The following is a 57671-nucleotide window of genomic DNA, read 5'->3' on the forward strand; positions in this document are numbered from 1 at the left end:
GCAAATTTTAAATTTAATAAAATTTTAATTTCAGACTGTGTTTTTATTATTGTAAATGAAAAATTGAATTTAATATCTGATTTTAATTTTCAATTAAATTTATTTTAATATAATTTATGAAATTTAAATAAAGGATAACACATGGTACAAAAAGCAATTGAACATATGAATAGTGGTCATTTAGACGTTATTATTGCGTTTTGCAAAAAGTTTGGTGGGGTTGAAAATCCAACAAATGCAAAAATTACGAATATGAACGAAGAAGGATTAAATATAAAAAGTGATGATGTGGAATTTTTCGTGCCTTTTTTACAAAAAGTTGAAAATAATAATTATAAAGATGCCATCATTAAGCTATACTCAAGCATAAAAGATGACACAAATAACGATAAAATCGAGCGAAGTTTGGCTGAATTTATAGATACTTTTAGCAGTGTGATTATCTCAAGCATAAAAGATGGTCAAGCAATATCTTCGTATGCACCATTCATAAAAGAAAATGGAGATTTTTATATTTGTGTTTCATCAGTAGCCAAGCATTATGAAGCAATGTTGGAAAATCCGAATAATATTTCAATATTTTTTATACAAGATGAAAAGGATGCGAGCAGTTTATTTGCAAGAGTTAGAGCAAGTTTTGAAGCTAGTGCTGAGTTAGTTGATGATAAATTTAGGAATGAATATTTTGCTAAATTTGAAGCAACTTATCCAAATGAATCAGCTCTTTCTTTTATAAAAAATATGCAAGACTTTCATATCATTAGATTAACTCCAAAAAAAGGGCGTTTTGTAAAAGGTTTTGGGGCCGCTTATGATACTAATGGTTTTAAAATAACAAGCAAAGGCAGAGTAAATAATCCTCATATCAAAAAATAATTATAATTTATTTTATGGTTAGCATTGCAAAATGCTAACCAAATTTGTTGATAAAAATTTAAATTTATATAATTTAATACTAAGATTTTGGTTTATTGATTATGGTAAAATTTATTTAGCATATTTTAAGATTATTGAAATTTTGATGTATTAAAATTAAATACAAAAATAAATTAAAGTGAGATTTTTTATAAAATTTAAAGAGCTAAATTTTAAATTTTATTAAATTTTGATTAAAATTTAGCTCTTATTAGGCTATGCTTAAAATTTCGGCCTTGCCTCCGATAACTGCCACGCAATGCTCATAATGGCTAGTTTTTAATCCATCTTGACTGGTAACTCTCCATTTATCTGCACCGATAACTGGTCTTCCATCTTTTTGGCAAATCATTGGCTCTATACAAAAAACCATTCCATCTTTTATTTTTGGTCCTTGTTTTGGATTTTTACTTGTTAGATAGTTTGGAATTTCTGGCTCTTCGTGCGGTTTTTTACCTATACCATGACCGCAAAAATCCTCTAGTGGAACATACCCTCTACTTAAAATAAAATTTTCTATAAGATAACTAAGTTCTTTAAAATGCATACCGGATTTTATGTTTTTTATTGCAAAATATAAAGCATCTTTACTGCAAGCAATTAAATCTTCATCACTTTTAGAAATTTTACCAATAGGAAAAGTTCTGGCACTATCTCCATAATATCCATTTAATTTGCTTCCGATATCAACGCCTAAAATATCGCCCTCTTTTAAGATAGTATTATCAGGAATTCCATGTATGCACACTTCATTTAGTGATAAACAAGCAGCATTTGGAAAACCATAAAGTCCTTTAAAAGCAGGATATGCACCCTTGTTAGTTATAAAATCATCTATTTTTTTATCAACTTCTAATAAACTCATACCGGGACTTATAAAAGACTCTACATAGTCCAAACAAGAAGCGACGATTTTATTCGCCGCCCTAATACATTCTATGTCTTTAATTGTTTTTATAGTTATTGACATTTATAGACCTACTGCATTTAAAGTTTGATATTTATTCATATAATTTTGTGCTTCAATTCTTCTCATTGTATCTAAAGCAACAGATACAACAATCAAAACTGAAGTTCCGCCAAATGCAAATGGAACCCCTGCAAATTTAACTAATAACCAAGGAAGGGTAGATATAAGACCTAAATAAATAGATCCCCAAAATGTTAGCCTGCTAGCAACATCGTTCATAAAAATAGCAGTATGTTCGCCTGGTCTAACGCCAGGAATAAATCCACCTTGCTTTTTTAAATTTTCGCTAATATCTTTTGAATTAAACGCAATAGAAGCATAAAAATAAGAAAAAAATACAACAAGTATAAAAGTTAAAATGTGAAATAAATATCCATTAGGATTTAAAAAATCATTTAATTTTAAAATATAAGAGTTTGTGCTAGCTTGAAAAATAGTCGCTGGAAACATCAAAATAGCACTTGCAAAAATAGGAGGGATCACTCCACTTAAATTTACTTTTATGGGAATATAGTTCATAATTCTTTTATTTTGATTTTGCATCATAACTTTTCTAGAATATGAAATAGGCACTCTTCTTTCGCCTAACTCCACATATATTACAAAACCAATAGTAGCTATTATAATAAAAATAATGAAGAGTAAAACTAAGAAATTCATCTCGCCAGTATTTACTAAATTTACTGCTCCACTTATTGCTGTTGGAATTCCGCTGACAATTCCAGCAAAGATTATTAAACTTATGCCGTTTCCGATACCTTTTTGAGTTATTTGTTCTCCAATCCACATTAAAAGCATCGTTCCTGTTAGCATAGACACACAAGCTAAAGTTGTAAATAAACCAGTATCTATTAAAATAGCACTTTCACCTGTTTTTCCTGTCATACTATAAAGACCAATACTTACTCCAATAGCTTGAACTATTGTAATAAAAACTGTTGCATATCTGATGATTTGCATATATTTTTGCATACCATCTCGCTCTTTTTTAAGTTGTGCTAATTTAGGAAAGGTTGCTGATAAAAGCTCCATAATAATAGAAGCTGTAATATAGGGCATAATACCTAAAGATATTATGCTTAGCCTTTCAGCAGCATTTCCGCTAAACATATTAAACATACCAAGAGCGTTATTGCTATTGTCTCTAAAAAAATCAGCAATAACACTAACATTTACTCCAGGTACTGGAACATATGCTAAAATTCTATACACGAACAAAAAACCTAAGGTTATAAAGATTTTGTTTCGTAGTGATTTATTCATTATTTTAATCCGCTTACTTTTACATTCTCATCTTTGATTTTTGAAGCTAAATCTTTAGCACTTACACCAATTAATTTAACTTTTTTAACGCTGTTTGAAATTTTATGCACACTTTTTATGCTATCAAGAGTTATCTCATCTAAATTTTTAACAGCTATAATTTTTTCTACATTAATAACATACGGTTTTTCAACTCTGCTATTAAAACCAACTTTTGGAAGTCTTCTTTGAAGCGGTTGTTGCCCGCCTTCAAAACCTCTTTTTTCATTATAGCCTTTTCTGGCTGTTTGACCCTTTCCGCCTTTTGTAGCAGTTTTTCCCCAACCACTGCCTTGACCACGACCAATTCTTTTTGTATTTCTAGTAGAGCCAGGTGCTTTTTGTAAATTTTCTAGTCCCATTTTTTATCCTTTCAACATACTAAGAGCTTTCATTGTTGCTCTTACCACATTAGATGAATTGTTTGAACCTAACGATTTTGTAAGTATATCTTTAACACCTGCAAGTTCTAATACAGGTCTAGTTGAACCACCAGCAATAACACCAGTACCCTCACTAGCTGGCTTTAAAAGTACTCTACTGGCATTAAATTTAACTTCTACATCGTGCGGTATAGTAGTGCCTTTTAACTTAACTTCTATGATGTTTTTAAATGCATCATCAACCGCTTTTTTAATAGCGTCTGGAACTTCTTTTGACTTACCAAAACCAAAACCTACAAGACCTTTTCTATTTCCAACAACAACTAATGCTGTAAATCTAAATCTACGACCGCCTTTTACAACTTTTGTAACCCTGCCGATATTGACGATTACTTCTTCAAATTCTTCTTTATTATATCTTTCCATCATCATTCCTTTGGGTTATAGCTTAATGCCATTTTCTCTTAAAGCATCTGCAAAAGATGCTATCACGCCATGATATAAATAACCATTTCTATCAAAAACCACTTCTTCTATGCCTTTTTCTTTAAGTTTTGTAGCTAAATCTTTTGCAAGATTTATAGCACCTTCTTTGTTTGCTTTTAAATTTAAAACCTTGCCACTGCTTTGACATATAGTTGTTGATGTAACATCTTCAATAGCTTGAGCATAAATAGTTCTATTAGATTTAAAAATAGAAACTCTTGGGCAATTAGCAATACCTGAAATTTTAGCTCTAATTCTTCTTTTTCTTTTTAGTCTTAAAGATAATTTTCTTTTTAAAATATTTGTTCTCATCGCCTACCCTTACTTCTTAGATGTTTTTCCGGCTTTGCGGATAATTCTTTCATTAACATACTTAATGCCTTTTCCTTTATAAGGCTCAGGTGGTCTAAATTCCCTAATCTTAGCAGCTACTTGACCTACAACTTGCTTATTGTGCCCTTTTATGGTTAAAACGTTTTTTTCAACGCTTGCTTCAACACTATCTGGTAACTCATAATTTATAGGATGAGAAAAACCTAAATTTAACTCTACAACCTTGCCTTTAACAGCAGCTTTATAACCAACACCATTTATTTCAAGTCCTATTGAAAATCCATCAGTTAAGCCTACTACTATATTATTTGCTAAAGCTCTATAAGTTCCCCAATAAGCCCTACTTTGTCTATCTTCACCTTTTGGAGAAAAAGTTAAAGAGTTGTTTTCAAATTTAACATCTACATGATTTTTTGTATCAAGTTCTTCTACTAACTTGCCTTTTGCAAATTTAATAACATTTGCATCTAAACTGACATCAATTCCACTTGGAATTGATACAGGTTTTTTTCCTATTCTTGACATTTTTTTCCTTTTTATTTGTCTAGGGTATTTCTACTTTTAGGAATGGATACCACAATACCATAAAAAGCAGAGTAAAAAGTTCTTACCAAACAGTGCAAAGAACTTCGCCGCCTATACCTCTTTTACTAGCTTCTATACCAGCCATAATTCCTTGACTAGTAGAAACTATAACAGTTCCATAACCATTTTTAAATCTTTTAATCTCATCTTTACCTTGATAAATTCTTCTACCTGGTTTAGAAATTCTAGTAATTTCATTTATCGCACTTTTGCCATTCTCATCATATTTCAACTCAACATTGATGAATTTTTTATTATTTTCTTCAACTACATTAAAAGTTGCTATATATCCTTTTTGGACCAAAACTTCTAATGTCGCTTCAACAGCATTTGAGTGCAATAATCTAGCAGTATCTAATCTTCTAAGACTTGCATTTCTAATTCTAGTCAATCCATCTGATAATAAATCATTTAACATATTTTTTCCTTACCAACTTGCTTTTTTAAGGCCCGGAATTAGACCCTCATTAGCCATTTTTCTAAGACAAACTCTACAAATTCCAAAATCTCTATAAACAGAGTGAGGACGACCACAAATTTGACATCTCGTATAGGCACGTGAGCTAAATTTAGCTTTTCTCTTTGCCTTAGCTATCATTGATTTTTTTGCCATATTACTTTCCTTTTGCAAAAGGCATACCAATTAGCTCTAAAAGCTTGTAAGCCTCTTTATCACTATTTGTTGTAGTAACTATTGTTATATTCATACCGTGAGTTCTTAAAATTTTATCATACTCAACTTCTGGAAACATAAGCTGTTCATCAAGACCAAAATTATAATTTCCTCTTCCATCAAAACCATCTCTTGGAACGCCTCTAAAATCTTTAACTCTAGGAAGTGCAATCGAGATAAGCTTATCTAAAAATGCAAACATATTCTCTTTTCTTAAAGTTACTTTGATACCTACTGGAAAACCTTCTCTTACTTTAAATCCTGCAACTGATTTTTTAGCATTAACACTAAGTGCTTTTTGACCTGCTATCAAAGATATAGTATCAACCATATTTTGTAAAACTTTTTGATCTTTTGCACTCTCGCCAGCTCCAACACTTATAACTATTTTTTCAATAGATGGAATAAGCATAGGATTTTTAATATCAAATTCTTTTGCTAAATTTGGTCTGATTTCTTCTTGATATTTAGTTCTAAGTCTATTCATAGATTACTCCTCAACCTTAGCTACATTTGAAATATCTATAGGCATCTCAACAGCCATAAATCCGCCGCTTGGATTTTTATCGCTTGGCTTAATAGCTTTTTTTGCTAACTTCATCCCTTCTACGATAACTTGTCCTTTTTTAGCAATAACACTTTTTACAACGCCTGTTTTGCCTTTGTCATCACCAGCAATAATCTTAACATTATCACCTTTTTTAATCTTATACTTCACTGCCATTATAAAACCTCCGGTGCAAGTGAAACTATTTTCATAAATCCACCATATCTTACTTCTCTACCAACAGGCCCAAAAATACGAGTTCCAACTGGTTCTTTTTTAGCATCAATTATAACAGCTGCATTTTCATCAAATCTTATCAAAGAGCCATTTTCTCTTTGAACTTCTTTTTTAGTTCTAACCACAACTGCTTTAACAACTTGACCTTTTTTTATCTTTCCATTAGGTAGTGCTTTTTTAACAGAGCAAACTATAATATCACCTACTGTTGCATATCGTCTTTTACTACCACCTAAAACTTTTATACACATTAATTCTTTTGCACCACTATTATCAGCAACTGCAAGTCTTGTAAAGCTTTGTATCATTACTCAACTCCTTTTTTTACAATTGCACTTAAACGAAATGATTTTCTTTTACTAAGCGGTCTGCACTCAACAGCTGAAATAGTATCACCAATATTTGCAACATTACTTTCATCGTGAATTAAATATTTTTTAAAGCGTTTTACAAATTTTCTATATCTTGGGTGCATAACTCTTTTTTCCACTAAAATAGTAGCTGTTTTATCACCAGCTTTTTTTAATACAACACCTTGAATTTCTCTTTTTAATGCCATATTTCACCCCTTATTAATTGCGCTAATTGCAGTATTTATTCTTGCGATATCTTTTTTTATATCACGAATTTCATTAGGGTTTGTTAACTGCATAGTTTTTAGCTTTTGTCTTAAATTAAAAAGCAACTTTTTCTTTTCAACCAGTATAGCGTTAAGTTCGCTAATATTTTTATCTTTTAACTCAGTATAATTCATTTTCGCTCTCTCTTGTTACTATTTTAGTCTTAAAAGGCAACTTGTGAATTGACAAAGTTAATGCAGCTCTTGCAAGTTCTTCGCTAGCTCCCGCCATTTCAAAAATAACTCTACCAGGTTTGATATTCATAACCCACTCTTCAACACCGCCTTTACCTTTACCCATTCTGGTTTCAAGAGGTTTTTTAGTAAGCGGTTTATCAGGAAATACTGTTATCCAAACTTTAGCTTGTCTTTTTACATATCTTGTCATAGCCACACGAGCAGCTTCTATTTGACGTGAATTAATTCTGCCAGCTTCAACAGCTTTTAGACCTATATCACCATAAGCTAATTGTGTTCCTCTTGTTGCATAACCACGATTTCTGCCCTTCATCATTTTTCTATATTTTGTTCTTTTTGGCATTAACATGACTATCTACCCCTTCTTGCTCTTCTTTGTTTTTTTGGAGCATCTTCTGTTTTTTCTGTTTGAATTCCTTTTTGCAAAACTTCACCTTTAAATATCCAAACTTTTACACCTATATTTCCATATGTGGTGTGAGCTTCAGCAAAACCATAATCAATCTTTGCTCTAAAAGTATGAAGCGGAACTCTTCCTTCTAAATACCACTCAGTTCTTGCCATTTCGGCTCCACCTAAACGACCAGATACTGAAATTTTAATACCTTTTGCACCTGCTTTTTGTGCATTTTGAATTACTTTTTTCATAGCTCTTCTAAAAGCAACTCTTTTTTCTAATTGCATAGCAACATTTTCGGCTGCTAATTGTGCTGAAGCACCCGATTTTCTTTCTTCTTTGATATTTATACTAACATCTTTTCCGATTAGTTTAACTACTTCATTTTTTAAATTCTCTATTTCACTGCCCTTCTTGCCGATAATAACACCAGGTCTTGCAGCTACAACTGTAATACGAATTTTTTTAGCAGCTCTTTCAACTATTATTTGGCTAATACCTGCATAATAAAGTTTAGCCTTTAAAAATTTTCTAATTTTATAGTCTTCACCTATGCTTGTTGATAAACTATCTTTTGCAGGAAACCATCTTGATTCCCAATTTCTATTTATGCCTAGTCTAAGACCTATTGGATTAACTTTTTGTCCCATTACGCTTCCTTCTTTGTAGGTTTGCTAACTTCAACCATTATATGTGAAGTAGGTTTTCTAATCTTACTAGCAGTTCCTCTAGCACGAGGTCTAAATCTTTTCAAAACTGGGCCTGCATCAACTCTACATGAAGTTATTATAACCTCTTCTGGCTCAAACCCACCATTTGCAACAGCACTAGAAATAGCATTTGCTATGTATTTTGCTCCACGATTTGGTGTAAATTCCAAAGTCGCAAGTGCAAATTCGGCATTCATTCCTTGAATTTGTTTTGCAATTAATCTGGTTTTTGTCGGAGAAATACGAACAAATTTAATAATTGATCTACTCATTTTCTATCCTTACTTACCAATTTTCTTTTGAACTGAGCCTTTGTGGCCTTTAAAAGTTCTAGTTGGAGCAAACTCACCTAACTTATATCCTATATGATGTTCTGTAACATAAACAGGAATAAAGCTCTTACCATTATGAACATTAAATGTAAGTCCAATCATATCAGGAACTATCGTACTTCTTCTTGACCAAGTTTTTATAGGTTTATTATCATTAGCTTGTTTTGCAGCTAAAACTTTTTTCATTACGTGGTCATCAACGAAAGGACCTTTTTTGAGTGATCTAGCCATCTCTATTTTCCTTTCCTTCTTGAAATTATAAGTTTATCACTAGCTTTTTTACGTCTTGTTTTGGCACCTTTAGTTGGTTTTCCCCATGGAGTAACTGGATGACGACCTGAATTTTTCTTGCCTTCACCACCACCATGTGGGTGATCAACTGGGTTCATTGCACTTCCTCTTGTTTGAGGGCGAATTCCTCTGTGGCGATTTCTACCAGCTTTACCAATAACGACATTTGCCCACTCTTCATTGCCAACTTCGCCAATTGTTGCCATACATTCAGCCAAAACTTTTCTCATTTCACCGCTTGGAAGTCTTAATATTACATATTTTTCTTCTTTACCCATAAGTTGAGCATAACCGCCAGCACTTCTTGCTATTTGGGCACCTTTGCCTGGTTTTAACTCAATATTATGCAAAATAGTTCCTAGAGGAATATTTTTTAATTTCATAGCATTGCCTGGTTTTATATCAAGACCACCTTCAGCAGAACTAATTACATCACCAACATTTAAGCCATTTGGTTTAATGATATATCTTTTTTCTCCATCTTTATAGCTAATTAAAGCAATTCTACAATTTCTATTTGGATCGTATTCGATAGCTTCAACTCTTCCATCAATATCAAATTTTTTTCTTTTAAAATCGATTATTCTATATAGTTTTTTTGCTCCAGCTTGTTTATGGCGTGAAGTAATTCTTCCGTTATTATTTCTTCCAGATGTTGCAGGAATTTTTACAAGAAGGCTTCTTACGCTTGCTTTTGCAGTAATATCATCACTACTTAAGACTGTCATAAATCTTCTACTTGGAGTATATGGTTTATAATGTTTTATTGCCATTTTACGCTCCTATACTTTCAAGGCTTGCACCTTCAGGAAGTTTAACATAGAATTTTTTAAAATCTTTTCTACTTCCAACTTTTCCCCTAAATCGCTTAACCTTACCATCCATTCTTAAAGAATTTATTTTTAATGCATTTATTCCAAAATAAACTTTTAAGATCTCTTTTAATCTATTTTTTGTCATATTTGTTGATGTTTGGATAACAGCAACATTGTTATTTTCGCCGTTTTGAAGGCTTAAAGTTTTCTCTGTATAGAGAATTGTTTTTATATCTGTTATATCTGCCATCTTAGCCCTCTTTTACTATCTTATCATATGCAGCTTTTTCTATAACTATTGCACTATAAACTGCTACCAAATATCCATTTATCTCATTAGAATCTATTAGCCAGCAATTATTTAAATTTCTGTAAGCAAGTAGTGTTTGTGAATCAAGCTCATTTTTTACAATCAATGCATCTCTTACGCCTAAATTTTTAATAAAATTTGCCGCATCTTTTGTCTTACCAGAACTAATTTCTAAGCTATCGACAACAAAAAATTTGCCAGCATTTGCCTTTTCGTTAAGTGCAAATTCAAGTGCTAGTCTTTTTTGTTTTTTATTAACTTTTTGAAAATAATTTCTATTGTTTTTAGGACCAAATGCAACTGCACCACCAACCCAAACGTTTGTTCTAGTCGATCCTGCTCTTGCGCCACCTCTGCCTTTTTGACGCCATGGTTTTTTACCACCACCACTTACATCTGAGCGTCCTTTTGTGTGTGCTGTATTTGCCCTACATGAAGCAAGATAAGACTTTACATATAAATAAAGATTGTGAGAATTTACTTCACTAAATTTAGATGGAAGTTCTAATTCGCTTGCTTTTTCAAGTTTTTCATTAAGAACTGCTATTTTACTCATTTTACTATCCTTATTCTACCCATTGCTCCATTAAATCCAGGAACCGATCCCTTAACTGCAATAACGCCATTTGTAGCGTCAAATTTAACAATCTCATTTTTTACAGTTACTTTTACATTTCCTGTATGACCCGCCATTTTCATACCTGGCTGAACACGTCCTGGCCATTCACAGTTACCTATAGAACCGTGTCTTCTATGAAATCTACTACCGTGAGATTTTGGACCACCACCAAAACCATGTCTTTTTACGACACCTTGAAAACCTTTACCTTTTGAGTTAAAACTTACTTTTAAAATTTTAGCTTCATTTAAAGGAGATATATCTTGATCACCAACTTCACTATTTGAAACTTCAAGTGTAGCAAATTTATTAAATTCTTTACTTAAATTATATTTTTTTTGCTGACCCATTACGGCTTTGTTGCAAGATTTTCCATTTGAATACGCAACTATAGCCCTATTCTCATCTTTTAATTCACAAATTTTAGTATTTACGATTTTTAAAAGACTAACAGGAGTGCTAACTTTACCGATAGTTCTGCTCATACCTATTTTTTCTACTATATATTCCATAACTACCCCCTATTTACCCATAGCACGAACTTCAACATTTACTTCTGGTGCTAAATCAAGCTTAGTTAAAGAATCAACCGTATCAGAAGTCGCTGCTACAATATCTAGCATACGAGTATGAATTTTCATCTCAAATTGCTCTCTTGAATCTTTATTGATGTGTGGAGATTTTAAGACTGTATAGCGTTTGATTTTTGTAGGTAAAGGAATTGGACCTTTTATATCCGCACCTGTTCTTTTGACGGCTTCTACAATTGCCGCAACTGTTTTATCTAAAACTCTATGGTCATAAGCTTTTAGCTTTAACCTAATTCTTTCCATAGTTTTCCCTTCATAAAGAACTTGTCACAACTCGTGACCTTTTAATTTAATAAAAGAATTAGGATTATATATAAATTTGATTATTATGTCAATAAATATATGGATTTTAGGCTAAATTTATAATTTTTTATTCCTTTTTAAAAGGAAAATAAGATAAATTTGCACTATTTTCTAAATTTAATTAAATTTATTCCTTTTTAAAAGGAAATTTTGTATAATTTCAACTATGAATAGTTTAGAGTATTTTTATGAAAATCCGCCTTATTTTTCTAAATTTATAGATAGAAAACAAAAATTTGAAGAAAATAAAATTATCATAAATGGATTTAAAGGTTGTGGTAAAAGCCATATAATCGGCGATGAAATATCAAAATACAAAAAAGATGAATTTTTATATATTGATTTTGATGATTTTAGAAATATTAGTTTTAGGATAGATGAATTTTTAAAAAATAATGAAAAAATAAAATTCTTAGCATTAGAAAATGTAGAAAACTGTCAAGATTTAAGCTTTTTAAAAAACATAAAAATAGATAAAATTTGGCTAACAACCATAAAAAAATCACTAAATTTAGATGGTTTTAAAAAGATAAATTTAGATATGTTGGATTTTGAAGAATTTATAGCTTTTGAGAGAAAAAGTAGTGATTTGGGTGGAATTTTTAGCGTATTTTTATCACGAGGAAATGGGGTTAAAAATATATCTTTAGATGCGTTTGAGTTAAATTTACACCTTCAAAAAACCTTAAAACTAAGATACGATATAAGCGAAATTTTGATTTTGCAAGAGTGTGCTAAATTTACAAATTCTAAATTTAATGCTTATGAGATTTATAAAATTTTAAAAGAAAAAACAAAAATTTCAAAAAATAAAATTTATGAAAGTATTGATAAATTTGAAGATGAAAATTTAGTTTATTTCATCAATAAATTTTCATCCAACAACAAAAAGATATATTTTTGTGATTTTGCTTTTCAGGATGCATTAAATTTTAAAAAAGATTTTCAAAAAAAGCTCACAAATACCCTGTTTTGCGAATTTTTAAAACTAAAAAAAGAGGTTTTTTATACAGATGAGTTTGATTTTTTTATTCCAGAAAATTTTGAAGCTTTTTTGGTTATGCCATTTACTCCTGTGGAATTTATAAAGCTAAAATTTAAAAAAATGATAAAAAATTTAAAAGTTTTAAACATAAAAAAAGTCTATGTAATAACAATGGGAAATAGCGATTTTCAAAAAGATGATGGCGTGGAATTTGAAATTCTACCATTTTGGCAATATGCTCTTAGTATTTAAGGATGGGGATGAAAATTTGTGGGATTGATGAAGCTGGGCGTGGATGTTTGGCTGGGGATTTGTGTATAGCTGGCGTAGTTTTAAATGATGAAATTTATGGCATAAATGATAGCAAAAAATTAAGTGCGAAAAAAAGAGCTTTTCTTTTTGATGAAATTTGCAAAAAATCTAAATTTAAAATAATAACTTTCACAAGTGAAGAAATCGATAAATTTGGGCTTAGTAAATGTCTAAATTTAGGGCTTTTATCGATAGTTGAGTTTTTTGGGAATGGGTGTGAGTTCATTTTTGATGGAAATAGAAATTTTGGCGTAAATTGTTTAAAAACAATCATAAAAGCCGACTCTTTTATAAAAGAAGTTGGTGCTGCAAGCATTTTAGCTAAACACACAAGGGATGAAAATTTAAAAATTGCAGATGAGAAATACCCTAAATTTGATTTTCTAAGCCACAAAGGATATGCTACTAAAAAGCATTTGGAATACATTTTAAAATATGGCTATACGGAATTTCATAGAAAAAGCTATCGCGTTAAAGCTTTTGAAAAAAACCTTGTTTGATGTAAATTTATAAATTAAATTTATTTTTAAAACTTTATGTTAAAATACTTAAATTTATTAAAAAGGGCTGATTATGAGAAGTGATATGATTAAAAAAGGCTACACAAGAGCACCACATAGATCGCTTTTAAGAGCAACAGGATTAAAAGATGAAGATTTTGAAAAACCTTTTATCGGAGTTGCAAATAGCTTTATAGAGATAATTCCAGGACATTTTTTCTTAGATAAATTCGCTGAAATTATAAAAGATGAGATTAGAAAAAATGGCTGTGTGCCGTTTGAGTTTAACTGCATCGGCGTTGATGATGGCATAGCAATGGGGCATTCTGGTATGCTTTATAGCTTACCAAGTCGTGAAATTATAGCAAATTCAATCGAAACTGTGATGAATGCTCACTGTTTAGATGCATTAATATGCATACCAAACTGTGATAAAATCGTTCCTGGTATGATAATGGGAGCTTTAAGAGTAAATATTCCAACTGTTTTTATAAGTGGCGGACCAATGAGGGCTGGAGTTGATCAAGATAGCGGAGAAGCACTTGATTTAAATAGCGTATTTGAAGGCGTTGGAGCTTATGAAGTAGGTAAGATTGATGAAAAAAAGCTTAAAATGATAGAGTGTGAAGCATGTCCAAGTGGAGGGAGTTGTAGCGGGATGTTTACTGCAAATTCTATGAACTCACTTTGTGAAGCAATGGGGATAGCACTTCCTGGAAATGGAACTATTTTAGCTCTAACGCCTGAAAGAGAGGAACTTGCTAGAGCTGCAGCTAGGAGAATTTGTGAAATTGCACTTGATGAAAAGTATAAAATAAAAAATATCTTAAATAAAAAAGCGATTAAAAACGCTTTTGTGTGTGATATGGCGATGGGTGGGAGTTCAAATACAATTTTACATATGCTTGCTATCTCTAGAGAAGCTGGAGCTAGCTTTAATATAAAAGATTTAAATGACATTAGTAAAAATATAGCTCACGTTGCAAAAGTTGCTCCAAGTCTTCCAAGCGTTCATATGGAAGATATCGCTAAAGCTGGCGGGATACTTGCTATTTTAAATGAAATTTCAAAAAGAGATAATGGTTTATTAGAACCTGATAATTTAACTATAACTGGAGAAAATTTAGGAGATCTTATTAAAAAATATGAAGTTAAAGATTATAAGATTATAAAAAGCATTGATAAACCTTTTTCACATACTGGCGGGCTTGCTATTTTGTTTGGAAATTTAGCCCAGCAAGGTTGCGTTATAAAAGCAGCTGGAATTGTAGGGGAGCGTAAATTTAGTGGAAAAGCAGTTTGCTTTAACTCACAAGACGCTGCAATTGCAGGCATTACTAGCGGCAAGGTTAAAAAAGGCGATGTTGTGGTTATCCGCTACGAAGGTCCAAAAGGAGGCCCTGGAATGCAAGAGATGCTTAGTCCAACAAGCTTAATTATGGGGCGTGGGCTTGGTGCTGATGTGGCACTAATCACAGATGGTAGATTTAGTGGTGCAACAAGAGGGCTATCAATAGGGCATGTTAGCCCTGAAGCAGCTGAGGGCGGTATGATAGGACTTTTAAAAGATGGAGATATAATAGAAATAGATGTGGATAAATTTAGTATCAATGTCCTTTTAAGCGACGATGAGATTCAAAAACGTAAAAAAGAGTGGAAATATGAGGGCAAAGAAGTTAAAAGCAGGTGGCTAAGACAGTATCAAAAGCTAGTTACAAATGCAAGTAATGGGGCTATTTTGGAAGCGTAAATATAAAAAAGTGTTTTTGATAAATTTCAAAAAACACTTTTTATTAATTTTTTAATACAAATTTAAAATATTTTTATAAAATTTAATAAAAAACAAATAAATTTATAAATTTAATTTGCAACTAAGTTGCAGTTGATATAATGTGCCATAAATTTTAATTTTAAGGTAAATAATGAAAAAAATTTACATAAGTTTAACTGTGCCTTTTATTTTATCGGCAAATGGTATAAATTTAAAATATAATTCCATTATGCTAGACAAAATAGATGTGATTTATGAGATACCAACAAATATTTTTGCTTCATCAACCACACTTTCAAGACAAAAACTTGACACTCTAACTACCAAAAACCACACTATCGGCGATGCTTTAAAGATGAGTTCAAATATAGCTTTTAAATCTGAAAATGGGGTAAAAAGCGGAGAGATAAAACCTGAGAATTTTAGTATAAGTGGGGCTAAATTTTATCAAAATAACTTTATGATAGATGGAGTAAATTTTAATCACGATTTAAATCCAGCTAATAAAAATCCAAAAGGTGTTGAGATAGATTTTAATGATCCATATAAAGCTAAATCGCTTAGCTCGCAAGCAATTACTCTTGATACTGATTTGCTAGAAAATTTAGAGGTTATAGATAGTTCAGCTTCGGCTAAATATGGAGATTTTCAAGGTGGGGTTGTAAAAGCTACTACAAGAGATCCAAAACGTGATTTTAGCGGGGTTATAAGCTATCAATATACAAGTGGAGATTGGACTCATACATATAGAGATAAAGGTTTAAATGAATCGTTATATAAAAAATCCAAAGGACAAGATAAGAGTAATTTTGTAAAAAAAAGATATAGAGTTGGCTTAGAAGGCTATATTAGTAAAAATTTAGGGCTTTTATTTAACTACTCAAAATTTACATCAGTGATAAAATATGATAATGTAAAATCCCAAAAAGTAAATAATGAAATTTTCCATTTTCCTAATGACAAAGAAGATGTGCAAAATTACTATTTAAAAGCCATTGTGCATGCAAATGATAAATTTACTATAAAACCAAGTATTTTATACTCTATGCAGACAAATAGATATTTTGAAGAAGATAGTTTAGATTCTACTATAGATTATAAATATGGCGGTTATGCTCTAAATTTAGAAACTGATCTGAATTTAGATAGCGTTTTTATAAAACAAAATTTAAGCTACTCTAAATTTGATACTTCAAGATATACACAAAATAAAAGTGCACAATATAAGTATGAATTGTCAAATATTAAAAATTGGGGAAGTAAAGAAAACGGCTCTATCTATGGAAGTGTTAGCGATATAGAACAATTGCAAGAAATTTTATCATATAAGTTTGATTTAAATGCAATGCCTTTTCAAACTTTTAACATTGCGCATAATATAAATAGCGGATTTGAAATCTCACAACAAAAAGCAAGATATAAAATTTTAAAGCCATATATTCAATACCCTGAAACTTCTCCTATACTTGATGGCTATATTTGTAAAGATGGTGATTTAACTTGTGTAAATGATGATAGCTATAAAGATCAAAATGCAACAGGGCAATTCCACACATATAAAGAATATTATGGAGATTTAGATCATAAAGCACAAGACAGAAAAATAGCTTTTTATTTAGAAGATGAGATAATTTATGAAAGATTAAAATTAAGACCAGGAATCAGAATAGAAAAAAATAATCTAGTTAATGATATTTTGATATCGCCAAGATTTGCAAGCGAGTATGAATTCGTTGATAAAAACTTTTTAGGATTTGGACTAAATAGATATTATGGAAGAAATTTATTTACACACTATCTATATGTTGAAACAGAAAAATACAAAAAACACTACTCTAGAGAAACTCCAAAAGATGAGTTTAAGTTTGATGAAGAATCTGTGGAAATATATGGATTAAACGAGATAAAAAATCCTTACGATGATGAATTTAGCGTTTTTTATAGAGGTGATATAGAAAATGCTAGAGTAAATTTAAAATATATAAAAAGAAAAAGTAAAGATGAGGTTAGAGAGATGCCTGGTGAGCTAATAGGGCGCGACAGCAAAATTTATTATACAAATAATGGTAAGAGCAAAACCGATATTTATATTTTAAGCGTAGAAAATACCAAACCAATTGAAATTTTAAATACTAAAAATCACTTCTCATTCAACATAACAAAAATAAATAAAATAGATAAAACAAAAGATTATAAAAAAATAAAAAAATTTAGAAATATGCAATTAGTTGAATATGAAGGAAAAACTATATTAAAAAATGAAATTCCATGGCCTGATTATAAAATTCCTCTTTCTGCTAAATTTAGCCATAATATGTCTTTTAGAAATTTTACTATTACAAATCATATAACTTTTACTTATAAGATTAATCAAATAACTCAAACTGGAAAAAATAAAGATAAAATAGAAATTTATGAAAAAACAACTATTCCAAGTAAAACCTTATGGGATATGAGAATAAGTTATGAACAAAATTTAAAAAATGGTATTAAATTTTTTAGTAATCTAGATATAAACAATGTTTTAAATAAAAAGTATCCATTAAATCCAAATAGAACTATTTTTGGCACTGGTAGAAATTTCTGGCTTGAAGCAGGCTTAAGATGGTAAATTTAAAATGATTTTATAATTATCTAGCAACATTTTATCAAAATGCAAAAATGTTGTTAGAAATTTATTATAATATAATTTTTCAATTAATTATTTAATATATTTTTTGGATTTCGATTAGCAAAATAAAAGATTATATGATCTAAAAATTGTAAATTTCAAAACAACAGCTACTTTTGTGTAGGTATTATGATAAATTTATCTCTAAACAAGCATAAAACCCTAAATTTTCCTCTAAAACCTCATATAATAAATAAAAATTAATGATATCAAAGTATAATAAAATAGCCCTTTAAATTATAAGCAACACAAAGATTTCAAAAATTACCACATCATAAAAATAGTTTAAATATATTTTAAACTCAACAAAACTTAATCGGCTTTAATATAAATTTTTGTTTAGCATAATAGCACTTTTAATGCAAAAATTTTCTCTTAATTGCTCTAAATTTAGTTTTACAATCTATAAATTTTTAATTCCATTAATATCATTTATAAATTCATTTTTGCTTTTAAGACTGCTATTTATAAAAATTATATAATTAGTTTTCGAGTATCTCATAAATTTAATGATTAAGCCAAAATTTTACTACGATTATTTTATGCAAAAGCAGTAAAGAGATGTTTCTATACAATAATTTTACCACTATTTTATCATTATTTTTCTAATTTTCTAGCAACTCTTATGACTTCTAAATTAAAACCTAAAATTTTCTTATAAATTTAAGCACAATACATAATATTTTGCTAAATAATGGTTAAATTTACAAATTTAAATCCCATCAAATACAAATAAATACTCATTATGCTTATTATATTATTTAATTTATAAAATCACTTTTTTGCAAGCAAAACAGTGCAAGCTATTATCATCAAAAACCCCACATAATCTAAAACTTCATATCTCACACCTAAAAATACATAAACGAAAAATCCCGTTGCTACAGGTTCTAATGCAGCTATAAGACTAGTTTTGGTTGGTCCTAAAATACTTAAACCTTTCATATAAAAACTAAATGAAAGTATCGTTCCAAAAAACACCACACCAAATACAGCCAAATAACCATTAATATCGCTTACGCCACTATAATTCCAAAATTTATTGTAAAAAAATGCTATCACACCAGAGATCATAAGACCTAAACTAAGGCAAGTTAAAATTCCATATTTTTGATTAATTTTTAGAGGAGTTATGCTATAAACTACGATGCAAAGTGCAGATATAAGTCCGATAATAAGGGCTTTTTTAGGAATGTTTAGAGAATTTAAATTTAAGTGAGTTGCCAATACAAAAACACCACTTATAACTAAAAACAGAGCTAAAATTTCAAGTTTTTTTGGAAGAGTTTTTGTGCTAATGGCTACATAAATCATAATAAAAACAGGTGATGTGTATTGTAAAATGGTCGCTATTGCGGCGTTGCTAAGCTCTATCGTTAAATAATAAGTGTATTGGCAAGCAAAAAGTCCAAAAATAGCATAAAAAACCAACACAAAAGTGTCAAATTTATTTGTAAAAATCAAAAATGCTCTATTTTTTTGAGTTTTTAATGCTATAAAAAATAAAAACGCCCCGCTACACAAAAGTCTAACCACAACAAGCCACTTGGCATCAATTTCTTTTTCTTCAAACAGATACTGACCACAAGTTGCAGATACTCCCCAAAAAATAGCACTTAAAAGCGTCCAAATAACGCCCATTAAATAATTATCTTTTAAAATCACAAATTTTCATATCTCCGCTTTTGTAACCAGCATAAAATGCCTGCTTTCTTTGCTTTGCACTTCCATGAGTAAAAGAATCAGGTATGACTTTTCCATAAGCCTTTTTTTGTAAAATATCATCGCCTATCATACTTGCAGCATTTAGTGCTTCTTCGATATCGCCATCTTCTAAAAGCCCATTATATCCAACATAATACGCCCAAATTCCAGCATAACAATCAGCCATCAACTCAACTCCAACCTGAACTTGATTTTGAATTTTTTCACTTTTTCCTATCTTTAAATCTTTAGCTCTTTTTAAAAGACCTGTTAAATTTTGTATATGATGACCAACTTCGTGAGCTACAACATAAGCAGCTGCAAAATCTCCTGGTGCATCGTGTCTTTTAGCTAATTCATCAAAAAAACCTAAATCTAAATAAACTTTCATATCAGCAGGGCAGTAAAAAGGACCAACTTGAGAATTTGCAAAACCGCAAGCACTTCTTATACCGCCTCTAAATAAAACCAATTTTGGTTCAATATATTTTAAATCATTGCTAGCAAAAATTTTGTGCCAAATTTCTTCAGTTTGAGCTAAAACAACCCCTACAAATTCAGCCGCCATCTCGTCTGATTTATGATTTACTTTATAATTTTGATTGGAACTTAAATTTAAAATAGCTAATGGATTATATCCAAAAAACATCGCTACAACACCTATTATAAGTATAATACGACCTATTTTACTTTTAATCAAAAAATTTATGAGAGGGATTAGAATTTGTAATTTTATACCATTTAAATTCTTAGAATTTCTCAAATCTTCAATATTTGAACTGCCTTTTCTGCCACGCCATTTCATTTAAAACTCTATTTTAATAATAAAAAAGCAGATTAAGAGTTAAATTTGCAGGAAAACCTGCAAATCTTTAGTGACAACCACAACCGCCACAACCACAACCGCCACCAACTACTTTTTTAATGGCATCATAATTTGGTTCTTGTGTTATCTCGCTAACAATTTCTTTATGAATTATCGCTCCATCTTTTCCAATCACAAAAATAGCTCTTGCTGTAAGACCTTTTAGCTTTCCATCCTCTATTAAAACGCCATATTTTTTAGCAAATTCTTTACTTCTAAAATCGCTTCCAACTTCAACATTATCAATACCTTCTGTTGAGCAAAATCTACCCATAGCAAAAGGCAAATCCATAGATACAACTGTTAATTTAACGTCAGATAAATTTGCTACATTTTGATTAAATTTCCTAGTTTCAGTTGCACAAACGCCTGTATCAAGAGATGGAACACTAGCAATTACTTGTATAAAATCACTACTTCCGCCAACCTTTACGCTTGCTAAATCTCTACCAACTAATTCAACAACTGGTGCCATATCTCCAATACTAAGCTCATCACCTGCTAAATTTACTACTTCGCCACCTAATGTAACTGTTGCCATTTTTTCTCCTTAAAAATAAAATTTATGTAGTATTCTAACTAAATTTTATAAACAAAAAAATTAAAATTTTAGTTAATATCATTTTTAAACTTTCTTTTAACGGGTGCTGTTTTTGTTAAAACATCGTGCAAATTTAATCTATCTTTTCTAAAAAAACACACCAAAAATCCAACCACAAAAGCACAACTAATAATAAATAAAATATATCTAAAAAATGCTCTTAAAAAACTAACTTTTTTACCCGTTTTTAAATTTATTAAGTAAATTTCACTTGCTTTATATCCTGGTGTTTGGGCTTTTAAGGAATAAAAGATAGAAGTTATAACACCATAAATAATCCAAACAATAAAAATAGCCAATTGGTTGTGCTGAAAGTCATCTTTTCCATTTAAAATTAGATAAGTTGTACAATATAAAAGCGGCATAGATATTAAAAAAATATCTATTATAAACGCTTTTACTCTAAGTATTATTGGTGAAATAATTGCTTTTTGTTTAGACATCTTAAAGGGCTATAAATTTACAACCCACTCCAATCAGACTTTTAAAAGTTCTGATTCTTTATTTTTAACTAAATTATCAGAAATTTGAGTGTAACTATCGGTGATTTTTTGAATCTCATCTTTTGCCTTTTTTACCTCATCTTCTGAAATCTCTTTTTCTATCTTTTTTACATCATCATTAGCATCTTTTCTAGCGTTTCTAATGCTAACTTTTGCTTTTTCCCCCATAGCTTTTGCTTTTTTGGCATTTTCTTCTCTTTGCTCGTAAGTCATTGGTGGAAAAAATAGCTTAATGCTCTCGCCATCGTTATTTGGATTAACGCCTATATTTGCTGCCGCAATAGCACTTTCAATACTTTTTAGCATATTTTTTTCCCAGGGATTTATAGTGATAGTAGTAGCATCTGTAGCAAGAACCGTAGCTACTTGATTTAATGGAGTTTGACTTCCATAATAATCAACATGAATATTATCTAAAATATTAACACTAACTTTTCCTGTTCTTAATGTTAAAAAATCTCTTTTTAAAGACTCAATAGCTTTTTCACAACTTTGTTTTTGGTTTTTAAATATATTTTCTAGCATACAATATCCTTTAAATTACTTAACATCTGGTGCTTTTGGAATAGAATTTGATTGTGGAATAGTTGGAATGACGGGAATTTCTAAATCTTTTTTCTCAATCTTATCTAAAATAGATTTTGTTGAATTTTTTTGATAACTATATCCAAGTGCAAGAGTATTTATGATGAAAATTACAGCTAAAGTTGCTGTAAATTTAGCTAAAAACCCTCCAGCACCCTTTGCACCAAACAAGCTTTCGTTGCTTCCACTATAAGCACCAAGTCCCATTGACGAACTTTTTTGTAAAAGAACAGATATAGTTAAAAGTATTGTCAGTATAAATTGTAAAACAAGTAAAAACGTATTCAAATTCAATCCTTTTGTTATAATAAAAATCGCATTATACTAAAAACTTTATAAATTTAAATTTAAAATCTCTTTTTCTATATCATAAAGTTCATATCTAGCATTTTTGAAATTTTCTGAAATTTTTAAATCTATAAGCTTAAAACACTCCTCAAGTACTCTAGAGCTCTCCTGTGCTCTTTTTAAATTTGCACTAATTAAATCTTGTAAATTCTCTCTTTTTAACTCTAAATTTAAACTTGGCTTTAACACATCATTTACACAATCTCTAAATTTAATAGCACTGTTTTGGATCTCTAAATTTGCTAAGTGTCTTAAATTTTTTAATTTAAGAGAATGATTAAAGTCGTCAAAAACATATCTTAAAATGTCTTCAACGACTCTTATGCCTTCTTTGAAACGATTTAAATTCGCATCAATAACGCGATAAATTTTAATCTCTATTTGTAATCCCTAAAATGTTAAGTAATGAGATAAATAAATTTAATATATTTAAATACATCCCAACAGCTGCCATTATAGGTGAATCATATCTTCCTTTTATGATATTTTGAGTGTCATATAAAATATATGCACTAAATAATATAGCACTCAAACCTGATACAACAAGCGACATCATCGTGCTTTTAAAGAAAAAATAGTTTAAAATACTAGCAACCATAACACCAATTAAAATAAAAAAGAGTGGCTTACCCCAAGAACTAAAATCAGCTTTAGCATTAAATGCATAAAGTGTTAAAGCCCCAAATGTTACAGCAGTTCCTACAAAAGCTTGAGTTACTACATAACCCATACCTCTACCCACATAAGCATTTAAAACAGGTCCCAAAAAAAAGCCAGTTATAAATGTAAAAACAAAAAGTAATCCCAAAGCTAAATTTCTCTTACCGCTTTTATCTGCAAAAAATAAACCAAACAATAAAGCAAACTCAACCACCAAAAACAGCAACGGACTATAAGCTATACCAGAACCCATTCCCAAGTAAGCACCGCCAACAGCCGCTATTAAAGAAGCAAGTATTAATTTATACGTATCCTTAATAAAAACAGCAATCCTACCTTCACTTCTAGAAAATTCTACTTCTTTTTCTAAAGCATAATCTCTGTCATACAAACCCATTAATTCTCCTTAAATATTTATTTTTTGTGATTTTAACAAAAAATATGTAAATTAAAATTAAATTTAACAAATAAAAGCTTTTTTACTAAATTTTCTTGATATTTTATAATATTTTGTTAAAATACGGATTTTAAATAAAAATCAAGGAAAAATTTTGAATGATGTTATAGAAGGCGGTATTAAATTTATGCAAGAGTATTTTGAAGAATATAAAGAACTCTTTCAAAATTTAGCTAATAAGCAACAACCTCATACTCTTTTTATAGGATGCTCTGACTCAAGAGTTGTGCCAAATTTAATAACAAACACAAAACCTGGCGAGATGTTTGTGGTTAGAAATATAGCAAACATAGTTCCTAAATATAGAATTAGTGATGAATTTGTAGCTACAACTTCTGCGATAGAATACGCTTTGTATGTTTTAAATGTAAGAGATGTTATTATTTGCGGGCATAGTAATTGTGGTGGATGTGCTGCTCTTTATTATGATAAAGAAAAATTAGATAAAGTTCCAAATGTAAAAAATTGGCTAAAATTAATGGGTGAAGTAAAATATGAAGTAGAAAAGCTAAAATTTAAAGACTTTGCTAGTAAGGCTTGGATTACTGAAAGACTTAATATAATAAATTCTATTGAAAATTTACTAACATATCCTGACATAAAAGATAAAATCAAAAACAATCAAATGCGTATTTATGGATGGCATTACATAATAGAAACAGGCTCTCTTTTTAACTACGATATAAAAGAACAAAAATTTAAATTATTAAATAAGGATAAAGATTATGAGAAAATTTATAACGAAATTTTTACTGATTTTTAGTGTTAATCTGCTTGCAAATACTGAAAATTTAAACCCTCAAGAGCAATCAAAAGAGAATTCAATAATAAATTCAATCATAAAAAATGATGAAAATATTAATGAAGAAAATATTAGCAAAGAAAAAGAAGAAATTGTCGACATAATATCCAAAACAACAAAAATCAATGAAGACGACGAAGAAGCTAAAAACATCATCAATATTATTGCTGATAAAGCAGTTAGAGATGAGACAAATTTAATTAATCAAGATAATAATTTAGGATTTATAGTATTTGAAATAAAAGACTTAAATCAAAAAATTTCTATTTTAAAATCTAATCTCGATGCAAATTCTAGCAAAAACGAAATAGAAAACATTAACAAAGAAAAAAATGTTTTATTAAATAAAATTCCATCAGTTATTACAAATCAAACAATTAAAAAAGAAGAGCTTTTTAAATACATAAAACAAAAAAATAAGGTAAAAAATAATTTAAAAAAATACTCTAACAATAAACAAAGTTTTAATTATATAAACAATTTACTCCAATTTGAGCAAATGAATTTATGGGATGAGTTTTTCTCAACTTTTCTAAAACTTGAACAGATATTTTTAAATGGAGCAAATAAAAATGAGTTAAAAACTACAATCCAAAAAAATCTATTAAACATACAGCTTTTAAATTTTCAAGAAATCAAACAAAATATTGAAAATTTAAAGATAAAAGATAGTGATTTAGAAATTTTAAAAAAATCTCTAAGCGATTTAGAAAATACAAAATTTACATATGAAGAAATTTTAAAATTTTTGCTTGATAATACAAATTTATTGGCTACAAATTTTATTTTTACTAGCCTAAATTTAGGTAGTCTTATAAGCTATATAAATGATATCTCGCCTTTTAAAAGCAGTGCTATAAATTTAGGTAAAATTTTACCAATTATAATGATAATGATAGCACTATTTTCTATAAGAAAATTTTTAGCTAATATAATATATATGTTTTTTACATTATTTTCAAAAAATAAATCAAATGAAGGCGAGACAAAAACGCAAGTTATTAATATCATAAAAAAACCGATGGGGATTTTGCTTATTGGCTATGGCGTTGATATATGTTTAAGTATATTTTACTATCCAAATCCCGTGCCACTAATTTTTGCTAATTTTTTTGATGTAGTTTATATTATTCTTTATGCATGGCTATTTACAGAGATAATTAACGGTTATGGAGTGATATTAATTAGCAAACTAGCCACAAAAGGAAGCAGAAAAGAGGTTTTAAATTTAATAGTTAAATTTCTATATATCGTTGTTATTATTATTGCCATTTTAATGATTTTAAGCAGTATCGGGCTAAATGTATCAGCCATTATTGCTTCTTTAGGTATTGGAGGGTTAGCTATTGCTCTTGCGACTAAAGATATAATTGCAAATTTATTTGCATCAATTATGGTGCTTTTTGATAACTCATTTTCTCAAGGAGATTCAGTTGTTATCGGCAGTGTAGAGGGAGTTGTTGTAGAGACTGGGCTTAGAAAAACTACAATTAGAACAAGCGACAACGCTCTTGTTTTTGTGCCAAATTCAAAAATTATTGATAATAATATAAAAAACTGGAGCAGAAGAAAAGTTGGGCGACATATGAAAATGTATCTTGGTCTAAAATATTCAACCACTCCTAAGCAGATTGTAGAATTTATAAAAGATGTAAAAACTATGCTTTTAGAACATCCAGGAATAGCAAAACCTAACGAAAATTCAAGCAAATCACGTCATTTATATAAACAAAAAATAGTTTCTATAGATGATTTTGCGGGTTATAAAAGCAATCTATATGTAGTACTTGATGAATTTGCTGATTCTTCTATAAATATTATGGTGTATTGCTACTCAAAATCAATCGCTTATGCAGATTTTTTAGAAGTAAAGCAAGATGTGATGCTAAAAATAGCTCAAATTTTAGATAAACATGGGCTTGAATTTGCATTTCCTTCACAAAGTCTTTACGTAGAACAAATGCCAAAATAATTATTTTTGTAAATAAGGTATAATAACTCTTATTTACAAAATACTTACTTTAATTTAGTATAATTTCTCTAATTTTATTAAAAGGAGAAATTATGTTTAAATTAAGAGAATTACCATTTTGTGCAAAAAGTAACGCTGTAGTTAGCGAAGAAACCTGTAGTTTTCATCACGGAAAACATCATAACACTTATGTTGTAAATTTAAACAAATTACAAAGTGAAAGCGAATTTAAAGACGCTAGTTTGTTTGAAATGCTTCAAAAAGCAAAAGGTGGGCTATTTAACAATGCGGCTCAAGTTTATAATCACGATTTTTATTGGGACTGTATCGCAAAAAAAAGTGAAATGTCCGAAGAGCTTAAAAAAGCTTTAGAAGAAAATTTTAAAGATTTTAAAAGCGAGTTTTTAAATGCAGCGACTACTTTATTTGGTGCTGGATGGTGTTGGCTTGTTTATAATCCAAAAAATAAAAATCTTGAGATTATTCAAACATCAAATGCCGCTACTCCTGTAACTGATAATAAAATTCCACTTCTTGTTGTGGATGTTTGGGAACATGCATATTATCTTGATACACAAAATGCAAGACCTGCATATTTGGATAAATTTTATGAAAATATAAATTGGGAATTTGTTTCAAAAGCTTATGAATGGGCTTTAAAAGAGGAGTTAGAATCTGTGAAATTTTATATAAATGAGGTTCATCCTGAAGTAAATCAAAAATGTTGCGGTTGCTCTTGCTAAAAATTTAAGCTTTAGTGAATTTAAATCACTAAAGCTTTTTATACTAAAAATTAAAACAAATCGTCATTAAAAATTCATCTAAGAAATATTAAATCAATCTACTATTTATCAAATTTTTATTTTTTAGTTTTTAAAAACCTTAACTCAATTTAACTTAAACTAATTTTTTCTCATATAATGTTTTATATAAATTATTTCTTTTTATATCTAATTACACTCTTTAAAATTATTTTAATGCAAACCTTTAAATTTACTTAATCTATTTAAAAATCATCTCTGCACTTTGTATAATAACTAATTAGAATTTATTTTTAAGCACTAAAATGTTTAAAAGTGCGATGGTGTGGGGGTTTGATAAAAAAAATTCCCATTTTATGTTCTGTTTTTAAGGATTGAAAAAAATCCCAAATTTCCCAAAACTGCCAAAAATTCCCAAAAATAGATCTATTTTAAAGATTTTAAACGCCAATTAAAGGGCTTTAAACGCCTTTTTTACCATAAGTGTTTAAAATTAAATGCACTCCTAAAAAATATCCCAAAAAAATTAAAATAGCCAAATATAGGGCTTTTTAGCGTTTAAGGTTTAAACTAAAAAATAGTAAATTTCGCTTAAGAAATAGATGGTTAATAAGACATTTTTTGCAAAATTTGTCCCTTAATAAAACTTAATGTCCCTTAATAAGCCAATAACTCCCATTTTACCGCATTTTTGATTAAGTGACACGCAAAAAAAAGCAAGTTTTTAGAAATGAAACTTAAAATTTAAGCTTAAACGGATTAAGTGACATTTTTTTTAAATTATTTTTTATTTTTTATCAACAAAACTAAATTTTTTGTGTGATTTTGAATTTCATCTTTTTAATAAAATATCTAATTAAATTATTTTTAAAAAAATTTTACTAAGCTTTATCATTTTTATACAAAAACGCCAAATTTTTACTATCATATGATCTTGATAAATTTAGGGGGCGGTTTTGGATGTGAAAAATTGCATTTAAAATTGGAATTTAACTATTAAACTTAAGATAATTGTTTGGAAATTTCCAATTTTATTTAAAAAAATTATCATTTTAAAATCAAAATGACATAATTCCAAAAAACTCTCATTTATTTCTATCTCGCCACTAAATTTAGAAATTTTCTCACACTCATTTATCATTAAATTCTATTTTTTGAGAAATTTCTATAAAGTTGTCTATAACGACTATTAGTTTTAATATTTTTGTGGCTCCTTTTTCTTTGCAAAAATAATTAATATTTTTCTAAATTTAATCTCTAAAATTCTTAAATGATATATTTTTTATCGGTAAAATTATAACTTAAAGATCCTTGCTAGAGTTTAAATTGAACCATTATTATTTAAGACGCCATTTTTAAATACTGGTTTTGATGAAAAAAATGGGTTATAAATGAATAAATCTTATAAAAAATTTATCGTGAATAAATGGTATAAAATATCTTAAATAGTTAAATTTAATTACTTTTAAATTTGGCTTTAAAATTCATTAAATATAAATTTTAGTTTTCAATGGACTTTAAAATTTTAACTCATCGAATTATAAACTAATTAAATTTATATTTAAATTTAATTAATCAAAATTTTATTTGTAGCTCAAAAAGAGCTACAAATTTATTTTATAACGCCACAAATCATCCTAGCACCGCCGCCGCCAAGTTTAGCAGGATTATCACTGTGATTATCACCACCTACATGAACCATAATAGAATGACCTCTTAACTCATCGATATTTTTAATTTTTGGAGCTAAAACTGGATAATTTGCAACACCTTTTTCATTTACATAAAGCGCAGGTAAATCTCCCATATGCCCCTCATCATCCCATGTAAAAGAGTGTTTGCCTGTATTTTTTGGATCCCAGTGTCCGCCAGCTTTCATACCAAGACCCTTTTGGGTAGCACCACAATCTGGATTTACATGCACATGAAATCCATGCATTCCACTCTTTTCAAAGCCACTCATATTTGGAAAAAATGCCACACCATAATTTGTATTGATAACCACAACTTCACCTACTTTTTTATCACCTTTTTCATCAAGCAAATTCATTTCAACCACTATATGCTTAACGCTTTTTGGATTAAATTCATTAATAGCGTGATCATCGTGATGATGCATATGATCGTGATGGTTATGGCTAAATGCAAGAGTAGCCATAACCAAACTTGTTAAAAGTACTTTTTTCATTTTTACTCCTTTATAATAAAAGTGCTAAATATTAGCATTTTTATTATAAATATTCAATATTATATATATATTTTTTTCAAATTTTCTAATTTTGAACTAGCATTTAAAAGCATCATATCAGCCACAATCAATCTTGCCATAGCCGTTGCAACCACGCTTCCCCTAACAGCAACACAAGGATCATGACGTCCTCTTAACTCGCATCTTACTTCGTTACCAAATTTATCTATTGTATTTTGTGGTAAAAAAATTGAAGGAGTTGGCTTAAAATGAGTTTTTATAACTACATCATCTCCATTTGTAATTCCACCAAGTATTCCGCCTGAATTATTTGAGATAAAGCCTTTTTTATTAATTTCATCGTTATTAAAACTTCCTTTGGTTTTACTAGAATTTACACCAAGACCTATTTCAACAGCCTTAACCGCATTTATTCCCATCATTGCCGCACCGATTCTTGCATCAAATTTATCATATAAAACTTCTCCAAGTCCAACTGGTGGATTTCTTATGATAGTAAGAACAGATCCGCCTACGCTATCGTGAGAATTTCTAGCATTTAAAATTTCTTTTTTAAATTCGGCTTCTAAATTTGGAAAAAGAGAGAAAATTTCAGATTTTTTAGCAAATTCAAAATCAGCCTTCATTAAATCGCCATAATTTTTTCCTATTCCATAAATTCCACTCTCAACGCTTATATTAAATTCATTCAAAAAAATTTGAGCCAAAGCCCCACCTGCAACTCTTATGGCACTCTCTCTTGCGCTACTTCTGCCACCACCTCTATAATCTCTTATGCCAAATTTTTGCATATATGTAAAATCGGCATGACCTGGTCTAAAAAGATCTTTTATATTATCATAATCTTTGCTTTTTTGATTTTCATTTTTTATTAAAAGACCAATTGGAGTACCTGTACTAAATCCATCAAAAACCCCACTTAAAATTTCAATAGTATCACTCTCTTTTCTTGAAGTTCCAAATTTAGAGCCAGGCTTTCTTTTATTTAACTCATTTTGTATAAATTCTAAATCGATTTTAATTCCACTTGGTAAGCCATCAATCACGCCACCAATACCCTCGCCATGACTTTCTCCAAAAGTTGTTAATCGTAATTTAACTCCAAAAGTATTCATATTTTACCTTTTTTTATCTTTTCTATCGCGATTTTTGCGGCCTTTTGCTCACCCTCTTTCTTGCTTCTACCTATTGCTTTTCCATATTCAATTCCATTTAAAAACACACCCATTTCAAAATTTTTATTATGATCTGGTCCTTTGGATGATATTAGTTTGTATTCAGGTATTAGTGCAAATTTTGCTTGAGTAATCTCTTGCAAGGTTGTTTTATAATCCTTAACCAACGCATCCAAGCTAATATTTTTATACTCTTTTTCAAATAGTGATATGGATATTTTTTCTACCTCATCAAGTCCTGATTCAAGAAAAATTGCTCCCATTAAAGCCTCAAATGCATCTGATAAAATAGAATCTTTATGACGGCCATTGTTATTATCTTCAGCCAAAGATATGTATAAAAAATCTCCTAAATTTATCTTTCTTGCAAGCGTTGCAAAACTCTTTTCATTAACAAGAGCAGCTCTTAATTTTGATAAATCCCCCTCAGGACAGCCCTTAAATTTATCAAATAGATATTTAGCAACCACCAAGTCCATAACAGCATCTCCTAAAAATTCCAATCTTTCATTATTAAAAGCTTTTGTTGAACTCTTATGCGTTAAAGCTCTTTCTAATACAGAAATATCTCTAAATTTATATCCTAATTTTTTTTCTAATTTTTCCAATGTAAAATCCTTTATTTTAGTTTTTGTGCAAATTCTCTTGCCAATCTATCGCACTCCTCATTTTCAGGGTGTCCTGCGTGTGCTTTTATCCAAAAAGCTTTGATTTTATGTGTTTTTGAAACGATTAAAAATTCTTTCCACAACTCTACATTTTTTACATTTTTAAAATCTTTTTTTATCCAGCCCTTAAGCCATAAATTTATAGAATTTGCAACATATGAACTATCTGTGTAAATTTCAACATCACAAGGCTCTTTTAGTGATTTTAAGCCCATAATTACGGCGGTTAATTCCATTTTATTGTTTGTAGTATTTCTCTCTCCACCAACTAATATTTTTTGATTTTCTTTATATCTTAAAATACAAGCCCAGCCTCCAACTCCTGGATTTCCAAGACAAGAACCATCACTAAAAAGGCATATTGATTTCACTATTTTTCCTTACTATTTTTGGTAAAATTTTTGCACCTTTTAAAGAATAACATACTGGACATCTATAAAAAAATGACGGCAAATTACTTTTACAATCATCACATATATATTGAAAATTTAAATCTGCATCAAAAAATAGCCCTCTTCTCATCGCCGATATAGCATTTATTTCAAAAAATTCACTCTCTTCATATTCATTTATTAAATTTTTAGCATAAAATAAAGCCTTATACTCTTTATCTTGCAAATTTATTGCATCTTCTAAATACCAAATCATATCGATACAATCATTTAATTTTGGAAAAGTTTTTAAATTTGATAAAGGCTCGTTGTGTTTTATAAAAAGCTCTAAAATAATTCTATTTACCATTTCATAATCACTTTCTAATTTATAAATTTTTTCTATTTTTTCAATAAAGCTTAAATTTTTATCATTTGCTATAATTTGTGATTTTACAAAAGCCAAAGATTTTGAAATTTCCACATCTTGCTCTTTTAAGGCATCTAAAATTTCAAGCTCATTATCAAACATTTTAAGCTTTTCATAAATTACACTTAAAATTTTTAACGAAACCTTATTTCTAGGTGCTATTTCAAGATTTTTAAGAAAAATTTCTTCTGCTTTTTTTAAAAAACCAGCTTTAAAATAAACACTTCCTAAATTTGTAAAAATAAACTCTTTTTCTTTTTTCGTTTTTGCGTTTTCAAGAGCTATTAAATATATATTTATCGCTTTTTCAAAATCTCCACTTTTAGTAAAAACATTTGCCAAAATTCCAAGTGTATCATTTTCAAGTTTTATTGATTTTAAAAACTCTTTGTATTTTTGACTTAGTCCATTTGTTGAATCAAATTTTTTTATAAAAACTTCTATTTTTCTTGACTCATTACTACTGCTAAAAATTCCCCAAATATAGCTAAATAAAGCTATTATAAAAGCAGTGCTTATTAAAATAATAAGCCCAAAAATCGGATCTCTATAATCTATTAAAAAATTTTCCACCAAGCCTCTTTTTAAAAATTTAGTTTTATTATAACAAACTTTTTGTATAATATAGCTTATGATTACACAGCAAAGTATTGAAAGATTATTAGAACAAACCGACATTGTTGATGTTGTAAGCCACTATGTAAATTTAAAAAGAAGTGGGCAAAATTTTGTAGGACTTTGTCCTTTTCATGATGATAAAAATCCAAGTATGAGCGTAAATTCTCAATTAAATATTTTTCACTGTTTTTCTTGCAAAGCTGGCGGAAATGCTATTAAATTTATAATGGATTATGAAAAGCTAAATTTTCCAGAAGCAGTTGAAAAATTAGCAAATATGCAAAATTTTAGTCTTGAATATACAAATCAAAATAATATAAAAATGGAAAATAAAAAAATTTTAGAGTTAATTTCTGGTTTTTATAAACTAAATTTATCTCAAAATCAAACGGCTTTAGACTATCTTTATAAAAGAGGTTTTGATAACTCTTTAATAGAAAAATTTGAATTAGGCTGGGCTCCAAATTCACAAAATACTATAAATTTTTTAAAAAATGAAGGTATAAATTTAGAAGAAGCAAATGAGGTAGGTATTTTAAAACAGAGCGAAAACGGCTTTTATGCGAGTTTTATAGATAGGATAACTTTTGCTATTAAAAATCACACAGGAAAGCTTGTTGGTTTTGGTGGAAGGACAATTTCAAATCATCCTGCAAAATATGTAAATAGCCCTGAAAGTAAGGTATTTGATAAATCAAAAACTCTATATGCTTATAATCTTTCAAAAGATGAAATTTTTAAAACTAAAGAAATTTTAATAGTTGAAGGTTATATGGATGTAATAATGCTTCATAAAGCTGGTTTTAAAAACGCTGTTGCAGTTCTTGGAACGGCTCTTACGCAAAATCATCTTCCACTTTTAAGAAGAAGTGATGCTAGGGTGATTTTGTGTTTTGATGGAGATGAAGCAGGGATAAATGCTGCTATTAAAAGTGCTAGACTTTTAAGCATAAATGAGATTGATTCTAGCGTGGTTATAATCCCAAACAGAGCCGATCCAGCCGATTTAATACAAAATGGTGAAATTTCCAAACTAGAAAAAATTTTAAATACAAGAGTTGAAAGTGGTGAATTTGTTATAAAAAATATAGTTGATAGTTTTGAAATTCAACGCCCACAACAAAAGCAAAAAGCCTTAAATGAAATCAAAAAATTTACAACAACCCTAAAACCAATCGTAGCCAATGGATACAAAAATTTTGTAGCAAAAATTTTAAATTTAGATCCATCTTTAGTAAATTTAAGCTTAAAAAATATAAACATTAAAAAGACTTCAGCTCCAAATTTAGAACAACAAGATAAAAAAAGAGACTATTTAGAACTTCAAATTTTAAAAAGTATGATTTTTCATAAAGATTTTTTTGAAAAAGCAAAAGATATTATAAATTTTAACCATTTTAAAACTCATTTTAATGAATTTACAGCTATAATTTCTCCTCAAAAAGATGAAAATCAAAATATTTTTTTAAGAGAGCTGGAGCTTGATGAAAGAATTGAAATTTTTACACAATTTCAAGATTTTAAAGAAGCGATAAAAATATTATTAATTAAAAAATATGAAGATAGAATAATTTTTTTAAAAAATTCAAATGAGATTGATAAAATTTCACAAATAATGGAAATACAAAAAATAATTAGAAAATTAAAAGGAGTAAAATGAGAGCATTGGCACTATTTAGTGGAGGGCTTGATAGTATGCTTGCTATTAAACTTATAACAAGTCAAAATATCGATGTAACAGCACTTCACATAAATATAGGTTTTGGAGGCAAAGAGGATAAAAGCGAAATTTTAAGAAAAAGAGCAAATATGGCTGGAGCAGATTTTGAGATAGTTGATATTCGAAATTCATATCTGCAAGATGTTTTATTAAATCCACAATATGGCTATGGAAAACATATGAATCCTTGCATTGATTGCCACGCTTATATGTTTAAAACTGCTTTAAATATGCTAAAAGATAGAGATGCAAATTTTATAATTACAGGCGAAGTTTTAGGGCAACGACCTATGAGTCAGAGAAAAACAGCTCTAGATCAAGTCTTAAATTTATCAGGTGATGAAAATGCCTTAATTTTGCGTCCAATGTGTGCTAAATTATTAAAGCCAACCACACCTGAAATCAATGGCTGGGTGGATAGAGAGAGGCTTTTAGATATTAGTGGAAGAAGTCGAACAAAACAGTTTGAATTAGCTAATAAATTTGGATTTAGTGAATTTGAAACACCAGGTGGAGGGTGTTTATTAACACTTCAAAGTTATAGTCAAAAGTTAAGGGATGCTTTAAAATTTGAAGGAATTCAAACTCCATTAGATAGTGAAATTTTAAAATTTGGGCGACATTTGAGATTAGAAAATGGCTCAAAACTTATAATTGGAAAAGATGAAATAGACAATCAAAAATTAAAAAATATAAAAAATCCAAAATTTATAGCTATAAATTTACCTCATCAAACAGTTGGACCGTATGTTTTAATAAGCAAAAACGCACATATAAAAGATAAAGAAATAGCAGCTAAATTTATGCTAACATATGCAAAAACAGAGCCAAATCAAATTTATGATGTGATTGTTGATGGTGTAAATTTTAGCGTTACTGCTTTTGAAAATAAAGATATCGCCCATAAATTTTTTGTAGGTTAATGAAGTTTTTTTAAAAATCCAAAAATTATAACACAAGCACCAAGTATCACAAAACTAACGCCAATAATATCAAATTTTGTGATACTTTGTTTTTCTACAAAAATTAACCAAAGAAGAGAACTAAATATATAAATTCCACCATAAGCCGCATAAGCACGACCCGCAAATTCGCTCTCTACTCTTGTTAGAATAAAAGCAAAAATTATTAAAGATAAAATTCCAGTTCCAATGTAAGCTAAATTTTTGCCATCTTTAAACACTATCCAAAAAAAATAACAACCTAAAATTTCAAAAAATGCTGCCACTAAATAATACAAAATTTCAACTATCAATTTTATACCTCATAAAAATTTAATAAAGTATAATCAAATACTCTGAAATTTAGCTTTTATATAGAAATTTAGAAATTTATAAGAATACTTTTGATATAATCTCATTTTTTTAAATGTCAAGGTAGCTCAGCTGGTTAGAGCGCTGGTCTCATAAGCCGGAGGTCGAGAGTTCAAGTCTCTCTCTTGACACCAAATTTAATTTTACTCTCAATCTCTGTAATTTAATTCTTTGTAAATTTAATCACAATCTAAAATAAATAGTTTTTTTCAATATTAATTTATCTTTATTCTGATATAATTACAACTTAAAATATTTAATCAATACTAAAATTTAAGGAATAAAATGTTAGTTGAAAAGAAAAAAATTTATAATCCACAATCAAATGAAACATTAACAGATAGAAGGGTTTTTAATGGAAATCCACACGGAATTTTAAATTTCACAAAAGCAAAATATCAATGGGCATTAAAGCTATGGGATATCATGGAGGCAAATACTTGGTTTCCAAAAGAAGTTGATACAACTGATGATGTAAGAGATTATAATTTTAATTTAACAACTGCTGAGAAGCGTATGTATGATTTAGTATGGAGTCAATTAATATCAATGGATAGTTTTCAAACAAACAATCTTGCTGATAATATAAATCCATACATCACAGCTCCAGAAATAAATGCTGTTTTAGTCCGTCAAGCTTATGAAGAAGCAAATCATTCAAAAAGTTATGCGGTTATGGTTGAGGCAATTTGTGAAAATACCGATTTAATTTATGAAATGGAAAAACACGACGCTGTACTTAAAAAGAAAAATGATTATATTTCTAGCATTTATGAAGAATTAGCAGGTGATGTTACTGAAAATAAACTGATTTTAGCAATGGTTGCAAATCAAATTTTAGAAGGAATCTATTTTTATAGTGGTTTTACTGCAATTTATGCACTTGCAAGAGCTGGTAAAATGCTTGGTTCAGCTCAGATGATAAGATTTATCCAAAGAGATGAAATAACTCATTTGCTTTTATTTCAAAATATGATAAATTCAGTCAAAAAAGAGCGTCCAGAACTTTTTACAAATGAGATAATAGAAAAAATTTATGATATGTTTGAAAAAGCTGGAGAGTTAGAAATTCAGTGGGGAAAATATATCACAGATAACCAAATCATGGGCTTTACAGATGATATTATTACAGAATATATCCATTATCTTGTTGATCAAAGATTGGTAGCTATTGGTTTACAAAAAAAATACAATGCAAAACATCCTATAAAATGGGTAGATGATTTCTCTAGTTTTAATGATCAAAAATCAAATTTTTTTGAAAGTAAGGTTGCAAATTACAGCAAAGGAAGTTTAACTTTTGATGATTTTTAATATAATTTTTTGGATGAGATATGGATACATTAACTGCTTTGAAATGTAAAAATTTAGCCGATAATATCGCTAATGAGATAAATTTAAGCCCTGCATTATATGATGCTTTTTCGCAAATTGATAGAAGTAAATTTTGTAATATAAAAGCTCATGCTTTTAGTTTAGATCCTCAAAGAATTTTAGCAAATCAATGGATTAGCTCTCCGCTAACTGTAGCAAAAATGACAATGGCTTTAGAGTTAGATGGCGTGGATAGCGTTTTAGAAATTGGTTGTGGAAGTGGGTATCAAGCTGCTATTTTAAGCCAGATAGTAAGAAGAGTTTTTAGTATAGAGAGGATTGAAAAACTAGCAAATCAAGCAAAAGAGTGTATTAAAAATTTGAAAATTTCAAATATCCACATAAAATTTGATGATGGAAATGGAGGTTGGAAAAAATACGCTCCTTATGAGAGAATTTTGCTTTCTGCTGCTACTGAAAAAATTGATGAAAGACTTTTTATTCAATTAGAAAATAATGGAATTTTAGTAGCACCAATTAAAAGAGGCAACAAACAAAATATTACTAAATTTATCAAAAACGAGATTGGACAAATAGAAGAAATCATTCTAGATGAATGCGAATTTGTCCCTCTATTAAAAGGAACTACAATATGAATTTAAATGCTTTACTTGAATTATTTAAAAATAAAAATAGCGATTCTTTGTTACAAAATAGGGTTAAAAATTTAAATTACTCTCTTTTGAATTTAAAAGAAAAATCAAACAATTTTAATGAAAAAGAGTATGATTTTTTACGAACATCATATATAAATTTTATCGATAATGATAAAAAAATTTTGGATTTAGGACAAAATTTTTCACACGCTGGATATTTTTTTATAAATAAATTTTTTGAAAACAATATCGAAACTTTTTATTTAGATTTTAAACTAAAAAATGTAATAGAATCTCACAAACAAACATTTGCAAATAACCAAAATATATCAGTTTCAAACGCCATAAAAGGAAGTGATGCACAAGTTATTTCTCTATATATATTTTTAGAAAATTTTGCTAGACTTTATGGGGATTTTTGCGAAGATAGAGAACTAAAAAATAGCTTTAAGAAAAAATTAGTTGAATTATATGGAGCTATTTATGATTTATTTGAAAGCTGTAGCACAAATTTAGTAAAAAAATATCTAGGCATAGCAATTTACAATCATCCAATGCTTATTTTAGAGTTAATAAATAGCTCTTTAAAAGATGATAATTTTATGGATATAGTGCTAAATTTTACACAAGAACATACAATAAATGAAAATTTTGATGGTGAATATGAGATTTTAGATAATGATTCTTTGATAGAATTTATAAGCTTAATTGCAATAATTAATAATAATATAAATTTAGTTTTTTATAACAAAAATAGCATTAAAATACTAAATTTAATATATCAAAAAGATAGCTCTGAAATATCAAAATTCTTAGAATTTTCAAAAGATTTTATAGAAAATTTTAAAAGTTGTCCAACAAATTCAAACATTTATGAAAAAAAAATATATTGTCAAATATTTTTTGAATTTTTCTCAAATTTTAATAACGACAATATATCAAAAAATACAATGTATATAGGCTCAGCTGGAACTGGAAAATACAATAAAATAAAAGAACTTTTAGATATAAAAAATATTTCATTTGATAAATATAACTTTATAACACTTCATCAAAATTATGATTATAGCGATATTATGGATGGTTTTGTTGGCACAAATTTTATCAATGGTGCTTTTAAAAATATATGTAAAAAGGCTTATAATGACCCAAATAATGATTATTTCTTTATAATTGAAAATATTAATAATTGCGATACAAATGCTCTTTTTAGTGAAATTTGCGAACTTTTAACAGATAGATTTTCAAATTCAAATCAAAATGCCTTCATAAGAACAAAAAATGCTCATATTATTGATAATTTAGATAATAAAGAAGAATTAAGCGTAGCCTTAAAAAATGGTTTTAGCCTTTTTTGTATACCTGATAATTTATATATTATAACTACTCTTGATCCAGCTTTTGGGTATGATAATATTTGTGTTTCTTTGATTTCTAAATTTGAGGTGATTAAATTATCTTGCGATTATGACTATTTAGAAATGCATTTAAAAGATATCACAAATTATCAACAATTAATCAAAATTTTTAAGAAATTCAATGAAAATATATCAACTATTTTAAATGATGAGTCTATGCAACTAGGACATTTTATATTGATTAAAATTAAAAACTACATAAAAAATAGTGATTTAAATAATGAAAATTTAGCAAAATTTTTTAATTTAGAGATAGAACCTAGCTTAAAAGTTATGTTTTCTAAATTTTTAACTTATAGCGAAAGTAAAAAAAATATTGATTCTTTAAAATCTATATTTAATTTAAATAAAATACAATGATTGATAAATTAAAACTATTTATCTATACTTATGATCCAGCTAAATTTAGCCTTATTTTTGCAATTAAAGCGATTTTAGCTATGTCTTTAGCTGGATTTTTAGCATATTTTTTATTTGGCATACAAGCTACAATGTGGGCAATACAAGGAAGTGGGGGAATATTTTTTATAAACAATTTAAATTGTAAAAATTTAGCAAAAACTCTACATCATCTGCTTTTTGTGGTGCTTTGTGCAATTTTTATAAATTTTGTTAATTTTATTGATAATCTTGGGTATTTTTTATGTTTTGCAATGTTTTTTTGGTTTATGTTTGTTGGTTTAAGCCAAATTTATAGCATTGATTTATATAAAGTTTTAATGGCAACATCTTTTATTTTTATAATCGTTCTTACAATCAAACATAGCAGTACAAATTTTTCACCAAATATTGTAAATTGTGGATTTATCGTAGGTGGATTAAGTGCTACTTTTATGAGATTTTTAAATTTTATGGGATATGGAAGATATACAAAAAATAATTTTACAGCTTTGATTAAAAATATCATATTATTAAATAGTGCAAAAAATGAAAAAGATTTTATTCTATGGCAAGAAAAAAGTCTTAGCCAAATAGAAGAATTAAAAAATATTCTAAAAACAAAAAGTTCAAATTTAAAAGATCTAAATTCAATTAAAAACTCAACAAGAGCGATATTTTATGTATATAAATTTGAAGAGTTAATATATACTTTATCAAATTTAAAATCAAAATATTTTAGAAAAAATAATAAAAAAATACTAGAAAAAGCCTTAGAAAATGAGATTAATTTTAACCTCAGTGAATTAAAAAATTTATTTATCGAAAAAGATGTAAATTTTAGATTTAAAATTTATAATCGATTAAAAAAGTTAAATCAAATTCCAATTTTTATGAATTCTTTAAATGCTTTATATAGTATTTTTAATATAATAGAAATAGGTGGTGAGGAGAAAATAAATTTAAAATTAAATAAAAAAGAATTTAATTTTAAAACTCTTAAAAAAAGTATAAATTTAAAAAATCCAGTATTTAGATATAGTTTTAAATTTGCTCTTACAATCGCATTATCGATCTTTATAGCAAATTTATTTAAAATGCTTCATGGAATGTGGATAGCCATAGGAGTTATTACTGTTATGAGACCAAATTTAAATTTAGTAACATCTATCACGAAACAAGCTATAATAAGCACAATATTAGGTATGGGAGTTGGAATTGGCATAGTTGTTATGACTAGTGATTTTAACTATATATTTTATTTTTTAATACTCGTGATTACTTTTATGATTTTTTATTTAAAAGCTTATCCTTATATATTGTGGAATGTCTTTTTTATGGCTGGTTTGACGATATATTTTTCTATCATAACTTCAAATTTTTCAATACTTATGTCTATAAGATTTTTTGATACTTTAATTGGATTTATACTAGCTATTTTAATATCAAATTTTATATGGCCTGTAAAAAATAAAGATGAAATTATGCCAAAATTTAAACAAATAAATGTAAATTTTAAAAATTTGGTATTAAATTTAATAAAAGAAGATGATAAAAATTTCAATGATTTATTAAATCAAATCACGCTAAATTTAAACAACTTTAATGTTCTAATAAAAAGCAGCAAAAAAGATGAATTTTTAGAAATTTATAATGATTTCAAAACACTTTATTTTTGCTTTTTTCATATCAAATTTTATATAAATAATCAAAATTTCGAACTTTTAAAAATCGATTTAACTCTTTTAAAAGAGCGTTTTGATATGATAGAAAATAAAATTAATGCTTTGCCGTTTTATTTTTATGAAGAGCCAATTTTTTTAATTCAAGAAAAAGAAATTTTAAAGCTTTTAAATGCAATTTTTAAAGCTCAAGAGAGAATTTATCTATTTTTTAGATAAGTTCATCTCTCTTATAACAAATTCTGCACTTATATTGCCTCTAAAAATATTTTTAGAAATGTGTGCTATAAAATCTACAAAATCGCCTATTTTAGGCTTAAAATCATAATTAAAAAATAAAGCTTCTCTAATAACTCCACTTTTTTCAACAGAAATTTTTATATGATTTTCATCTTTTCCTATAACTTTTACATCTCTCACAAAAGCATTTGTAACACTAAATATAGGTTTTGGATTTTTTTGTCCAAATGGTTCAAAATACTCTAAAATTTCAAGCATTTCCATATCAAGCTCATTTAAATTTATCTCGCCCAAAATCTCATCTCCATAGTATGATGTATTTAAATCTTTGATGTAGGAATTCTTATTTATTTCTTTTTGAAAAAGTTTTAAATTTACAGGATCTATCACAATTCCAGCAGCACCTTTATGACCTCCAAAACTAATTAAAATATCTTTTTGAGAAGCGATTAATTTTAAAATATCAAATTTCCCTACACTTCTTGCACTTCCTTTTGCCCTGCACTCATCTACGCTAAAAACAATGGCTGGTTTTTTATACTGTTTACAAAGTCTAGAAGCTACAATACCAATAACGCCCTCATGCCAATCTTTACCCCAAGCTACTATGATTTCATCATCATCTTTTATTTTTAATAGAGAATTTTCATATAGAATTTTTTCTTCATTTTTTCTGTTTTGGTTGATTTCTAAAATTTTTTCTAAATAAAAATTAGCTTCGTTTAAATTACTAGAACATAAAAATTTAAACGATATGCTAGCATCTTCCATTCTTCCAGTTGAATTTATTAAAGGTGCTATCATAAAACTAATATCATCAAATTCAAATTTATCTTTACCGTAATAATTTTTTATAGCATTAAAACAAGGTCGTTTTGATAAATTTAATTTTTTAATACCTGCTTTTAAAAGCACTCTATTTAAATCACGAAGCTCCATCATATCAGCAATAATAGCAATAACTAAAAGATCTAAATCAAGCCCCATATCATATTTAATTTTACAAATATCTTTTAAAGCTCCAACCAAATACCAAGCCACTTCAGCACCACAAATTTCAACATTTGGAAAATTACAATCTTTTTGTTTTGGATTTACAATCGCATATGCTTTTGGTAAAATAGGTGGTGGCATATGATGATCTGTGATTATTAAATCTATTCCTTTTTTTAAACAAATTTCAGCAGCTTCAGTAGCACTTATACCATTATCAACAGTAATAATTAAATTAACCCCTTTTAATTCTTCTAAAATATTGATATTTAATCCATATCCATCTGTAAAACGATTAGGAATTTTTACAATGAAATTTGCCCCTAAAAGCTTAAAAAAATTAGATAAAATAACACTACTTACTACTCCATCTACATCATAATCGCCTACAATAGCCATTTTTTCGTTATTTTCTATAGCAGTTTTTATACGATAAGCTGCTTTATAAGCGTCTTTTAAAGTATTAGGTAAGGGAATTTCTGAGATTTTTTTGTGAATATCATTTTTAAATCTACTTTCTAATAATTCCCTTACATCTTTTTTACCTAACATTTTTCAATGAAGCTTTCATAAAACCCAAAATTACAGGGTTTGGTCTAGTTAGACGCGATGTAAATTCAGGGTGAAACTGCACACCGATGAAAAACGGATGATCTTTTAATTCAACCGCTTCTATAAGCCCATCACTCTCTCCACTTACAATTAAACCATATTTTTCAAATTCAGATCTATATTTGGGATTTGCTTCATATCTATGACGGTGGCGTTCTTTTATATTTTTTTGATTATAAATTTCAAATAAAAGAGAATTTTGCTTTATTTTACACTCATAACCTCCAAGCCTCATAGTTCCACCAAGTGGGCTTTGATAAGTTCTAATCTGTTTTTTACCGCTATTATCTATAAATTCATCTATTAAATAAATAATATTATTTTTAGTATTTACATCAAATTCAACCGAATTTGCATCCTCTAAATTTAGCACATTTTTAGCAAATTCTATTAAACAAAGTTGCATTCCAAGACAAATTCCAAGATATGGAATTTTATTAATTCTTGCGAATTTAATAGCTTGAATTTTACCATCAACTCCTCTATTTCCAAATCCACCAGCTACTAAAATACCATCTATATCTTTAAAAATTTCATCTACATTTTGATCATCAATCTTTTCACTATCACACCATTTAATATCAACTCTTGTGTCTAAATTTGCACCAGCGTGAATTAATGCTTCAGTTAAACTCTTATAACTCTCTTTTAAATCAACGTATTTTCCTACAAATGCGATTTTAACCTCTTTTGTTGGTGCTATCACTCTCTTAACTAAGCTATCCCAATTACTCATATCTACTTTTAAATCACCTAAATTTAAAAACTCACTAATTGGAGTTAAAATATCTTGTTTTAAAAATAAAAGTGGAATTTGATATATGCTTTGAGAATCAAAACTCTCAATCACACAATTTTTTTCAACACCGCAACTCGTTGCTATCTTATCTTTTAGTTCTCTATTTAATGGCATTTCACTTCTGCAAATTATCATATCTGGGCTAATTCCAATGCGTCTAAGTTCTCCAACACTATGTTGAGTTGGTTTTGTTTTTAGCTCGCCAGCTGCTTTAATAAAAGGAATCAAAGTTAAATGAATATTTATACAATTATATTTTCCAAGTTCAACTCTCATCATCCTAATAGCTTCCAAAAATGGCTGTCCTTCTATATCGCCTACAGTTCCACCAATTTCTACTATTAAAATATCATTGCCCTCGCCAGCTTTTTTAATTCTATCAATTATCTCATTTACAATATGTGGAATTACTTGAATAGTTTTTCCAAGATAATCTCCTCTACGCTCTTTTTCAATTACAGAGCTATAAACTCTACCTGTTGTAAAGTTATTTAGTTGAGATAAATTTTCATCTAAAAATCTCTCATAATGCCCTAAATCAAGATCTGTCTCAGCACCATCATCAGTTACAAAAACTTCTCCATGTTCTAAAGGACTCATTGTCCCAGGATCGACATTTATATATGGATCAGCTTTTAAAATACTAACTTTAAGTCCAGAATTTTTTAAAAGTGTAGCAATGCTAGCTGCTGCAATTCCTTTACCAAGAGAACTCAAAACACCACCCGTTACAAAAATATACTTTGTTTGCCTATTTTGCGTCATAAATTTTCCTTATTTTTTATGACATATTATACAATTTATAAGCTTTGATATTCTATAAATTCTATTTATTTTCTAAATTTTCTATAAATTTTAATATTTCAAAAAGTTTTGAAATTTTTATTATTTTGTTTAGTGGTTTAAAATAAAAAATTAAATCTATTTTTTCAAGTTTTTCCACAAATCATTATCTAAATTTAGAGCATTTACTATGTCTAAAATAGAGTTTAAATCGCTAATTATCTTTCTAGCTGGGTTATTTATTTTGATATTTTTTGTAATATCTGGTTCAAAACTATCACGCCCTACATTTATAGAAATATAAATTTTTGTTTTAATAAAGCTCACATTTATGGGATTATTAAATCTTTTACTAAGATTATAAATTTTTTCCATTAAAGATGGGCTTAAAAGATACATCGCATTTTGTATATCATCACTATAAACTCTAAATTTAGAATTAAACTCCACACTGTCCATTTTTATTAGGCTTACATCATTAAACCTTGGATATCCACTTTGCATAACTAAGGTTTTTGAATTTATATTTTTATTAAAATCAGCTACAAAAAATAGCCCTGTGAAGTTGTGGATTTTCTTATCATCATATTTAAATTTAAAAAAATTTAAAATTATTTGAATAAAAGTTATAAAAAAATGAAATAAATCATCAAAAAAATCTTTTAAATTTTCATATAAATTTAGCTTATCTTCTAAAAGAATATCGCTAAATTTAAACATAACTCCATTTTTCATACCGCTTATATAGTCATTTCCTTTTTGATTGGTAAAAGGCTTAAAAAGCCCACTTCTTATCATATCAACAGCGTCGATGTTATGATACATATTATAATAGTGCCCTTTATTTTTAATATAATTTCTTAAATACTCATTTTTAAATTTCTGCCTAAAAGGTTTTGAGAGTTTGATTTTTTTATTTTTAATGTCTCTTTTATGGATGAAAATAAACATTATGATAAAAAATAAAAATAAAAATAACCTAAAAAACATTGGAATTTCAGATAAATTTTTATATCCAATAAATTTATAAAATAAAAAAAATATTACACTTAAAAAGCCAAAATTTATACAAAATGATATTATTATATAAATTTTAAACTTCTTATAAATTTCTTTTCTTAACTTTTCAAGTTTATCTATAGTCATAAAATTTCCAAATTTTAGAGTTTAAATTAACTATTTTTTTTAATTTATTAAATTTATTTTTTAAATAAATTACTTACATTTGGAGCCGTTTTTTCACTCTCATCAATTTTAAAAAATTCATCTTTACTAAATTTAAAATAATTAGCAATTATATTGCTTGGAAACATCTCAATAGCGTTATTATACACCATAACACTTGAGTTATAAGCCCTTCTTGAGGCTGAAATTTGCTCTTCAACTTCATTTAAAGTCGTTTGAAGGTGTAAAACATTTTCATTTGCTCTTAACTCAGGATACGCCTCAATAGCTACATTTATCCCACTTAAAAGCTTTGAGAGTTCATTATTTAAGCTAAAAGTTTCTTTATCATCACTAGATCTCATAGCCCTACTTCTAAGTTCAGTAACACGCTCTAAAACATTTTTTTTCATGAGTCATATACTCTTTAACTGAAGCAACTAAATTTGGTATTAAATCATATCTTTTTTTAAGCTGAGTATCAACTCCAGCTCTTATATTTTTAACTTGATTTTTATTGTAAATTAAAGAGTTATAAATATTTATAACCCATAAAATTATAAAAGCTAAAATTCCTAAAATAATCAAAACAAAAACCATTTTCGCACTTTTTTTATAAATTTAATATTTTATAATCAATTGCTATTTTTTATCATTCTTTTTCTAGTTGTTGGATCAAGATATCTTTTTCTAACTCTAATATTTTTTGGCGTAACTTCAACTAATTCATCTTCTTCTATCCACTCTAAAGCTCTCTCAAGAGTTAAAACACGAGGCGGAACAAGTTTAATAGCATCATCACTGCCACTTGCTCTAACGTTTGTTAAATTCTTACCTTTAATTGGATTTACATCAAGATCATTTGATCTACTGTGTTCTCCAATTATCATACCAATATAAACTTTTGTTTGTGGCTCTATAAATAAAATTCCTCTATCTTGTAAATTCCATAAACTATAAGCTAGAGAAACTCCATTTTCCATACTAATTAAAGCTCCATTTGCACGCTTTTCTATACTTCCACTAAATGGACGAAATTCTAAAAAGCTATGATTCATCACACCTTCACCTTTTGTATCTGTTAAAAATTGACTTCTAAATCCAATCAATCCGCGAGCTGGAATCTCAAACTCAAGTCTAGTTTGTCCATCACCTGTTGGATTCATAACTTTCATTTCAGCTCTTTTTTTACCTAGTTTTTCTATAACACTCCCTGTACATTCATCGGGTGCATCAATTACTAAATGTTCATATGGCTCACATTTCACACCATTTATCTCTTTAATAATAACTTCTGGTCTTCCTAAGCAAAATTCAAAACCCTCTCTTCTCATATTTTCAGCTAAAATTGTTATTTGAAGCTCACCTCTACCACTAACTCTAAATTTACCTTCGCCTAAATTTTCATAACGCATCGCTATATTTGTTTTCATTTCAGCTTGAAGTCTTTCTTCTATTTTATTTGAAGTTACACTTTTTCCTTCAGTTCCTGCTAATGGTCCATCATTTACACTAAAAATTACACTTAAAGTCGGCTCTTCAATATGAAGTGGTTCAAGTGGAATTAGATTATTTGGATCGACAACACTATCACCTACATCAAGTGCTTCAAATCCTGCAATAGCCACAATATCTCCGCTTTTTGCTTCATTTATATCTAATCTATCAAGCCCTAAAAATCCAATAAGTTTTGAAATTCTACCATTTTGTTTAGTTCCATCAGCTTTCATAAGTGTTACATTTTGATTTTTAGAAATTTGACCATTAAATATTCTTGCAATACCTATTTTACCGACATAGTTATCATAATCAAGAGTAAAAACTTGAAGTTGTAAAGGATTTTCATCACTACCACTTGGAGTTGGTACGTGAGATAAAATTGTCTCAAAAAGAGGAATCATATTTTTATTTTCATCATTTAAATTTAATTTTGCATATCCATCTCTAGCGGCTGCATAAACTACAGGAAATTCAAGTTGCTCATCATTTGCATCAAGTGCTACAAAAAGATCAAAAATTTCATTTATAACTCTATCTGGATCTGCTGCTGGTTTGTCTATTTTATTTATAACAACAATTGGTTTTAATCCAAATGATAAAGCCTTTTTTACGACAAATTTAGTTTGAGGCATAACGCCTTCTTGAGCATCAACTAATAACAAAACCCCATCAACCATCTTTAAAACACGCTCAACTTCTCCACCAAAATCAGCATGTCCTGGAGTATCTATAATATTTATTTTTGTATTTTTATAATGAATTGCAGTATTTTTGCTTAAAATTGTAATGCCTCTTTCTTTTTCTATATCATCGCTATCCATAACTCTTTCGCCAACTGTCTTATGTGCATCAAATGTTCCTGATTGTTTTAAAAGTTCATCAACCATCGTAGTTTTACCATGATCAACGTGAGCAATTACAGCTATATTTCTAATATCTTTCAAATTTTTCTCCATATATAAAATTTTGCTTTTTATTATACTAAATTTTCTTATAAAAAAGCAATCTATCTTTTATCTTGCGAATAAATCTTAACTTCACTAATTAAAAACTCATATATTCTTTGCTGAATTAAAGCATCATCTTCATTTTCAATACTAATTAATCTTCTTAAATGCTCAAAATTTATCTTTTTTACATATCTTTTTTGAAATTTTAAAGTCCTATCTATATCTTTTAAAAGCCAATCTAGACTAAATTTTTTATAAGTTTCAACCGTGGCTATATATTCTTTTGTAACTTGAACTAAAATATCTGCTCTTGATTGATTATTTGGATAAATTTCTTTTGAAATTTCACTTAAAATCAAGTAATCATTTTTACTAATTTTAGATTTTGCAAGAAGTATAGAAGCAAAAATTTTAGAGCGAAATTCTAAAGATCTATAATTAAAAAGAAAAATTCCTCTAAAAAATGACAAAAATTGAGTTTTAAATTTCAAATCTAAACCTTTTTTAAGCTAATCTTAGTTATAATCACGCTTGCCTCTTCTTAGACCTGTGCAATGTTTTTTATAAGCACCGTTTCAGGGTAGGAATACAGCAGAACACTTGTTTTTAACATGTGCCGCAGCCATCTTGGAAGGGGTTTTTTAAATCAAAAAATTCTATAAAATTTATACAAATCTCATAAAAATTTATCCCTTCAATCGTAGGTTTTTCTTTAAAATATTCTAAAATTGATTTAAATCCATTTGTTAATTCTTTACTTTTTACGCCATAACTTATTGAAATTCCAGCTTCAAAAAAAGCTGCCAATTTATCACAATATTTTAAAGCCTTTCCGTCAATTGCTCTAAATTTATCTTCATTTACTAATTTTAAACTTCCTTCATAAAATTTAGGCGTATTTTCAAAAATTCTATTTTCAAATTCATTTTTTATAAAATTTTTACCATCTTTTCTAATCCCTAAAATATAAGCAAACTCATCTTTAATTTGGTCTGGAATATATGGCAAAATTTTATCATTTATTAAACGTATTTCATATTCATTAATAATTTCATCAAGTCCTTCTATACCGTATTTTACAGGACTAATTATATCTCTTGTAAGACTCTCTGGTAAATCATGAAATAAAGCACAAAAAAAGTTAAACTCAACTCTTTTTTTACAAGCATTAACTTTTAAAGAGTAAAAATACCCTAAAATTGCGACTATAAGCATATGACCTAAAACTGATGTTTCAGGAATTCGTGGAGTTTGAGCCCATCTTTTTTGAAATCTAAGCCTACCACTTAAATCAATCACTCTTGCTAATTTTTTATTCATAGCAATTTTTCTAATGCCAATTAATTCATAATAATCTTCTAACTCTTCATCAACTTTGTTTTTTACTTCATCAATATCACTTAAAAATTTACTTGTTTGATAAACAATATCAAATTCCCACTTTGTAGATATATATGAAGCAGCTTTTAGAATTAATCTTTCTTTCTGTTTTTTAGGATCTTTTTTAGTTAAATAATTTTTAAATCTTTCAAAAAATTTACCATTATCTATTTCGATTAATTCATCTTCAAATTTTACAAGTACCCATTCATAAATTTGATCTGATTTTGTATTTTGTATTTGATGAAAAACATCCGGACGTATATCTGTAACCATAACTCTTACTAAAAAATCAAAAATTCCACCCTCAATAATATAATTTACATCTACATCATTTTCACATTTTGCTAAAAAATAAGCCACAATAAATTTATGAGCTTGTTTATCTAACTCTACTAAATTTACCATCTTAGGATAATCATTCCATCTTGAAATAGAAGCAGATTTAAATATATGTTCGAGTAAATTTATCTTTATCATTTTTTATCTTTTTTAATATTACTAGAATCAATCTCTATAACTGTATGAACGTTTCCACGTGGATTAAAATCACCTACTATTTTCATCCATTTTGGTTTTAATTTATCATCTAAAAGAGAATAAATTTCATTTATACTATCTTCGTGGCTAATATTTTTATTCATAAAAGAATTTATATAAAGTTTAATAGCTTTTAACTCAACAACCCAATCATTTGGGATATATTCTAAATAAATTGTAGCAAAATCAGGATATCCACTCCTAGGACATAAACAACAAAACTCAGGCAAAGTTATTTTTATAACATAATCTCTTTTATGTTTGTTTGGCCAAATTTCTAAATCAGTTTCTGGGTTAAAATTATTTAAAATTTTCTCTCCGTAACGCATTTTCTTCCTTGTAAATTTTTGGTTTATCTATACAAAATCCTTGGACAAAATCAACATCACTATTTTTTAAATCATTTAAAAAATCGATTTTATCCACAAATCTTATAACTGTTTTTATATTAAAAATTTTTAAATTTTTATTAAACATATAAAATATTTTTTTTATTTTTTTATTATTATAATTTTTATTTATCTCTAAATCATAAATAACATAATCAAAATTTATATATTTAAAGTATTCAAAGCTTGCATTTTTTCCTAAAAATTGATTAATAGCTATTTTAAATCCATAATTTTTAAGTTGTTCTATAATTTCTGAGAAGCGATTAATTTCATCATAAATTTCTGTTTCAAAAAATTCAAAAACTATTTTATTGGGATCAATTAAATTATTTGTAGCCATTCTATAAATTTCATTTTTAAATTCTTGATTTCTTAAACTAATTGGTAAAATTTCTATAAAAACTCTACTATTAAAATTTTCAAAATCAAAATTTTTTGATATAAATTTAATCATATTTAAATTATATTTAATTCCATAATTATTTCTATGAATTACTTCTAATAATTTTGATTTTGTAATATTTCCAATTTTTTTCGAAGAGAAATTTATGGTTAAATTTAATAAATCTTCGTCATTTTTTAAAGATTTTATTGTTTGAATTTTTAAGTCAAATTTACTATTATCAATGGCATTACAAATAATTTCATCTAAAATATCTAATTTTAAATTTTTTATATTTTCTTCATCTTTATATAAAATTTTATAAAATAAAAAATTAATTATATTTTCCCATTTTTTATCATATTTTATATTAACAGTAGCAAAATCTATCTTAATTTCTATATTATTTATACCATTATTTGATAAATTTCTTTCAAAAATCTTTAAAAGATGGTTTAATTTTGATATTTTACAATCAATTAAAAATAAAAAAGTGCCACAACTATACCGACCTATTGGTAAATTTTTAAAATTTTGTTCTTCAAAAAAAATAGATAATTTATCAATAATTTTTTTTAAAATTATATCACCATTTTTAAAGCTATATCTAAAATTTATATCTTGAATATTTGAAATATTTATTAAAACTATATTTTTATTACTATTTTTTTTTATCTCTTTATTTAAAATTTTTATTATTTCTTCTCTGGTAAAGACATTAGTTACAGAATCTAAAATAGTAGTTTTAAAACAAAAATATATCAAATATATCACATAATAAACATAACAAGCAACTAAAATAATAAATAAAATAGTATCTTGAAAACTATAAATTTCATTATTAAAAATAATTTTTGCTAAAATAATAAGAACTAAAATAAAAGGAAATGCTATCTTTAGAGATAGCATAAATCTTTGTTCTCTCTCTTTTTTTTCACTAAAAAGTTGCATTAAATATCCAAATTTTTAACATCTTTTGCATGATCTTGGATATAATTTCTTCTAGGTTCTACCTCATCTCCCATAAATAGATTAAATGTTTCACTTGCACTAATTACATCTTCAATTTTTATTTGAAGTAAGCGACGATTTTCTGGATTCATTGTCGTTTCCCAAAGTTGATCTGGATTCATTTCACCTAAACCTTTATATCTTTGGATATAAGCACCTTTTTTAGCATTTTTTTCTATTTCAGATAAAATTTCTATATAATCTTTATCAAAATTTAAATCTCTTTCTTTTAATTTATTAAATACAAAAACAGCTTCTTCATATAGAGGATTTGAGAAAAAATTATCATTTATAACCAACTCTTCTAAACCTTGCTCTGTTTGAACATAAATTCTTATATTATCATCATTAACGTATGAATTTAAAATATTATGTCCATTTTTTTCTAAGAAATTTTTTATAATTTCATAAATTTCACTATAATTTTTAGCTAAAATATCACTATTTTCTATAATATATCTTATAACATCTATAACATTAAATCTTTTTTTAAGTTCATTTAAAATCATTCTATAATGAGATACTATTTTTAAAAATTCAATTAAATCTTTATTTCCAATCCCTTCAAAATTTACACCATCAATTCCAGTTTCAATCAAAAATTCATTTAAAGCTTTTTCATCTTTTAAATAAATTTCTTTTTTACCTTTTTTATATCTAAAAAGTGGAGGTTGGGCTAAATATACATATCCTGCTTCAACCATAGGTTTTAAAAATCTAAAGAAAAATGTTAAAAGTAATGTTTGAATATGACTTCCATCGACATCAGCATCAGTCATAATGATGATTTTGTGATATCTAAGTCTTTCTATATCAAATTCATCTCCAATCCCACAACCAAAGGCTGTAATCATATTTTTAATTTCATCTGAATTTAAAATTTTATCAATTCTAGCTTTTTCAACATTTAAAATTTTTCCACGAAGCGGTAAAATAGCTTGAAAAACTCTATCTCTTCCCTGTTTTGCTGAACCACCTGCTGAATCACCCTCAACTAAATATATCTCACTAATTTCAGGATCTTTGCTTTGACAATCAGCCAATTTTCCAGGTAAAGTTCCAACACTAAAGCTATCTTTTTTTCTTGTTAAATCTCTAGCTCTTTTTGCAGCTTCTCTACCACGAGCAGCCATTAAAGCTTTATTTATAATAGCTTTTGCTTCGTTTGGATTTTCTTCAAAATATTTACAAAGTGTTTCAAAAGCCATTTTTTGAACCAATGGTTTTACATAACTTGAGCCTAATTTTCCTTTTGTTTGTCCTTCAAATTGTGGTTCAGGAACTTTTACTGAAACAACTGCGATTAAACCCTCTCTTACATCATCACCTGTGATTTTTATATCTTTTTCTCTCGTATTTGCATTTGCAGAAATATAATTTGTAATTGCTCTTGTTAAACCAGCTCTAAAACCTGCTTCATGAGTTCCACCACCTGGTGTTTTAATATTATTTACAAAAGATAGTAAATTTTCACTATAAGAGCTATTATAAAGGAGTGCAAAATCTATCTCGATATCTTCAACCTTATCGCTAAAATTTATAGAATTTGCTACTATTTCTTTAGAATTTAGATCATTTACAAATTGATTTAAACCACCTTCAAAATGAAAATTTTCTTTTTTTCCATCTCTTTGATCTTTAAAATTTATAGTAATTTTTGAATTTAAATATGCAAGCTCTTTAAATCTTTTTATTAAAATTTCGCTATCAAATTCAGTTACTTCAAAAATTTCTTCATCAGGCCAAAATTCAACTATAGTTCCAGTTTGATTTGTAGTTTTTATAATTTCTAATTCAGAAGTTGGAATTCCTTTTGCAAATTCTTGTCTATAAACGTTTCCTTCTCTTTTTATGGTTACTATTAATTTTTTTGATAGAGCATTTACAACACTTATACCAACGCCATGGAGTCCGCCACTTACTTTATAGCTATCTTTATCAAATTTACCTCCAGCGTGTAAAACTGTTAAAACAACAGTTGCAGCTGGAATTTTTTCTGTAGGATGGATACCAACAGGAATTCCTCTACCATTATCTTTTATAATTACAGAGCCATAATTTGTAATTTCTATATCTATTTTATCGCAATATCCAGCCATTGATTCATCGATTGAATTATCAACAACTTCATAAATTAAATGGTGAAGTCCATTTATATTTACATCGCCTATATACATACCAGGTCGTGCTCTAACTGCTTCTAATCCTTTTAAAACTTTAATACTATTTTCACCATAAATTTTATTCATTTAGATTCCTTATTATATAGTAGGCATTATTATATTAATAAGTTCATCCGAACTTAACATAAATGCTACATCTTTGTTATTATAATTTAATTTAAAAATATTATTTTCAATGCTATTTAAAAAATCAATTAAAAATTTATTTGTAACTTTTAATATTATTTCGTCTTTATTCATCTGAGTATCTACTAAAATTTCAGTTTTTGCTTCGCTATTATCTTCGCTTATACTTTCAAAAAGAATTAAATTTGGTTTTATTGTTATTTGCATTTTATAACAAATCATATTTATCGTTTTAATTCCTTCTAAAATTTTATCTCTTTGAATTTCTATAGTTGTTTCAAATTCACTTGGTATAACTTTTTGATAATTTGGAAATTTTTTGTTTATTAATTTTGTATAAAATTCAAAATTTTCATTTCTTGCTATAAATATATTTTCATCATAATAAATTTCTGCTTCTTCAAAAAATATTTTTTGAATTTCATTAATTGCTCTTTTTGGCATTAAGATACTTGATTGTGTATTGTTTGTTTGCTTATTTAAGATATAAAGTCCTAATCTTTTTCCATCTGTTCCTACAAAATTTATTTGTTGAGGTTTAATTTCTATAAGACACGCATTTAATGCGTGATTTGGATTGCTTATGTCTATTGTAGGGAGAACCTTTTTTAAACTTCTACTTAATATTTGAAAATTTATATCAAAACTTTTTTTATTTTCTATACTAGGAAAATCAGGAAAATCAGTTGAATTATACATTGGAAGTTTAAATTTAGCTGTTTTTTGTTTTATATATAAAAAATTATTCATAGTTTCAATTATAATATCATCATCTTTTAAGCCTTTTATTACATCTAAAATTGTTTTTCCATTTGCAGTTGCATTACCTTGAATTTGTATATTTTGAGTTTTGATTTTATAAGCTAATCCCATTTCATGATCTGTTGCTTTTATATTTATAATATCATCTTTTGCTTCTATAAAAATATGAGATGTAATAGAACTTATATCTTTTTTGTCAATGTAAGAATTTACGCTGTTAATCACATTGTTTAGTAAATTTTTATCTATGATGAATTTCATAATATATCCTTTTTAAATTTAGTAGTGGTATTAGTAGGTAGTTTGAAAATGTGAAAACCTTTTTTAAACTCCCTACTTTGCTTATTTATATTGTTAAAAATTTTATTTATTTTTTCACATATTTTCACTATTTTTTCCTTTTGTTATTTTTGATTTAAGCTCTTCAATTTTTATTTTTAGGTAATCATCCTTATCAAATAGTTGTTTAATTTTTTTAATATTATGACTAACTGCACTATGATCTTTTAAACCAAAAAATACGGCAATTGCTGGCATTGTTGTGGTTGTTAAAATTTTAGATAAATATATACAAATTCTTCTAGCCTCTACTATATTTTTTGATCTATTTTTGCTTTTTATATCGCTTGGTTTAATATTTAACTCTTTTGAAACTTCTTTTAAAATATCATCTATAGTTATATTTTCTTTTCTTTCTTTTATTTGATCTATTAGGATTGTTTTTGTAAGTTCAAGAGTTATTTTCATACGCATTAAAGTAGAATAAGCATTTATTTTATTTAAAGCACTCTCTATCTCTCTTATATTATCACCCATATTTGTGGCTATGTATTCTATAATTTTATCATCTAAAACTATTTTATTATCAGAACTTTTTTTTCTAATAATTTCCATTTTTGTTTCAAGTTCAGGTGGTTCTATATTCATAATTAAACCACCTGAAAATCTACTAAGAAGTCTTTCTTCAAAACCTTTTAAAAATTCAGGTTTTTTATCACTTACCATTACTATTTGACCACCTTTTTGTTTAAGATGATTAAAAGTATTGAAAAATTCCTCTTGAATTTTATCTGTATTACCTAAAAATTGTATATCATCTACTAATAAAATATCGCAATCTCTATATTTTGTTCTAAATTTATCCATACTTAAATTTTTAATATGAAAAGTAAAATCGTTTTTAAATTGTTCGCTTGTGATACAAATCACGATTTTTCCATTTTCAATACAATAATTTCCAATAGATTGTAAAAGATGTGTTTTTCCTAATCCGCTTGGACCATATAAAAAAAATGGATTATATACTTTTCCTGGATTTTTTGCAACACATTTTGAACTAAGAAAGGCAGGTCTATTACAATCCCCAACTATAAAATTTTCAAATTTATATGTTTCAATAAGAGAAGAACTTTTATTTTCTTGCTTTATTTGTTTTATTTCATTTTTTATTTTTGAATTTAAATTTAAAGATGTTGTAATATAAACTGTAGGTTTAATACCAGTTTTTAATTCGTAAATTTCTTCTATTTTTTTGCCATATTTTGTTTGGATAAATTTTGCTATTAGTTTATTTTTTGTAGTAAAAACAATAAATCCAGGTTTTGAATTTTTCTCATTTAAAATTAAATTTTTAATGTATTTATCAAATTCATTTGGTAAAATACTTTTTTTTAATTCAGTAAAAACTTGTTCTTTGATATGTAACAAAAAAATCCTTTGTAAAATATTATACATATTTTATCAAAAATTTTATAAAAAAGTGTTAAATTTAAAATTTAATTTTCACTATGTGAATAAATAGTGAAAAAATATTGAAAAGGTTGTGAATGAAAATTTTAGGAATCGATCCTGGAACTAGGAATTGTGGGTATGCTTTGTTAGAAAAAAGTGGTGTGAATTTAAAATTAATTGAGGCTGGATTAATTAAAATAAAGCCATCAACTCTTAATTATCAAATAACAGAATTATGTGAAGGGCTTGATTTAATTTTTAATAACCATAAAATCGATGAGGTTGCAATTGAAGATATTTTCTTTGCCTATAATCCAAAAACAGTTTTAAAACTAGCTCAATTTCGGGGTGCTTTGAGTTTAAGAATTTTACAACTTCATGGAGAATTTTTTGAATATACACCGCTTCAAGTTAAAAAAAGTGTTACTGGAAAAGCAAAAGCTACAAAAGAACAAGTGTCTTTTATGGTTAAAAAAATCTTAGGCATAAAACAAGAGATAAAACCACTTGATATAACTGATGCTATCGCAATTGCTTTAGCTCATGCAAATACCTTAAAATTAAAAAAATAAATTTTAAGGGCAAAAGCCCTTAAAATTTTGTAAATTATTTACAACTATCACTTACTTCAAAATTTATATTAATTTCACTCCAAGACTTACCGTGGTGAAATGCTTTTTCACAAATTCTATTAAAAGCTTCCCAAGCTTTTTGGGTATTAAAATCTAAAATTTCAAGCTTTCCGCTAGCTTTTATAAGACCATTTTCTACTTTATATGATAGTGGAATTTCTTTTGTAACGCCGTTCATAGTAAAAGCCACTTTAATCTCGCTATCGCCAACTTCTGTGATTTTTGCACTAACTTTTGCAGGATCTTTTTCAAATTTTTTGAAAAATTGATTTATGGTGTTATTATTTCTTGTTTTTGCCATAGCTTTTGGCCACTCTTTTCCCATATTGCTCATATCAGCACTTGTATCAAGACTTAAAGCATCAATTTCAAGAGTAGCATTTAGAAGTTTTTCTTCTGGAAAATTTACATTAAATTTTGTAAAAGT

At 27.6% G+C, this 57671-nt stretch carries 63 protein-coding genes, 1 tRNA gene, 1 other RNA gene and 2 pseudogenes (1 of these 67 running past the window's edge); 17 read left to right on the forward strand and 50 right to left on the reverse strand.

From position 1 onward, the window contains the following. Positions 1-141 precede the first annotated feature (141 nt). The gene (locus tag F1B92_RS03145; protein ID WP_154570462.1) at positions 142-876 is read left to right on the forward strand and encodes a HugZ family heme oxygenase; all 735 of its coding nucleotides are present in this window, start codon (positions 142-144) and stop codon (positions 874-876) included. 250 nt (positions 877-1126) lie between these two features. Here the strand turns inward: F1B92_RS03145 and map are convergent, their stop codons facing one another. The 22 genes from map to rpsJ form a co-directional block, all read right to left on the reverse strand. Further along, on the reverse strand, positions 1127-1885 hold the full coding sequence (map, locus tag F1B92_RS03150) for a type I methionyl aminopeptidase (RefSeq protein WP_154570463.1): 759 nt from the start codon (positions 1883-1885) through the stop codon (positions 1127-1129). Further along, positions 1886-3148, reverse strand: coding sequence for a preprotein translocase subunit SecY (gene secY, locus F1B92_RS03155; protein ID WP_154570464.1), 1263 nt, complete (start codon positions 3146-3148; stop codon positions 1886-1888). It lies immediately after the preceding gene. Further along, positions 3148-3549 (reverse strand): 50S ribosomal protein L15, encoded by a 402-nt coding sequence (gene rplO, locus F1B92_RS03160; protein WP_154570465.1) that lies wholly within the window; start codon positions 3547-3549, stop codon positions 3148-3150. Before rplO ends, secY begins: the two co-directional genes overlap by 1 nt. Positions 3550-3552: 3 nt before the next feature. Beyond that, a complete protein-coding gene (gene rpsE, locus F1B92_RS03165; RefSeq protein WP_154570466.1) occupies positions 3553-3996 on the reverse strand; it encodes a 30S ribosomal protein S5 in 444 nt (147 codons plus the stop codon). A 15-nt stretch (positions 3997-4011) separates the two neighbouring features. After that, a complete protein-coding gene (gene rplR / locus F1B92_RS03170; protein WP_154570467.1) occupies positions 4012-4368 on the reverse strand; it encodes a 50S ribosomal protein L18 in 357 nt (118 codons plus the stop codon). Positions 4369-4377: 9 nt separating this feature from the next. Continuing rightward, positions 4378-4914 (reverse strand): 50S ribosomal protein L6, encoded by a 537-nt coding sequence (rplF, locus tag F1B92_RS03175; RefSeq protein WP_154570468.1) that lies wholly within the window; start codon positions 4912-4914, stop codon positions 4378-4380. Between the two features lie 82 nt (positions 4915-4996). Continuing rightward, positions 4997-5392 carry a 30S ribosomal protein S8 gene (gene rpsH / locus F1B92_RS03180; RefSeq protein WP_154570469.1) on the reverse strand — a complete coding sequence of 132 codons (396 nt, stop codon included), beginning with the start codon at positions 5390-5392 and terminating at the stop codon, positions 4997-4999. 9 nt (positions 5393-5401) lie between these two features. Further along, positions 5402-5587 (reverse strand): type Z 30S ribosomal protein S14, encoded by a 186-nt coding sequence (locus F1B92_RS03185; protein WP_154570470.1) that lies wholly within the window; start codon positions 5585-5587, stop codon positions 5402-5404. 1 nt (position 5588) lies between these two features. Beyond that, positions 5589-6134, reverse strand: coding sequence for a 50S ribosomal protein L5 (rplE, locus tag F1B92_RS03190; protein WP_154570471.1), 546 nt, complete (start codon positions 6132-6134; stop codon positions 5589-5591). Positions 6135-6137: 3 nt separating this feature from the next. Then, positions 6138-6371 (reverse strand): 50S ribosomal protein L24, encoded by a 234-nt coding sequence (rplX, locus tag F1B92_RS03195; protein ID WP_154570472.1) that lies wholly within the window; start codon positions 6369-6371, stop codon positions 6138-6140. After that, positions 6371-6739, reverse strand: a complete 369-nt coding sequence (rplN, locus tag F1B92_RS03200) for a 50S ribosomal protein L14 (protein WP_154570473.1) — start codon at positions 6737-6739, stop codon at positions 6371-6373. The genes rplX and rplN overlap by 1 nt, the downstream gene beginning before the upstream one ends. Further along, on the reverse strand, positions 6739-6990 hold the full coding sequence (gene rpsQ / locus F1B92_RS03205; protein WP_154570474.1) for a 30S ribosomal protein S17: 252 nt from the start codon (positions 6988-6990) through the stop codon (positions 6739-6741). Before rpsQ ends, rplN begins: the two co-directional genes overlap by 1 nt. Before the next feature lie 3 nt (positions 6991-6993). Beyond that, positions 6994-7185, reverse strand: a complete 192-nt coding sequence (gene rpmC, locus F1B92_RS03210) for a 50S ribosomal protein L29 (protein ID WP_154570475.1) — start codon at positions 7183-7185, stop codon at positions 6994-6996. Continuing rightward, on the reverse strand, positions 7172-7597 hold the full coding sequence (gene rplP / locus F1B92_RS03215; protein ID WP_154570476.1) for a 50S ribosomal protein L16: 426 nt from the start codon (positions 7595-7597) through the stop codon (positions 7172-7174). The genes rpmC and rplP overlap by 14 nt, the downstream gene beginning before the upstream one ends. 2 nt (positions 7598-7599) lie before the next feature. Beyond that, positions 7600-8295, reverse strand: coding sequence for a 30S ribosomal protein S3 (gene rpsC, locus F1B92_RS03220; protein ID WP_154570477.1), 696 nt, complete (start codon positions 8293-8295; stop codon positions 7600-7602). Continuing rightward, complete coding sequence (rplV, locus tag F1B92_RS03225) at positions 8295-8627, reverse strand: 50S ribosomal protein L22 (protein ID WP_154570478.1); 333 nt, start codon at positions 8625-8627, stop codon at positions 8295-8297. Before rplV ends, rpsC begins: the two co-directional genes overlap by 1 nt. A gap of 9 nt (positions 8628-8636) precedes the next feature. After that, entirely contained in the window at positions 8637-8918 is a 282-nt protein-coding gene (gene rpsS / locus F1B92_RS03230) for a 30S ribosomal protein S19 (RefSeq protein ID WP_154570479.1), read from the reverse strand. 2 nt (positions 8919-8920) lie between these two features. Beyond that, positions 8921-9751, reverse strand: coding sequence for a 50S ribosomal protein L2 (gene rplB, locus F1B92_RS03235; protein WP_154570480.1), 831 nt, complete (start codon positions 9749-9751; stop codon positions 8921-8923). A 1-nt stretch (position 9752) separates the two neighbouring features. Further along, complete coding sequence (locus tag F1B92_RS03240) at positions 9753-10043, reverse strand: 50S ribosomal protein L23 (RefSeq protein ID WP_154570481.1); 291 nt, start codon at positions 10041-10043, stop codon at positions 9753-9755. A 1-nt stretch (position 10044) separates the two neighbouring features. Then, positions 10045-10659, reverse strand: a complete 615-nt coding sequence (gene rplD / locus F1B92_RS03245) for a 50S ribosomal protein L4 (protein WP_154570482.1) — start codon at positions 10657-10659, stop codon at positions 10045-10047. Further along, on the reverse strand, positions 10656-11234 hold the full coding sequence (rplC, locus tag F1B92_RS03250) for a 50S ribosomal protein L3 (RefSeq protein ID WP_154570483.1): 579 nt from the start codon (positions 11232-11234) through the stop codon (positions 10656-10658). Before rplC ends, rplD begins: the two co-directional genes overlap by 4 nt. Positions 11235-11243: 9 nt before the next feature. Then, a complete protein-coding gene (gene rpsJ / locus F1B92_RS03255; protein WP_154570484.1) occupies positions 11244-11555 on the reverse strand; it encodes a 30S ribosomal protein S10 in 312 nt (103 codons plus the stop codon). Positions 11556-11781: 226 nt separating this feature from the next. Between rpsJ and F1B92_RS03260 the strand changes: the two genes are divergently transcribed. The 4 genes from F1B92_RS03260 to F1B92_RS03275 all read left to right on the forward strand — a co-directional run bounded on the left by F1B92_RS03260 (position 11782) and on the right by F1B92_RS03275 (position 17794). Then, positions 11782-12852, forward strand: a complete 1071-nt coding sequence (locus tag F1B92_RS03260) for an AAA family ATPase (RefSeq protein ID WP_154570485.1) — start codon at positions 11782-11784, stop codon at positions 12850-12852. A gap of 8 nt (positions 12853-12860) precedes the next feature. After that, complete coding sequence (locus tag F1B92_RS03265; RefSeq protein WP_154570486.1) at positions 12861-13412, forward strand: ribonuclease HII; 552 nt, start codon at positions 12861-12863, stop codon at positions 13410-13412. A 73-nt stretch (positions 13413-13485) separates the two neighbouring features. Beyond that, the gene (gene ilvD, locus F1B92_RS03270) at positions 13486-15162 is read left to right on the forward strand and encodes a dihydroxy-acid dehydratase (RefSeq protein WP_154570487.1); all 1677 of its coding nucleotides are present in this window, start codon (positions 13486-13488) and stop codon (positions 15160-15162) included. A 172-nt stretch (positions 15163-15334) separates the two neighbouring features. Further along, on the forward strand, positions 15335-17794 hold the full coding sequence (locus tag F1B92_RS03275; RefSeq protein ID WP_154570488.1) for a TonB-dependent receptor plug domain-containing protein: 2460 nt from the start codon (positions 15335-15337) through the stop codon (positions 17792-17794). Positions 17795-18628: 834 nt separating this feature from the next. On the opposite strand, the gene F1B92_RS03280 is transcribed toward F1B92_RS03275, so the two are convergent. The 8 genes from F1B92_RS03280 to F1B92_RS03315 all read right to left on the reverse strand — a co-directional run bounded on the left by F1B92_RS03280 (position 18629) and on the right by F1B92_RS03315 (position 23517). Beyond that, positions 18629-19495 carry a DMT family transporter gene (locus F1B92_RS03280; RefSeq protein ID WP_229770902.1) on the reverse strand — a complete coding sequence of 289 codons (867 nt, stop codon included), beginning with the start codon at positions 19493-19495 and terminating at the stop codon, positions 18629-18631. Between the two features lie 7 nt (positions 19496-19502). Continuing rightward, positions 19503-20363 carry a KPN_02809 family neutral zinc metallopeptidase gene (ypfJ, locus tag F1B92_RS03285; RefSeq protein WP_154570490.1) on the reverse strand — a complete coding sequence of 287 codons (861 nt, stop codon included), beginning with the start codon at positions 20361-20363 and terminating at the stop codon, positions 19503-19505. A 67-nt stretch (positions 20364-20430) separates the two neighbouring features. Continuing rightward, the gene (tpx, locus tag F1B92_RS03290; RefSeq protein ID WP_154570491.1) at positions 20431-20964 is read right to left on the reverse strand and encodes a thiol peroxidase; all 534 of its coding nucleotides are present in this window, start codon (positions 20962-20964) and stop codon (positions 20431-20433) included. A gap of 68 nt (positions 20965-21032) precedes the next feature. After that, on the reverse strand, positions 21033-21467 hold the full coding sequence (locus F1B92_RS03295; RefSeq protein ID WP_154570492.1) for an RDD family protein: 435 nt from the start codon (positions 21465-21467) through the stop codon (positions 21033-21035). A 33-nt stretch (positions 21468-21500) separates the two neighbouring features. Continuing rightward, positions 21501-22052 (reverse strand): ribosome recycling factor, encoded by a 552-nt coding sequence (frr, locus tag F1B92_RS03300; RefSeq protein ID WP_154570493.1) that lies wholly within the window; start codon positions 22050-22052, stop codon positions 21501-21503. A 15-nt stretch (positions 22053-22067) separates the two neighbouring features. Further along, on the reverse strand, positions 22068-22400 hold the full coding sequence (gene secG, locus F1B92_RS03305; protein WP_154570494.1) for a preprotein translocase subunit SecG: 333 nt from the start codon (positions 22398-22400) through the stop codon (positions 22068-22070). Between the two features lie 45 nt (positions 22401-22445). Further along, positions 22446-22841, reverse strand: a complete 396-nt coding sequence (locus tag F1B92_RS03310) for a thiamine-phosphate pyrophosphorylase (protein ID WP_326833083.1) — start codon at positions 22839-22841, stop codon at positions 22446-22448. Then, the gene (locus F1B92_RS03315; protein ID WP_154570495.1) at positions 22831-23517 is read right to left on the reverse strand and encodes a Bax inhibitor-1/YccA family protein; all 687 of its coding nucleotides are present in this window, start codon (positions 23515-23517) and stop codon (positions 22831-22833) included. The genes F1B92_RS03310 and F1B92_RS03315 overlap by 11 nt, the downstream gene beginning before the upstream one ends. A gap of 154 nt (positions 23518-23671) precedes the next feature. On the opposite strand from F1B92_RS03315, the gene F1B92_RS03320 reads away from it, so the two are divergent. The 3 genes from F1B92_RS03320 to sodB all read left to right on the forward strand — a co-directional run bounded on the left by F1B92_RS03320 (position 23672) and on the right by sodB (position 27094). Continuing rightward, complete coding sequence (locus F1B92_RS03320) at positions 23672-24340, forward strand: carbonic anhydrase (protein WP_195836279.1); 669 nt, start codon at positions 23672-23674, stop codon at positions 24338-24340. After that, the gene (locus F1B92_RS03325; protein ID WP_154570496.1) at positions 24303-26351 is read left to right on the forward strand and encodes a mechanosensitive ion channel domain-containing protein; all 2049 of its coding nucleotides are present in this window, start codon (positions 24303-24305) and stop codon (positions 26349-26351) included. The genes F1B92_RS03320 and F1B92_RS03325 overlap by 38 nt, the downstream gene beginning before the upstream one ends. A gap of 92 nt (positions 26352-26443) precedes the next feature. After that, positions 26444-27094 (forward strand): superoxide dismutase [Fe], encoded by a 651-nt coding sequence (gene sodB / locus F1B92_RS03330; protein ID WP_154570497.1) that lies wholly within the window; start codon positions 26444-26446, stop codon positions 27092-27094. Between the two features lie 994 nt (positions 27095-28088). Here sodB and F1B92_RS03335 read toward each other — a convergent pair. From F1B92_RS03335 to F1B92_RS03360, 6 genes are all read right to left on the reverse strand, one after another. After that, positions 28089-28253: a hypothetical protein gene (locus tag F1B92_RS03335; protein ID WP_154570498.1), complete on the reverse strand. Its 165-nt coding sequence runs from the start codon at positions 28251-28253 to the stop codon at positions 28089-28091. Positions 28254-28724: 471 nt separating this feature from the next. Further along, entirely contained in the window at positions 28725-29300 is a 576-nt protein-coding gene (locus F1B92_RS03340; protein ID WP_154570499.1) for a superoxide dismutase family protein, read from the reverse strand. A gap of 59 nt (positions 29301-29359) precedes the next feature. Beyond that, positions 29360-30436 (reverse strand): chorismate synthase, encoded by a 1077-nt coding sequence (gene aroC / locus F1B92_RS03345; RefSeq protein WP_154570500.1) that lies wholly within the window; start codon positions 30434-30436, stop codon positions 29360-29362. After that, a complete protein-coding gene (gene rnc, locus F1B92_RS03350; RefSeq protein WP_154570501.1) occupies positions 30433-31104 on the reverse strand; it encodes a ribonuclease III in 672 nt (223 codons plus the stop codon). Before rnc ends, aroC begins: the two co-directional genes overlap by 4 nt. A gap of 11 nt (positions 31105-31115) precedes the next feature. Further along, entirely contained in the window at positions 31116-31535 is a 420-nt protein-coding gene (rnhA, locus tag F1B92_RS03355) for a ribonuclease HI (RefSeq protein WP_326833082.1), read from the reverse strand. Beyond that, complete coding sequence (locus F1B92_RS03360; RefSeq protein WP_229770903.1) at positions 31513-32538, reverse strand: tetratricopeptide repeat protein; 1026 nt, start codon at positions 32536-32538, stop codon at positions 31513-31515. The genes rnhA and F1B92_RS03360 overlap by 23 nt, the downstream gene beginning before the upstream one ends. Positions 32539-32596: 58 nt before the next feature. Here F1B92_RS03360 and dnaG point away from each other — a divergent pair, with 58 nt between their 5' ends. Both dnaG and F1B92_RS03370 read left to right on the forward strand, forming a co-directional pair. Beyond that, on the forward strand, positions 32597-34243 hold the full coding sequence (gene dnaG, locus F1B92_RS03365; protein WP_154570503.1) for a DNA primase: 1647 nt from the start codon (positions 32597-32599) through the stop codon (positions 34241-34243). Next, positions 34240-35226, forward strand: coding sequence for an argininosuccinate synthase domain-containing protein (locus F1B92_RS03370; RefSeq protein WP_154570504.1), 987 nt, complete (start codon positions 34240-34242; stop codon positions 35224-35226). The genes dnaG and F1B92_RS03370 overlap by 4 nt, the downstream gene beginning before the upstream one ends. Here the strand turns inward: F1B92_RS03370 and F1B92_RS03375 are convergent. Then, a complete protein-coding gene (locus tag F1B92_RS03375) occupies positions 35223-35558 on the reverse strand; it encodes a YnfA family protein (protein WP_154570505.1) in 336 nt (111 codons plus the stop codon). The genes F1B92_RS03370 and F1B92_RS03375 overlap by 4 nt on opposite strands. Positions 35559-35673: 115 nt before the next feature. On the opposite strand from F1B92_RS03375, the gene F1B92_RS03380 reads away from it, so the two are divergent. The 5 genes from F1B92_RS03380 to F1B92_RS03400 all read left to right on the forward strand — a co-directional run bounded on the left by F1B92_RS03380 (position 35674) and on the right by F1B92_RS03400 (position 41283). After that, positions 35674-35750 (forward strand) — tRNA-Met (locus F1B92_RS03380). Between the two features lie 151 nt (positions 35751-35901). Beyond that, positions 35902-36930: a ribonucleotide-diphosphate reductase subunit beta gene (locus F1B92_RS03385; RefSeq protein WP_154570506.1), complete on the forward strand. Its 1029-nt coding sequence runs from the start codon at positions 35902-35904 to the stop codon at positions 36928-36930. Positions 36931-36950: 20 nt separating this feature from the next. Further along, complete coding sequence (locus F1B92_RS03390) at positions 36951-37586, forward strand: protein-L-isoaspartate(D-aspartate) O-methyltransferase (RefSeq protein ID WP_154570507.1); 636 nt, start codon at positions 36951-36953, stop codon at positions 37584-37586. Beyond that, positions 37583-39364 (forward strand): 5-methylcytosine-specific restriction endonuclease subunit McrB, encoded by a 1782-nt coding sequence (locus tag F1B92_RS03395; protein WP_154570508.1) that lies wholly within the window; start codon positions 37583-37585, stop codon positions 39362-39364. Before F1B92_RS03390 ends, F1B92_RS03395 begins: the two co-directional genes overlap by 4 nt. After that, a complete protein-coding gene (locus F1B92_RS03400) occupies positions 39361-41283 on the forward strand; it encodes an FUSC family protein (protein ID WP_154570509.1) in 1923 nt (640 codons plus the stop codon). The genes F1B92_RS03395 and F1B92_RS03400 overlap by 4 nt, the downstream gene beginning before the upstream one ends. Here F1B92_RS03400 and recJ read toward each other — a convergent pair. The 6 genes and pseudogenes from recJ to F1B92_RS03430 all read right to left on the reverse strand — a co-directional run bounded on the left by recJ (position 41269) and on the right by F1B92_RS03430 (position 48596). Continuing rightward, the gene (gene recJ / locus F1B92_RS03405) at positions 41269-42849 is read right to left on the reverse strand and encodes a single-stranded-DNA-specific exonuclease RecJ (RefSeq protein WP_154570510.1); all 1581 of its coding nucleotides are present in this window, start codon (positions 42847-42849) and stop codon (positions 41269-41271) included. The two genes, F1B92_RS03400 and recJ, sit on opposite strands and share 15 nt — an antisense overlap. Then, positions 42839-44473, reverse strand: a complete 1635-nt coding sequence (locus F1B92_RS03410; RefSeq protein ID WP_154570511.1) for a CTP synthase — start codon at positions 44471-44473, stop codon at positions 42839-42841. Before F1B92_RS03410 ends, recJ begins: the two co-directional genes overlap by 11 nt. Before the next feature lie 156 nt (positions 44474-44629). Continuing rightward, positions 44630-45637 carry a DUF3137 domain-containing protein gene (locus F1B92_RS03415; protein ID WP_154570512.1) on the reverse strand — a complete coding sequence of 336 codons (1008 nt, stop codon included), beginning with the start codon at positions 45635-45637 and terminating at the stop codon, positions 44630-44632. Between the two features lie 53 nt (positions 45638-45690). Beyond that, positions 45691-46255: pseudogene (locus F1B92_RS03420) on the reverse strand (LemA family protein). Positions 46256-46290: 35 nt separating this feature from the next. Further along, positions 46291-48099, reverse strand: a complete 1809-nt coding sequence (gene typA / locus F1B92_RS03425) for a translational GTPase TypA (protein WP_154570513.1) — start codon at positions 48097-48099, stop codon at positions 46291-46293. Between the two features lie 62 nt (positions 48100-48161). Further along, positions 48162-48596, reverse strand: a complete 435-nt coding sequence (locus tag F1B92_RS03430) for a hypothetical protein (RefSeq protein ID WP_154570514.1) — start codon at positions 48594-48596, stop codon at positions 48162-48164. Positions 48597-48643: 47 nt separating this feature from the next. On the opposite strand from F1B92_RS03430, the gene ffs reads away from it, so the two are divergent. Beyond that, positions 48644-48741: signal recognition particle sRNA small type (ffs, locus tag F1B92_RS03435), an RNA gene on the forward strand. Positions 48742-48747: 6 nt separating this feature from the next. On the opposite strand, the pseudogene F1B92_RS03440 reads toward ffs, so the two are convergent. From F1B92_RS03440 to dnaA, 6 genes and pseudogenes are all read right to left on the reverse strand, one after another. Further along, positions 48748-49965 (reverse strand): annotated as a pseudogene (locus F1B92_RS03440) (HD domain-containing protein); the annotation flags it as partial. Beyond that, positions 49962-50354, reverse strand: a complete 393-nt coding sequence (gene queF, locus F1B92_RS03445; protein ID WP_154570515.1) for a preQ(1) synthase — start codon at positions 50352-50354, stop codon at positions 49962-49964. The pseudogene F1B92_RS03440 and the gene queF, both read right to left, overlap by 4 nt. Further along, a complete protein-coding gene (locus tag F1B92_RS03450; RefSeq protein WP_154570516.1) occupies positions 50326-51750 on the reverse strand; it encodes an EAL domain-containing protein in 1425 nt (474 codons plus the stop codon). Before F1B92_RS03450 ends, queF begins: the two co-directional genes overlap by 29 nt. Continuing rightward, a complete protein-coding gene (gene gyrB, locus F1B92_RS03455; protein ID WP_154570517.1) occupies positions 51750-54059 on the reverse strand; it encodes a DNA topoisomerase (ATP-hydrolyzing) subunit B in 2310 nt (769 codons plus the stop codon). Before gyrB ends, F1B92_RS03450 begins: the two co-directional genes overlap by 1 nt. Before the next feature lie 12 nt (positions 54060-54071). Continuing rightward, positions 54072-55142, reverse strand: coding sequence for a DNA polymerase III subunit beta (dnaN, locus tag F1B92_RS03460; protein ID WP_154570518.1), 1071 nt, complete (start codon positions 55140-55142; stop codon positions 54072-54074). Positions 55143-55256: 114 nt separating this feature from the next. Further along, positions 55257-56588 (reverse strand): chromosomal replication initiator protein DnaA, encoded by a 1332-nt coding sequence (gene dnaA / locus F1B92_RS03465; protein WP_154570519.1) that lies wholly within the window; start codon positions 56586-56588, stop codon positions 55257-55259. Positions 56589-56707: 119 nt separating this feature from the next. Here dnaA and ruvC point away from each other — a divergent pair, with 119 nt between their 5' ends. Further along, positions 56708-57184: a crossover junction endodeoxyribonuclease RuvC gene (gene ruvC, locus F1B92_RS03470; protein WP_154570520.1), complete on the forward strand. Its 477-nt coding sequence runs from the start codon at positions 56708-56710 to the stop codon at positions 57182-57184. Positions 57185-57218: 34 nt separating this feature from the next. Here ruvC and F1B92_RS03475 read toward each other — a convergent pair whose 3' ends face one another. Next, a protein-coding gene (locus F1B92_RS03475) for a YceI family protein (RefSeq protein WP_154570521.1) crosses the window boundary here: on the reverse strand, positions 57219-57671 show its 3' portion. The gene runs 135 nt beyond the window's last position; 453 of the gene's 588 nt are visible here — the last part of the coding sequence; its start codon lies off the right edge, out of view; it ends in the stop codon at positions 57219-57221.

Origin of the sequence: Campylobacter portucalensis, from assembly GCF_009690845.1 — a bacterium.
Classification (GTDB): domain Bacteria; phylum Campylobacterota; class Campylobacteria; order Campylobacterales; family Campylobacteraceae; genus Campylobacter_B; species Campylobacter_B portucalensis.

Excerpts from the sequence above, each read along its gene's own strand:
- rplE (WP_154570471.1), bottom strand. The coding sequence starts at position 6,134 with ATGAATAGACTTAGAACTAAATATCAAGAAGAAATCAGACCAAATTTA.
- F1B92_RS03390 (WP_154570507.1), top strand. The coding sequence starts at position 36,951 with ATGGATACATTAACTGCTTTGAAATGTAAAAATTTAGCCGATAATATC.
- rpsJ (WP_154570484.1), bottom strand. The coding sequence starts at position 11,555 with ATGGAAAGAATTAGGTTAAAGCTAAAAGCTTATGACCATAGAGTTTTA.
- F1B92_RS03335 (WP_154570498.1), bottom strand. The coding sequence starts at position 28,253 with ATGATAAATGAGTGTGAGAAAATTTCTAAATTTAGTGGCGAGATAGAA.
- F1B92_RS03400 (WP_154570509.1), top strand. The coding sequence starts at position 39,361 with ATGATTGATAAATTAAAACTATTTATCTATACTTATGATCCAGCTAAA.
- F1B92_RS03370 (WP_154570504.1), top strand. The coding sequence starts at position 34,240 with ATGAGAGCATTGGCACTATTTAGTGGAGGGCTTGATAGTATGCTTGCT.
- ruvC (WP_154570520.1), top strand. The coding sequence starts at position 56,708 with ATGAAAATTTTAGGAATCGATCCTGGAACTAGGAATTGTGGGTATGCT.
- F1B92_RS03415 (WP_154570512.1), bottom strand. The coding sequence starts at position 45,637 with ATGACTATAGATAAACTTGAAAAGTTAAGAAAAGAAATTTATAAGAAG.
- recJ (WP_154570510.1), bottom strand. The coding sequence starts at position 42,849 with ATGTTAGGTAAAAAAGATGTAAGGGAATTATTAGAAAGTAGATTTAAA.
- rplR (WP_154570467.1), bottom strand. The coding sequence starts at position 4,368 with ATGAGAACAAATATTTTAAAAAGAAAATTATCTTTAAGACTAAAAAGA.
- map (WP_154570463.1), bottom strand. The coding sequence starts at position 1,885 with ATGTCAATAACTATAAAAACAATTAAAGACATAGAATGTATTAGGGCG.
- F1B92_RS03385 (WP_154570506.1), top strand. The coding sequence starts at position 35,902 with ATGTTAGTTGAAAAGAAAAAAATTTATAATCCACAATCAAATGAAACA.
- tpx (WP_154570491.1), bottom strand. The coding sequence starts at position 20,964 with ATGGCAACAGTTACATTAGGTGGCGAAGTAGTAAATTTAGCAGGTGAT.
- F1B92_RS03325 (WP_154570496.1), top strand. The coding sequence starts at position 24,303 with ATGAGAAAATTTATAACGAAATTTTTACTGATTTTTAGTGTTAATCTG.
- secY (WP_154570464.1), bottom strand. The coding sequence starts at position 3,148 with ATGAATAAATCACTACGAAACAAAATCTTTATAACCTTAGGTTTTTTG.
- F1B92_RS03395 (WP_154570508.1), top strand. The coding sequence starts at position 37,583 with ATGAATTTAAATGCTTTACTTGAATTATTTAAAAATAAAAATAGCGAT.
- rpmC (WP_154570475.1), bottom strand. The coding sequence starts at position 7,185 with ATGAATTATACTGAGTTAAAAGATAAAAATATTAGCGAACTTAACGCT.
- dnaN (WP_154570518.1), bottom strand. The coding sequence starts at position 55,142 with ATGAAATTCATCATAGATAAAAATTTACTAAACAATGTGATTAACAGC.
- F1B92_RS03315 (WP_154570495.1), bottom strand. The coding sequence starts at position 23,517 with ATGGGTTTGTATGACAGAGATTATGCTTTAGAAAAAGAAGTAGAATTT.
- gyrB (WP_154570517.1), bottom strand. The coding sequence starts at position 54,059 with ATGAATAAAATTTATGGTGAAAATAGTATTAAAGTTTTAAAAGGATTA.
- rplP (WP_154570476.1), bottom strand. The coding sequence starts at position 7,597 with ATGTTAATGCCAAAAAGAACAAAATATAGAAAAATGATGAAGGGCAGA.
- rpsQ (WP_154570474.1), bottom strand. The coding sequence starts at position 6,990 with ATGGCATTAAAAAGAGAAATTCAAGGTGTTGTATTAAAAAAAGCTGGT.
- queF (WP_154570515.1), bottom strand. The coding sequence starts at position 50,354 with ATGCGTTACGGAGAGAAAATTTTAAATAATTTTAACCCAGAAACTGAT.
- frr (WP_154570493.1), bottom strand. The coding sequence starts at position 22,052 with ATGCTAGAAAATATATTTAAAAACCAAAAACAAAGTTGTGAAAAAGCT.
- aroC (WP_154570500.1), bottom strand. The coding sequence starts at position 30,436 with ATGAATACTTTTGGAGTTAAATTACGATTAACAACTTTTGGAGAAAGT.
- rpsC (WP_154570477.1), bottom strand. The coding sequence starts at position 8,295 with ATGGGACAAAAAGTTAATCCAATAGGTCTTAGACTAGGCATAAATAGA.
- F1B92_RS03185 (WP_154570470.1), bottom strand. The coding sequence starts at position 5,587 with ATGGCAAAAAAATCAATGATAGCTAAGGCAAAGAGAAAAGCTAAATTT.
- rpsH (WP_154570469.1), bottom strand. The coding sequence starts at position 5,392 with ATGTTAAATGATTTATTATCAGATGGATTGACTAGAATTAGAAATGCA.
- F1B92_RS03260 (WP_154570485.1), top strand. The coding sequence starts at position 11,782 with ATGAATAGTTTAGAGTATTTTTATGAAAATCCGCCTTATTTTTCTAAA.
- rplX (WP_154570472.1), bottom strand. The coding sequence starts at position 6,371 with ATGGCAGTGAAGTATAAGATTAAAAAAGGTGATAATGTTAAGATTATT.
- dnaG (WP_154570503.1), top strand. The coding sequence starts at position 32,597 with ATGATTACACAGCAAAGTATTGAAAGATTATTAGAACAAACCGACATT.
- ypfJ (WP_154570490.1), bottom strand. The coding sequence starts at position 20,363 with ATGAAATGGCGTGGCAGAAAAGGCAGTTCAAATATTGAAGATTTGAGA.
- F1B92_RS03340 (WP_154570499.1), bottom strand. The coding sequence starts at position 29,300 with ATGAAAAAAGTACTTTTAACAAGTTTGGTTATGGCTACTCTTGCATTT.
- F1B92_RS03295 (WP_154570492.1), bottom strand. The coding sequence starts at position 21,467 with ATGTCTAAACAAAAAGCAATTATTTCACCAATAATACTTAGAGTAAAA.
- rplB (WP_154570480.1), bottom strand. The coding sequence starts at position 9,751 with ATGGCAATAAAACATTATAAACCATATACTCCAAGTAGAAGATTTATG.
- F1B92_RS03265 (WP_154570486.1), top strand. The coding sequence starts at position 12,861 with ATGAAAATTTGTGGGATTGATGAAGCTGGGCGTGGATGTTTGGCTGGG.
- rplC (WP_154570483.1), bottom strand. The coding sequence starts at position 11,234 with ATGGAATATATAGTAGAAAAAATAGGTATGAGCAGAACTATCGGTAAA.
- ilvD (WP_154570487.1), top strand. The coding sequence starts at position 13,486 with ATGAGAAGTGATATGATTAAAAAAGGCTACACAAGAGCACCACATAGA.
- rpsE (WP_154570466.1), bottom strand. The coding sequence starts at position 3,996 with ATGGAAAGATATAATAAAGAAGAATTTGAAGAAGTAATCGTCAATATC.
- rplF (WP_154570468.1), bottom strand. The coding sequence starts at position 4,914 with ATGTCAAGAATAGGAAAAAAACCTGTATCAATTCCAAGTGGAATTGAT.
- F1B92_RS03280 (WP_229770902.1), bottom strand. The coding sequence starts at position 19,495 with ATGGGCGTTATTTGGACGCTTTTAAGTGCTATTTTTTGGGGAGTATCT.
- F1B92_RS03410 (WP_154570511.1), bottom strand. The coding sequence starts at position 44,473 with ATGACGCAAAATAGGCAAACAAAGTATATTTTTGTAACGGGTGGTGTT.
- F1B92_RS03450 (WP_154570516.1), bottom strand. The coding sequence starts at position 51,750 with ATGCAACTTTTTAGTGAAAAAAAAGAGAGAGAACAAAGATTTATGCTA.
- rplN (WP_154570473.1), bottom strand. The coding sequence starts at position 6,739 with ATGATACAAAGCTTTACAAGACTTGCAGTTGCTGATAATAGTGGTGCA.
- F1B92_RS03275 (WP_154570488.1), top strand. The coding sequence starts at position 15,335 with ATGAAAAAAATTTACATAAGTTTAACTGTGCCTTTTATTTTATCGGCA.
- rpsS (WP_154570479.1), bottom strand. The coding sequence starts at position 8,918 with ATGGCTAGATCACTCAAAAAAGGTCCTTTCGTTGATGACCACGTAATG.
- F1B92_RS03240 (WP_154570481.1), bottom strand. The coding sequence starts at position 10,043 with ATGGCAGATATAACAGATATAAAAACAATTCTCTATACAGAGAAAACT.
- rplD (WP_154570482.1), bottom strand. The coding sequence starts at position 10,659 with ATGAGTAAAATAGCAGTTCTTAATGAAAAACTTGAAAAAGCAAGCGAA.
- F1B92_RS03145 (WP_154570462.1), top strand. The coding sequence starts at position 142 with ATGGTACAAAAAGCAATTGAACATATGAATAGTGGTCATTTAGACGTT.
- sodB (WP_154570497.1), top strand. The coding sequence starts at position 26,444 with ATGTTTAAATTAAGAGAATTACCATTTTGTGCAAAAAGTAACGCTGTA.
- rplO (WP_154570465.1), bottom strand. The coding sequence starts at position 3,549 with ATGGGACTAGAAAATTTACAAAAAGCACCTGGCTCTACTAGAAATACA.
- rplV (WP_154570478.1), bottom strand. The coding sequence starts at position 8,627 with ATGAGTAGATCAATTATTAAATTTGTTCGTATTTCTCCGACAAAAACC.